General features: G+C 66.7%; 52 protein-coding genes and 1 pseudogene. 31 read left to right on the forward strand and 22 right to left on the reverse strand.

What is annotated here, in order from left to right:
* Positions 1–336: 336 nt before the first annotated feature.
* Together CAG31_RS15510 and CAG31_RS15515 are read right to left on the reverse strand one after the other, a co-directional pair.
* The gene (locus tag CAG31_RS15510; protein ID WP_085582595.1) at positions 337–1,830 is read right to left on the reverse strand and encodes a CoA-acylating methylmalonate-semialdehyde dehydrogenase; all 1,494 of its coding nucleotides are present in this window, start codon (positions 1,828–1,830) and stop codon (positions 337–339) included.
* A gap of 75 nt (positions 1,831–1,905) precedes the next feature.
* A complete protein-coding gene (locus CAG31_RS15515) occupies positions 1,906–3,255 on the reverse strand; it encodes an aspartate aminotransferase family protein (protein ID WP_085582597.1) in 1,350 nt (449 codons plus the stop codon).
* Positions 3,256–3,393: 138 nt separating this feature from the next.
* Between CAG31_RS15515 and CAG31_RS15520 the strand changes: the two genes are divergently transcribed.
* The 3 genes from CAG31_RS15520 (at position 3,394) to CAG31_RS15530 (ending at position 5,688) form a co-directional block, all read left to right on the forward strand.
* Positions 3,394–4,314, forward strand: coding sequence for a LysR family transcriptional regulator (locus CAG31_RS15520; RefSeq protein ID WP_085582599.1), 921 nt, complete (start codon positions 3,394–3,396; stop codon positions 4,312–4,314).
* Between the two features lie 134 nt (positions 4,315–4,448).
* Positions 4,449–5,099 (forward strand): TetR/AcrR family transcriptional regulator, encoded by a 651-nt coding sequence (locus tag CAG31_RS15525; RefSeq protein ID WP_085582601.1) that lies wholly within the window; start codon positions 4,449–4,451, stop codon positions 5,097–5,099.
* Positions 5,100–5,106: 7 nt separating this feature from the next.
* Entirely contained in the window at positions 5,107–5,688 is a 582-nt protein-coding gene (locus tag CAG31_RS15530; RefSeq protein WP_085582602.1) for a YigZ family protein, read from the forward strand.
* A gap of 430 nt (positions 5,689–6,118) precedes the next feature.
* On the opposite strand, the gene CAG31_RS15535 is transcribed toward CAG31_RS15530, so the two are convergent.
* A complete protein-coding gene (locus tag CAG31_RS15535; protein WP_085582954.1) occupies positions 6,119–6,568 on the reverse strand; it encodes a hypothetical protein in 450 nt (149 codons plus the stop codon).
* Positions 6,569–6,651: 83 nt separating this feature from the next.
* Between CAG31_RS15535 and CAG31_RS15540 the strand changes: the two genes are divergently transcribed.
* The 4 genes from CAG31_RS15540 to CAG31_RS15555 all read left to right on the forward strand — a co-directional run bounded on the left by CAG31_RS15540 (position 6,652) and on the right by CAG31_RS15555 (position 10,472).
* Complete coding sequence (locus tag CAG31_RS15540) at positions 6,652–7,008, forward strand: MerR family transcriptional regulator (RefSeq protein WP_085582957.1); 357 nt, start codon at positions 6,652–6,654, stop codon at positions 7,006–7,008.
* Positions 7,009–7,027: 19 nt separating this feature from the next.
* Positions 7,028–7,711 carry an SDR family oxidoreductase gene (locus CAG31_RS15545; RefSeq protein ID WP_085582604.1) on the forward strand — a complete coding sequence of 228 codons (684 nt, stop codon included), beginning with the start codon at positions 7,028–7,030 and terminating at the stop codon, positions 7,709–7,711.
* 258 nt (positions 7,712–7,969) lie between these two features.
* Positions 7,970–9,328, forward strand: a complete 1,359-nt coding sequence (locus CAG31_RS15550; RefSeq protein ID WP_085582606.1) for an 8-oxoguanine deaminase — start codon at positions 7,970–7,972, stop codon at positions 9,326–9,328.
* Between the two features lie 190 nt (positions 9,329–9,518).
* Entirely contained in the window at positions 9,519–10,472 is a 954-nt protein-coding gene (locus CAG31_RS15555; RefSeq protein WP_085582608.1) for an adenosine deaminase, read from the forward strand.
* 111 nt (positions 10,473–10,583) lie between these two features.
* Here the strand turns inward: CAG31_RS15555 and CAG31_RS15560 are convergent, their stop codons facing one another.
* Together CAG31_RS15560 and CAG31_RS15565 are read right to left on the reverse strand one after the other, a co-directional pair.
* Complete coding sequence (locus tag CAG31_RS15560; RefSeq protein WP_085582610.1) at positions 10,584–11,315, reverse strand: helix-turn-helix transcriptional regulator; 732 nt, start codon at positions 11,313–11,315, stop codon at positions 10,584–10,586.
* A gap of 225 nt (positions 11,316–11,540) precedes the next feature.
* Complete coding sequence (locus CAG31_RS15565; RefSeq protein WP_085582612.1) at positions 11,541–12,470, reverse strand: LysR family transcriptional regulator; 930 nt, start codon at positions 12,468–12,470, stop codon at positions 11,541–11,543.
* 117 nt (positions 12,471–12,587) lie between these two features.
* On the opposite strand from CAG31_RS15565, the gene CAG31_RS15570 reads away from it, so the two are divergent.
* From CAG31_RS15570 to CAG31_RS28450, 3 genes are all read left to right on the forward strand, one after another.
* Positions 12,588–12,881 carry a putative quinol monooxygenase gene (locus tag CAG31_RS15570; RefSeq protein ID WP_085582959.1) on the forward strand — a complete coding sequence of 98 codons (294 nt, stop codon included), beginning with the start codon at positions 12,588–12,590 and terminating at the stop codon, positions 12,879–12,881.
* A 27-nt stretch (positions 12,882–12,908) separates the two neighbouring features.
* Entirely contained in the window at positions 12,909–13,922 is a 1,014-nt protein-coding gene (locus tag CAG31_RS15575; protein ID WP_085582614.1) for a zinc-binding alcohol dehydrogenase family protein, read from the forward strand.
* 137 nt (positions 13,923–14,059) lie between these two features.
* A complete protein-coding gene (locus tag CAG31_RS28450) occupies positions 14,060–14,233 on the forward strand; it encodes a hypothetical protein (protein WP_170929978.1) in 174 nt (57 codons plus the stop codon).
* 10 nt (positions 14,234–14,243) lie between these two features.
* Here the strand turns inward: CAG31_RS28450 and CAG31_RS15580 are convergent, their stop codons facing one another.
* Together CAG31_RS15580 and CAG31_RS15585 are read right to left on the reverse strand one after the other, a co-directional pair.
* Positions 14,244–15,446 (reverse strand): multidrug effflux MFS transporter, encoded by a 1,203-nt coding sequence (locus tag CAG31_RS15580; protein WP_085582616.1) that lies wholly within the window; start codon positions 15,444–15,446, stop codon positions 14,244–14,246.
* 104 nt (positions 15,447–15,550) lie between these two features.
* Positions 15,551–15,748: a heavy-metal-associated domain-containing protein gene (locus CAG31_RS15585; protein ID WP_085582618.1), complete on the reverse strand. Its 198-nt coding sequence runs from the start codon at positions 15,746–15,748 to the stop codon at positions 15,551–15,553.
* 150 nt (positions 15,749–15,898) lie between these two features.
* On the opposite strand from CAG31_RS15585, the gene CAG31_RS15590 reads away from it, so the two are divergent.
* The 3 genes from CAG31_RS15590 (at position 15,899) to cueR (ending at position 19,311) form a co-directional block, all read left to right on the forward strand.
* Positions 15,899–16,282, forward strand: a complete 384-nt coding sequence (locus tag CAG31_RS15590) for a hypothetical protein (RefSeq protein ID WP_085582620.1) — start codon at positions 15,899–15,901, stop codon at positions 16,280–16,282.
* Positions 16,283–16,507: 225 nt separating this feature from the next.
* Complete coding sequence (locus CAG31_RS15595) at positions 16,508–18,901, forward strand: heavy metal translocating P-type ATPase (RefSeq protein WP_085582622.1); 2,394 nt, start codon at positions 16,508–16,510, stop codon at positions 18,899–18,901.
* A complete protein-coding gene (gene cueR, locus CAG31_RS15600) occupies positions 18,898–19,311 on the forward strand; it encodes a Cu(I)-responsive transcriptional regulator (protein WP_085582624.1) in 414 nt (137 codons plus the stop codon). Before CAG31_RS15595 ends, cueR begins: the two co-directional genes overlap by 4 nt.
* 289 nt (positions 19,312–19,600) lie before the next feature.
* On the opposite strand, the gene CAG31_RS15605 is transcribed toward cueR, so the two are convergent.
* Positions 19,601–20,497: a PA4780 family RIO1-like protein kinase gene (locus tag CAG31_RS15605; protein WP_085582626.1), complete on the reverse strand. Its 897-nt coding sequence runs from the start codon at positions 20,495–20,497 to the stop codon at positions 19,601–19,603.
* A 410-nt stretch (positions 20,498–20,907) separates the two neighbouring features.
* Between CAG31_RS15605 and CAG31_RS29020 the strand changes: the two are divergent.
* Both CAG31_RS29020 and CAG31_RS29025 read left to right on the forward strand, forming a co-directional pair.
* Positions 20,908–21,996, forward strand: a pseudogene (locus CAG31_RS29020) (cache domain-containing protein); the annotation flags it as partial.
* A gap of 129 nt (positions 21,997–22,125) precedes the next feature.
* Positions 22,126–22,854: a methyl-accepting chemotaxis protein gene (locus CAG31_RS29025; protein ID WP_371856110.1), complete on the forward strand. Its 729-nt coding sequence runs from the start codon at positions 22,126–22,128 to the stop codon at positions 22,852–22,854.
* 75 nt (positions 22,855–22,929) lie between these two features.
* Here the strand turns inward: CAG31_RS29025 and CAG31_RS15615 are convergent, their stop codons facing one another.
* Positions 22,930–24,207 (reverse strand): acetyl-CoA C-acetyltransferase, encoded by a 1,278-nt coding sequence (locus tag CAG31_RS15615; protein WP_085582630.1) that lies wholly within the window; start codon positions 24,205–24,207, stop codon positions 22,930–22,932.
* A 236-nt stretch (positions 24,208–24,443) separates the two neighbouring features.
* On the opposite strand from CAG31_RS15615, the gene CAG31_RS15620 reads away from it, so the two are divergent.
* The 4 genes from CAG31_RS15620 (at position 24,444) to CAG31_RS15635 (ending at position 30,388) form a co-directional block, all read left to right on the forward strand.
* Positions 24,444–25,796, forward strand: a complete 1,353-nt coding sequence (locus tag CAG31_RS15620) for a 3-oxoacyl-ACP reductase (RefSeq protein WP_085582632.1) — start codon at positions 24,444–24,446, stop codon at positions 25,794–25,796.
* Positions 25,797–25,798: 2 nt separating this feature from the next.
* Positions 25,799–26,653, forward strand: coding sequence for a MaoC/PaaZ C-terminal domain-containing protein (locus tag CAG31_RS15625; protein WP_085582634.1), 855 nt, complete (start codon positions 25,799–25,801; stop codon positions 26,651–26,653).
* 356 nt (positions 26,654–27,009) lie between these two features.
* Entirely contained in the window at positions 27,010–28,584 is a 1,575-nt protein-coding gene (locus CAG31_RS15630; RefSeq protein WP_085582636.1) for a collagen-like triple helix repeat-containing protein, read from the forward strand.
* Positions 28,585–28,717: 133 nt separating this feature from the next.
* The gene (locus tag CAG31_RS15635) at positions 28,718–30,388 is read left to right on the forward strand and encodes a ShlB/FhaC/HecB family hemolysin secretion/activation protein (RefSeq protein ID WP_085582638.1); all 1,671 of its coding nucleotides are present in this window, start codon (positions 28,718–28,720) and stop codon (positions 30,386–30,388) included.
* 758 nt (positions 30,389–31,146) lie between these two features.
* On the opposite strand, the gene CAG31_RS15640 is transcribed toward CAG31_RS15635, so the two are convergent.
* The 3 genes from CAG31_RS15640 to CAG31_RS15650 form a co-directional block, all read right to left on the reverse strand.
* Positions 31,147–31,554: a response regulator gene (locus tag CAG31_RS15640; protein ID WP_085582640.1), complete on the reverse strand. Its 408-nt coding sequence runs from the start codon at positions 31,552–31,554 to the stop codon at positions 31,147–31,149.
* A gap of 69 nt (positions 31,555–31,623) precedes the next feature.
* Complete coding sequence (locus tag CAG31_RS15645; RefSeq protein WP_085582642.1) at positions 31,624–31,836, reverse strand: Flp family type IVb pilin; 213 nt, start codon at positions 31,834–31,836, stop codon at positions 31,624–31,626.
* A 105-nt stretch (positions 31,837–31,941) separates the two neighbouring features.
* Positions 31,942–32,151 carry a Flp family type IVb pilin gene (locus tag CAG31_RS15650; RefSeq protein WP_085582961.1) on the reverse strand — a complete coding sequence of 70 codons (210 nt, stop codon included), beginning with the start codon at positions 32,149–32,151 and terminating at the stop codon, positions 31,942–31,944.
* Between the two features lie 343 nt (positions 32,152–32,494).
* Between CAG31_RS15650 and cpaB the strand changes: the two genes are divergently transcribed.
* From cpaB to CAG31_RS15690, 8 genes are read left to right on the forward strand one after another with little or no spacing between them, the layout of a single operon-like run.
* The gene (gene cpaB / locus CAG31_RS15655; protein WP_085582644.1) at positions 32,495–33,445 is read left to right on the forward strand and encodes a Flp pilus assembly protein CpaB; all 951 of its coding nucleotides are present in this window, start codon (positions 32,495–32,497) and stop codon (positions 33,443–33,445) included.
* Positions 33,446–33,465: 20 nt separating this feature from the next.
* Positions 33,466–34,689: a type II and III secretion system protein family protein gene (locus CAG31_RS15660; RefSeq protein WP_085582646.1), complete on the forward strand. Its 1,224-nt coding sequence runs from the start codon at positions 33,466–33,468 to the stop codon at positions 34,687–34,689.
* Complete coding sequence (locus CAG31_RS15665; RefSeq protein ID WP_085582648.1) at positions 34,686–35,876, forward strand: pilus assembly protein; 1,191 nt, start codon at positions 34,686–34,688, stop codon at positions 35,874–35,876. The genes CAG31_RS15660 and CAG31_RS15665 overlap by 4 nt, the downstream gene beginning before the upstream one ends.
* Positions 35,873–37,156 (forward strand): CpaF family protein, encoded by a 1,284-nt coding sequence (locus CAG31_RS15670; RefSeq protein ID WP_085582650.1) that lies wholly within the window; start codon positions 35,873–35,875, stop codon positions 37,154–37,156. The genes CAG31_RS15665 and CAG31_RS15670 overlap by 4 nt, the downstream gene beginning before the upstream one ends.
* Positions 37,156–38,040, forward strand: a complete 885-nt coding sequence (locus tag CAG31_RS15675) for a type II secretion system F family protein (protein ID WP_085582963.1) — start codon at positions 37,156–37,158, stop codon at positions 38,038–38,040. Before CAG31_RS15670 ends, CAG31_RS15675 begins: the two co-directional genes overlap by 1 nt.
* A gap of 1 nt (position 38,041) precedes the next feature.
* On the forward strand, positions 38,042–38,926 hold the full coding sequence (locus CAG31_RS15680) for a type II secretion system F family protein (RefSeq protein ID WP_085582652.1): 885 nt from the start codon (positions 38,042–38,044) through the stop codon (positions 38,924–38,926).
* A gap of 22 nt (positions 38,927–38,948) precedes the next feature.
* Entirely contained in the window at positions 38,949–39,671 is a 723-nt protein-coding gene (locus CAG31_RS15685) for a tetratricopeptide repeat protein (RefSeq protein WP_085582654.1), read from the forward strand.
* 17 nt (positions 39,672–39,688) lie between these two features.
* The gene (locus CAG31_RS15690; protein WP_085582656.1) at positions 39,689–39,961 is read left to right on the forward strand and encodes a DUF3613 domain-containing protein; all 273 of its coding nucleotides are present in this window, start codon (positions 39,689–39,691) and stop codon (positions 39,959–39,961) included.
* Between the two features lie 80 nt (positions 39,962–40,041).
* Here CAG31_RS15690 and CAG31_RS15695 read toward each other — a convergent pair whose 3' ends face one another.
* The 3 genes from CAG31_RS15695 to CAG31_RS15705 form a co-directional block, all read right to left on the reverse strand.
* Complete coding sequence (locus tag CAG31_RS15695; RefSeq protein WP_085582659.1) at positions 40,042–40,416, reverse strand: DUF6124 family protein; 375 nt, start codon at positions 40,414–40,416, stop codon at positions 40,042–40,044.
* Between the two features lie 1,308 nt (positions 40,417–41,724).
* Entirely contained in the window at positions 41,725–42,498 is a 774-nt protein-coding gene (locus tag CAG31_RS15700) for a response regulator transcription factor (RefSeq protein WP_085582965.1), read from the reverse strand.
* Positions 42,499–42,621: 123 nt separating this feature from the next.
* Positions 42,622–43,092, reverse strand: a complete 471-nt coding sequence (locus CAG31_RS15705) for a prepilin peptidase (protein ID WP_085582661.1) — start codon at positions 43,090–43,092, stop codon at positions 42,622–42,624.
* 75 nt (positions 43,093–43,167) lie between these two features.
* Here CAG31_RS15705 and CAG31_RS15710 point away from each other — a divergent pair, with 75 nt between their 5' ends.
* The gene (locus CAG31_RS15710) at positions 43,168–43,608 is read left to right on the forward strand and encodes a TadE/TadG family type IV pilus assembly protein (protein ID WP_085582663.1); all 441 of its coding nucleotides are present in this window, start codon (positions 43,168–43,170) and stop codon (positions 43,606–43,608) included.
* Positions 43,605–46,346 (forward strand): PAS domain-containing sensor histidine kinase, encoded by a 2,742-nt coding sequence (locus CAG31_RS15715; protein WP_085582666.1) that lies wholly within the window; start codon positions 43,605–43,607, stop codon positions 46,344–46,346. The genes CAG31_RS15710 and CAG31_RS15715 overlap by 4 nt, the downstream gene beginning before the upstream one ends.
* On the opposite strand, the gene CAG31_RS15720 is transcribed toward CAG31_RS15715, so the two are convergent.
* The 5 genes from CAG31_RS15720 to CAG31_RS15740 form a co-directional block, all read right to left on the reverse strand.
* On the reverse strand, positions 46,343–48,352 hold the full coding sequence (locus CAG31_RS15720; RefSeq protein ID WP_085582668.1) for a pilus assembly protein TadG-related protein: 2,010 nt from the start codon (positions 48,350–48,352) through the stop codon (positions 46,343–46,345). The genes CAG31_RS15715 and CAG31_RS15720 overlap by 4 nt on opposite strands.
* A 338-nt stretch (positions 48,353–48,690) precedes the next feature.
* The gene (locus tag CAG31_RS15725; protein WP_085582670.1) at positions 48,691–49,248 is read right to left on the reverse strand and encodes a DUF4136 domain-containing protein; all 558 of its coding nucleotides are present in this window, start codon (positions 49,246–49,248) and stop codon (positions 48,691–48,693) included.
* Positions 49,249–49,300: 52 nt separating this feature from the next.
* The gene (locus CAG31_RS15730) at positions 49,301–49,912 is read right to left on the reverse strand and encodes a DUF4136 domain-containing protein (protein WP_085582672.1); all 612 of its coding nucleotides are present in this window, start codon (positions 49,910–49,912) and stop codon (positions 49,301–49,303) included.
* Between the two features lie 12 nt (positions 49,913–49,924).
* Positions 49,925–50,674, reverse strand: coding sequence for a methyltransferase domain-containing protein (locus tag CAG31_RS15735; protein ID WP_085582674.1), 750 nt, complete (start codon positions 50,672–50,674; stop codon positions 49,925–49,927).
* Complete coding sequence (locus CAG31_RS15740) at positions 50,671–50,976, reverse strand: MazG-like family protein (protein ID WP_085582676.1); 306 nt, start codon at positions 50,974–50,976, stop codon at positions 50,671–50,673. The genes CAG31_RS15735 and CAG31_RS15740 overlap by 4 nt, the downstream gene beginning before the upstream one ends.
* A gap of 173 nt (positions 50,977–51,149) precedes the next feature.
* On the opposite strand from CAG31_RS15740, the gene CAG31_RS15745 reads away from it, so the two are divergent.
* On the forward strand, positions 51,150–51,443 hold the full coding sequence (locus tag CAG31_RS15745) for a hypothetical protein (protein WP_085582678.1): 294 nt from the start codon (positions 51,150–51,152) through the stop codon (positions 51,441–51,443).
* 50 nt (positions 51,444–51,493) lie between these two features.
* Positions 51,494–52,843: an MATE family efflux transporter gene (locus tag CAG31_RS15750; protein ID WP_085582680.1), complete on the forward strand. Its 1,350-nt coding sequence runs from the start codon at positions 51,494–51,496 to the stop codon at positions 52,841–52,843.
* 4 nt (positions 52,844–52,847) lie between these two features.
* Here CAG31_RS15750 and CAG31_RS15755 read toward each other — a convergent pair whose 3' ends face one another.
* Both CAG31_RS15755 and CAG31_RS15760 read right to left on the reverse strand, forming a co-directional pair.
* Positions 52,848–53,642: a DUF4123 domain-containing protein gene (locus CAG31_RS15755; protein WP_085582682.1), complete on the reverse strand. Its 795-nt coding sequence runs from the start codon at positions 53,640–53,642 to the stop codon at positions 52,848–52,850.
* The gene (locus tag CAG31_RS15760) at positions 53,639–54,952 is read right to left on the reverse strand and encodes a type VI secretion system Vgr family protein (protein WP_085582684.1); all 1,314 of its coding nucleotides are present in this window, start codon (positions 54,950–54,952) and stop codon (positions 53,639–53,641) included. The genes CAG31_RS15755 and CAG31_RS15760 overlap by 4 nt, the downstream gene beginning before the upstream one ends.
* Positions 54,953–54,996: the final 44 nt, after the last annotated feature.

Consider the following 54,996-nt stretch of genomic DNA (forward strand, 5'->3'; position numbering starts at 1 on the left):
CGTCAGCGGGAGGCGAATTCTACAGCGTTGCACGCTGCTGTCAACACCTCTTTTCTCCGCTTTCGACCGGGAGGATCGAAACGCCGAAAGGGCCAAACATCACCACCCTCTTCGACTCCCTCCGGGCTTCGCTGAACTGAAGCGACCCGCTGCCGAAAACTTCATAACTCGTTGAATTTCAAGGAGTTTTCCGCTTCGACTGCGCCGGAAGTGGGGCGAATTATAGAGAACTGAAATCTGCCGTCAACACCTTTTTCATATTTCTGTCATATCGGTCAAGGCACCCCGAAAACAAGAAGGCCGACCTCTTCGAGGTCGGCCTTCTTTTCCCTCTATTTACAAGCTAGGGAACGCGAACTGCGAGGCTTCATGGCTCGAACGCTGCGGCCAGCGCTGGGTGATCGCCTTGCGGCGGGTGTAGAAGCGCACGCCGTCCGGGCCGTAGGCATGCAGGTCGCCGAACAGCGAACGTTTCCAGCCGCCGAAGCTGTGATAGGCCACCGGCACCGGCAGCGGCACGTTGACGCCGACCATGCCGACTTCGATCTCGTCGCAGAACAGCCGCGCCGCTTCCCCGTCGCGGGTGAAGATGCAGGTGCCGTTGCCGTATTCGTGATCGTTGATCAGTTGCATGGCTTCTTCCAGGCTGTTCACCCGGACAATGCACAGCACCGGCCCGAAGATCTCTTCTTTATAGATACGCATCTCGGGAGTGACGTTGTCGAACAGGCAGCCGCCGAGGAAGAAGCCTTCTTCGTGCCCCGGTACGCTCAGGCCGCGACCGTCGACCACCAGGGTCGCCCCCGCCGCCACGCCGTCATCGACATAACCGCTGACCTTGTCGCGGGCCTGACCGGTCACCAGCGGCCCCATGTCCAGGCCGCAGGAAGTGCCGGCGCCGATCTTCAGTGCCTTGATCTGCGGCACCAGTTTGGCCACCAGGGCATCCGCCACTTGGTCGCCGACGCACACCGCCACCGAAATCGCCATGCAGCGCTCGCCGCACGAACCGTAAGCCGCGCCCATCAGTGCGCTGACGGCGTTGTCCAGGTCGGCGTCCGGCATCAGCACCGCGTGGTTCTTCGCCCCGCCCAAGGCCTGGACGCGCTTGCCGCGCTTGGTGCCTTCGGCATAGATGTATTCGGCGATCGGGGTCGAACCCACGAAGCTCAGTGCCTTGACTTCCGGCGCCTCGATCAGCGCATCCACGGCCGCTTTGTCGCCATGCACGACACTCAGCACACCTTTGGGCAGGCCCGCTTCCAGCAGCAACTGAGCAATCAGCAGGGTCGAGCTAGGGTCACGCTCGGACGGCTTGAGGATGAAGCAGTTGCCGCAGACGATAGCCAGCGGGTACATCCACAGCGGCACCATGGCCGGGAAGTTGAACGGCGTGATGCCGGCCACCACGCCCAGCGGCTGGAAGTCGGACCAGGCGTCGATGTTCGGGCCGACGTTGCGGCTGTACTCGCCCTTGAGGATTTCCGGGGCGGCACAGGCGAACTCGACGTTCTCGATGCCGCGCTTGAGCTCGCCCACGGCGTCTTCCAGGGTCTTGCCGTGCTCTTCGCTGATCAGTTGGGCGATGCGCGATTCGTTCTGCTCCAGCAGTTGCTTGAAGCGGAACATGACCTGGGCGCGCTTGGCCGGCGGCGTGTTGCGCCAGGCCGGGAATGCTGCCTTGGCCGCGTCGATGGCGTACTGGATGGTTTCGCGGCTGGCCAGCGGCAGCTTGTGGATCGCCTGGCCGGTGGACGGGTTGAACACATCGACCGCGCGACCGTTCTCGGTCACCAGTTCGCCATTGATCAAATGCGGGATAACGCTCATCGGGAACTCCTGAATTTGTCCACAGGCACCCATGGCCGGGTGCCTGCTATTTGTAGGTCTATATAGAGAGAAGAATCAGTCGAGCTTGTTCAGCACGTCGCCGACCGCGTCGAACAGACGGTCGAGGTCTTGCGGCTTGCTGTTGAAGGTTGGGCCGAACTGCAGGGTGTCGCCGCCGAAGCGCACGTAGAACCCGGCTTTCCACAGCGCCATGCCGGCCTCGAACGGACGCACGATGGCGTCGCCGTCGCGGGCGGCGATCTGGATCGCGCCGGCCAGGCCGTAGTTGCGGATGTCGATGACGTTCTTCGAACCCTTCAGGCCGTGCAGCGCATTCTCGAAGTGCGGCGCGACTTCGGCCACGCTCTGCACCAGGTTTTCCTTCTGCAGCAGGTCGAGGGCCGCGATGCCGGCGGCACAGGCCACTGGGTGCGCCGAGTAGGTGTAGCCGTGGGGGAATTCCACCGCATATTCCGGCGTCGGCTGGTTCATGAAGGTCTGGTAGATCTCGGTGCTCGCGATCACCGCACCCATCGGGATGGCGCCGTTGGTGACTTGCTTGGCGATGCACATCAGATCCGGGGTCACGCCGAACGTGGTGGCGCCGAACATGGTGCCGGTACGGCCGAAACCGGTGATCACTTCGTCGAACACCAACAGGATGCCGTGCTGGTCGCAGATTTCGCGCAGACGCTTGAGGTAACCCTGCGGCGGCACCAGCACGCCGGCGGAACCGGCCAGCGGCTCAACGAAGACCGCCGCGATGTTGGAGGCGTCGTGCAGTTCGATCAGCTTCAGCAGCTCGTCGGCCAGGGCGATGCCGCCCTGCTCCGGCATGCCGCGGGAGAAGGCATTGCTCGCCAGCAGGGTATGCGGCAAGTGGTCGACGTCCATCATCGCCTGACCGAACAGCTTGCGGTTGCCGTTGACGCCGCCCAGGCTGGTGCCGGCGATGTTCACGCCATGGTAGCCACGGGCGCGGCCGATCATTTTGGTCTTGGTCGGCTGGCCTTTCAGGCGCCAGTAGGCGCGCACCATTTTCACCGCAGTGTCGGCGCACTCGGAGCCGGAGTCGGTGAAGAACACGTGGTTCAGGTTGCCCGGGGTCAGCGCGGTGATTTTCTCCGCCAGCTGGAACGACAGTGGGTGGCCGTACTGGAAACCCGGCGAATAGTCGAGGGTGCCCAGCTGCTTGGTGACCGCTTCCTGGATTTCCTTGCGGGTGTGCCCGGCGCCGCAGGTCCACAGGCCGGACAGCGAGTCGTACACCTTGCGGCCCTTGTCGTCGATCAGCCAACTGCCCTCGGCGCCGACGATCAGGCGCGGATCGCGCTGAAAGTTGCGGTTCGCGGTGTACGGCATCCAGTGCGCGTCCAGCTTCAGTTGGCTGGCCAGTGGCGACGACGCGTTTTCAGGCATGTTCATGGGCAAAACCTCGCAGGACGATAAGCGGCAGGGAGATGAAAGTCGTTGTTGCAGCTACGTTGCCACGCCGATAAAGTCGGTGAAATTCAACTTTTCTAACCTTCAGTTAGAACACCGCTAAACATTGAGCCTTTGAACATGAGCAGCCGCCGCCCCGATCCGCTAGCCCAGGTCAGCGACTTTGACATTCGCCTGCTGCGCATCTTCCGCAGCGTGGTCGAGTCCGGCGGGTTCTCCGCGGCGGAGACCGTGCTCGGCATCGGCCGCTCGGCGATCAGCCAGCAGATGAGCGACCTTGAGCAGCGCCTCGGCCTGCGCCTGTGCCAACGCGGGCGCGCCGGGTTCTCCCTGACCGAAGAAGGCCGGGAGGTCTATCAGTCGGCGCTGCAACTGTTGAGCGCGCTGGAAACCTTCCGCACCGAGGTCAACGGCCTGCACCAGCATTTGCGGGGTGAGCTGATCATCGGTCTGACCGACAACCTCGTCACCCTGCCCCACATGCGCATCACCCATGCCCTGGCACAACTGAAGGAGCGCGGGCCGGACGTGCAGATCCAGATCCGCATGATCGCCCCCAACGAAGTCGAGCAAGGCGTGCTCGACGGTCGCCTGCACGTCGGCGTGGTGCCCCAGGCCAGCGCGCTGTCGGGGCTGGAGTACCAGCCGCTGTACAGCGAACGCTCGTTGCTCTATTGCGCGGTCGGGCATCCGCTGTTCTATGCGGACGACAAGCAACTGGACGACGAGCGCCTCAACAGCCAGGACGCCATCGCCCCGACCTTCCGCTTGCCGGCTGAGATCCAGGCGCACTATCAGGCGCTCAACTGCACCGCCAGCGCTTCGGACCGCGAGGGCATGGCGTTCCTGATCCTCACCGGGCGCTACATCGGTTACCTGCCGGATCACTACGCCAGCCTCTGGGTGCAGCAGGGACGTTTGCGGGCGCTCAAGGCCGGCAGCCGCTTCTATGACCTGAGCCTGGCTTCGGTCACGCGCAAGGGACGGCGGCCGCATCTGGTGCTGGAGAGTTTTCTCGACAGCCTGGCGGCCACGCGCTGAAATCCGTGCGCCCCAGCGCCATCGCCAGCAGGCTGGCGCCTGCACGGGGTTTATCGCACCAGGTCTTGTCTGGGACGTGCGGGTGCGCTATCAACACCACTGGTTTCCCCAACAAAACCGACCCGGAAGCGCCTATGACCCTTGAAGTCCCAGCCCATGGCGGCAAGCCCGCCAGCCGCATTCGTCAGAAGAACGAAGAGACCATCATCAAAGCCGCCGAAGACGAGTTCGCCCGTCACGGGTACAAAGGCACCAGCATGAACACCATCGCCACCAAGGCCGGGTTGCCCAAGGCGAACCTGCATTACTACTTCACCAACAAGCTGGGGCTGTACGTGGCGGTGCTGAGCAACATCCTCCAACTGTGGGACAGCACCTTCAACACCCTCACCGCCGACGACGATCCGGCCGAAGCGCTGACCCGCTACATCCGCGCCAAGATGGAATTCTCCCGGCGTCAGCCGCAGGCCTCGCGGATCTTCGCCATGGAGGTGATCAGCGGCGGCGAATGCCTGACCGAGTATTTCAACCAGGACTACCGCGCCTGGTTCCAGGGCCGGGCAGCGGTGTTCCAGGCCTGGATCGACGCCGGCAAGATAGATCCGGTGGACCCGGTGCACCTGATCTTCCTGCTGTGGGGCAGCACCCAGCATTACGCCGACTTCGCCACACAGATCTGCCGGGTCACCGGCCGCAGCAAACTGACCAAGCAGGACATGGAAGACGCCGGCGACAACCTGATCCGCATCATCCTCAAGGGCTGCGGCCTCACTCCTTCTATATAAGACGCTTATGCCATTCACCCTCAGCGGCCTTTGCGAATTCCGCGAAGAGATTCGCAAAAGCCGTTTCATCACCTTCGCCGCACCGATCGACAGCCCCGCCGAGGCGCAGGCGTTCATCGAACGGCACAGCGACCTGAACGCCTCGCACAATTGCTGGGCCTGGAAACTCGGCGACCAGTACCGCAGCAACGATGACGGCGAACCGGGCGGCACCGCCGGGCGGCCGATCCTGGCGGCCATCGAGGCCCAGGACTGCGACCGGGTCGCGGTGCTGGTGATCCGCTGGTACGGTGGCATTCAGTTGGGCACCGGCGGCCTGGCCCGGGCCTACGGCGGCGGGGCCAACAAGTGCCTGCAGGCAGCGGCGAAAACCGAGCTGGTCAGTCGCGTGCCGCTGCGCTGCGCCTGCGCCTTCGGCGAACTGGCCTTGGTGAAACTGCGGGTGGCGGAACTCGGCGGGCTGGTGGAAGAGGAAATCTTCACCGCCAACGGCGTCGAATTGCGACTGGCCGTCGGTTCGGCGCAGATCGAGGCACTGCAAACGCAACTGGCCGATTTGAGCCGCGGGCGGATCGTGCTCCAGCGCTGAGGCCCGCCGAGGCACCCTGACCGCTTATTCCACACAGTTGCCCACATCGCCTGTGGGCCCGGCTGTGGATAACCTGAGCACATCCCGCTGTAACCCTTCTGTCATGGGGCTTTGCGGGGTTTGTTCACTTTTCGCCCAATTTGCCGATCGAAAAGCAAATTCCACACTAAAACAATCAGTTAGCTCGGTTTATCACCTTTGGAAGAAAGCCGGGCGGCGCTTATGCCCGGCGTTTGCGCTTGCGCACAAATACTGTGGAGCAACCTGTGGATAAGCCGTTCATGGCTGGCGCAGCCGCCGATCCCGCAAGGTTCCCACTGGCTTGATCGTTTTTTGACCAGCCCACGACGCGCAAAACCTGTGCCGGAGCAACGGCCTCGGCGCCAAGTGGCGTCTGCTCATGCAGCCTTTTGGGGTTGAGCGCTCTGCATCAATGGCCGCCGGCCCCTGCCGCAGCGTGGTTCTGACCAGATGGCCAGGAAACCGCTTTATCCACAGGCAGCACCTGGGCGATTCCCCACGCCAGCTCAAACAGCAGGAAGCCCAGCAACAACGCGCTGGCGCCGTGCACCCAGGCGTAGGCTTGCCAGGTCGCGAAGAGAAACCTCGCCACTGCGTCGTACCGACCGTACAGCGGTTGCGGATCACGGATCCGCAGCACCGCCCATACGCACACCACTGAGCCCAACAGGTTCGCCATCAGCAAGTGCTCCGGGGCAAACGCCGGCAGCTCTCCGGGCAGACCCAGTGCCCGGCCCAGCACCGTCAAACCTTCATGCACCCAGGCAAAACTCCACGGTGTGGCAAACGCCGCCGTCACGATCAGGTCATACCAGGCACTGCCGCGCACCAGGCGGCGATACTGCGTTGAAGTCCACATCGTCCATGCTCCGAACATTCAGGGAGCACTCACGCTAAAGCCTGGAGTATGCTCCAAGGTCAAACACTTTCGGGATGTCCCAGATGCGCATCGGTGAGTTAGCCCAGGTCAGCGCCGTCAGCCGCGACACTTTGCGCTTCTACGAGCAGCGCGGGCTGATCGCCGCACAGCGCACGGCCAACGGCTACCGCGACTATCCGCCGGAGACGGTGCAACTGGTGCTCTACATCAAGACCGCCCAGCGCCTGGGATTCACCCTCAACGAAATCGGCGGCAGCGTCGCCGCGCTGTGGCAGGCGCCCGACCCGGACAGCGCCGTCGCGCAACTGCTGCGCGACAAGCTGCAATTGATCGAAACCCGCATCAACGAACTGGGCGCCCTGCGCGCCGAGCTGCAGCAGCGGCTCGGCCAGGCGTGCCCGCTGAACCCACGAGCCTGAACATTCAAGGAAGCCCTTCATGTCCGCAAAAACCGCACTGATCATCGGCGCCTCCCGAGGCCTGGGCCTGGGCCTGGTGAAAACCCTGCTGGCCGACGGCTGGCAAGTCACCGCGACCGTCCGCGATCCGCAGAAGGCCCAGGCGCTGCAAGCGCTGGGCAAGGTGCGCATCGAGAAACTCGACATGGACGACCAGCAAGCCGTGATCGCCCTCAGCCAGCAGCTCAAGGGCGAGACCTTCGATCTGCTGTTCGTCAACGCCGGGGTCAAGGGCCCCGAGGTGCAGACGCCCGGCGGCGCGACGCTGGCGGAGGTCGGCCAGCTGTTCTTCACCAACGCCGTGGCACCGATCAACCTGGCCCAGCGCTTCGTCGGGCAGATCCGCGACGGCAGCGGTGTGCTGGCGTTCATGAGTTCGGTGCTGGGCAGCGTGACCATGCCCGACGCGCCGGAACTGGCCCTCTACAAGGCCAGCAAGGCAGCGCTCAATTCGATGACCAACAGCTTCGTCACCCAGTTGGGCGAGCAGCAGCTCACCGTGCTGTCGCTGCATCCGGGCTGGGTGAAGACCGACATGGGCGGCGAAGGCGCCGACATCGACGTGGACACCAGCACCCGCGGCCTGGTGGATCAGGTGAATGCGTTCGCCGGCAAGGGCGGGCATCATTTCGTCAACTACAAGGGCGAGACCATTCCCTGGTGATCCCCTGCCCGCTCCCACAGGGCTTTTGGGTGGCCGCAGATTCTGCATTCACCCCAAGCTTCCTGGGGGAGCCAGCCTGCTGGCGATGGCGTCAGTGAGGGCAGCGCATTTGCGGCGGCTGTCCGGTCGGAAGCGGCTTGCCCGCGGCACGGTTTTGCCCGACACTGCGCACCTCGCCCCCGCGGCGACCCTGGATCAGCAGACAGGGCAACACTGAGCTGGCAACCCTGAACCCTACTTTCAGAGGAGCCGGCCACCATGCCTGCGACCCGTATCTGGCTACAGAATCCCCTCGCGATCTTCACCGCCAACCACCTCGACGCCCGTGGCGGCCTGGTGCTGCAGGACGGCCTGATCGCCGAAACGCTCGCCGCCGGCCAGCGACCGTCCGCGCCGTGCGATCAAGTGTTCGACGCCCGTGAGCACGTCATCCTGCCGGGCCTGATCAACACCCATCACCACTTCTACCAGACCCTGACCCGCGCCTGGGCGCCGGTGGTCAACCAGCCGCTGTTCCCGTGGCTGAAGACCCTGTACCCGGTGTGGGCGCGCCTGACGCCGGAGAAGCTCGCGCTGGCCACCAAGGTCGCCCTGGCCGAACTGCTGCTGTCGGGCTGCACCACCGCCGCCGATCACCATTACCTGTTCCCGGACGGCCTGGAGAACGCCATCGACGTGCAGGTGCAGAGCGTGCGCGAGCTGGGCATGCGGGCGATGCTCACCCGGGGCTCGATGAGCCTGGGCGAGAAGGACGGCGGCCTGCCGCCGCAGCAGACCGTACAAGAAGGCCAAGTGATTCTGGACGACAGCCAGCGCCTGATCCGCGAGTACCACGAGCGCGGCGACGGTGCGCAGATCCAGATCGCCCTGGCGCCGTGCTCGCCGTTTTCGGTGACCCCGCAAATCATGTCGGCCAGCGCCGAACTCGCCGACAAGCTCGACGTGCGCCTGCACACCCACCTGGCCGAAACCCTCGACGAGGAAGACTTCTGCCTGCAACGGTTCGGCCTGCGCACCGTGGACTACCTGGACAGCGTCGGCTGGCTCGGCCCGCGCACCTGGCTGGCCCACGGCATCCACTTCAACCCCGACGAAATCGCCCGCCTCGGCGCCGCCGGCACCGGCATCTGCCATTGCCCGAGCTCGAACATGCGCCTGGCGTCCGGCATCTGCCCAAGCATCGAACTGACCGCCGCCGGCGCGCCGCTGGGCCTGGGCGTGGACGGTTCGGCGTCCAACGACGCGTCGAACATGATCCTCGAAGCACGCCAGGCCCTGTATATCCAGCGCCTGCGCTACGGCGCCGAAAAGATCACCCCGGAACGGGTGCTGGGCTGGGCGACCAAAGGCTCGGCGAGCCTTCTGGGGCGCACCGACATCGGCGAGCTGGCGGTGGGCAAGCAGGCCGACCTGGCGCTGTTCAAGCTCGATGAACTGCGGTTCTCCGGCAGCCACGACCCGGTGTCGGCGCTGCTGCTGTGCGGCGCGGACCGGGCCGACCGGGTGATGGTCGGCGGCCAGTGGCGGGTCATCGACGGCCAGGTCGAAGGGCTGGACCTCAAGGGCCTGATCGCCGACCACAGCCAGGCGGCCCGGCAACTGATCGCCGGCGCCTGATCCTCGGGCATCCAGGGTGGGAGCGACGGTATTGCTCCTGCCTTGCGGTGCCTCGACCGACGCCATCGCCAGCTGGCTGGCGCCCAGCGTTTTTGTCCGAGCAGTGCGATGATCGCCCGGTCAGGTTTTGCCATCTGTTGCGGCGCACATCTGTAGAATGCCCGCCAACCGCACCTGATGAGAAAAGACCATGTACGACTGGCTGAATGCCCTGCCCAAGGCGGAGCTGCACCTGCACCTCGAAGGCTCGCTGGAGCCCGAGCTGCTGTTCGCCCTGGCCGAACGCAACAAGATCGCCCTGCCGTGGAGCGACGTCGACACCCTGCGCAAGGCCTACGCCTTCAACAACCTGCAGGAATTCCTCGACCTGTACTACCAGGGCGCCGATGTGCTGCGCACCTCCCAGGACTTCTATGACCTGACTTGGGCCTACCTGCTGCGCTGCAAGGCACAGAACGTGATCCACACCGAACCGTTCTTCGACCCGCAGACCCACACCGACCGGGGCATCCCGTTCGAGACCGTGCTCAACGGCATCGCCGCCGCCCTGAAGGACGGCGAGCAGCAATTGGGCATCACCAGCGGCCTGATCCTGAGCTTCCTGCGCCACCTGAGCGAAGACGAAGCGCAGAAGACCCTCGACCAGGCGCTGCCGTTTCGCGATGCGTTCGTGGCCGTGGGCCTGGACAGCTCCGAGATGGGCCATCCGCCGAGCAAGTTCCGGCGGGTGTTCGACCGCGCCCGCAGCGAAGGCTTCCTGACCGTCGCCCACGCCGGCGAGGAAGGCCCGCCGGAGTACATCTGGGAGGCCATCGACCTGCTGAAGATCCAGCGCATCGACCACGGCGTGCGCGCCATCGAAGACGAGCGCCTGATGCAGCGGATCATCGACGAGCAGATCCCGCTGACCGTGTGCCCGTTGTCGAACACCAAACTGTGCGTGTTCGACCACATGTCCCAGCACAACATCCTCGACATGCTCGAACGCGGAGTGAAGGTGACGGTGAACTCGGACGACCCGGCGTACTTCGGCGGTTACGTCACCGAGAACTTCCACGCGCTGCACACCCACCTGGGCATGACCCAGGACCAGGCCAAACGCCTGGCGCAGAACAGCCTGGACGCACGGTTGGTAAAACCCTGACGCCGAAACTGCGCAAGCCCGCCTGCCGGCGATGGGGCCATGGCATTCAACCTCTCCGTTGACTGGACATCCGCCATCGCCGGCATTCGGGCTCCCGCACCCGCATCGCCGCTACGCCATCTCCAGCTCGGGCTCGCGGACAAACCGATGGATTTCCCGCTGCCCCGCCGCCGTCAGCTGCAGCGCCCGGGACTCGTTGAGCAGCATCAGCCAGCCCGATTGCATGAACAGCTGGAGCAACGCCGCGCCGAGCGAGCCGCCCATGTGCGGACGGCGTTCGCTCCAGTCCGGACAGGCGCAGGCCACCTGCACGTTGCGATGGGCCAGGGCCTGGATGAACACGCCCCGGGCCGCCAGTTGCGTGGCCCCCTTGTGGGTGACCGCGACCCGTTGCTCAAGCTGCTCGATCCAGCCGGCATCGAGCAGGCTCTGGTAAAGATCGGCGGCCAGCGTGCCGCCCAGGTGGTCATCGCAAAAGCGCGCGCGCAGCAGCGGCGACGGGGCCGGTCGCGGCCGCAGGATCGGTGCGGTGCGGGTGAGCGCTGGCGGAATGTCCCGGGGGGCGCTGGCGATCGAGGCGCTGGCCAGTGCCTCGATCGCGGCCCCGACCTCCGGCGCCGCCAAGCGGAAAAAGCGCTTGCGCCCACGGTTTTCGACCTTCAACAGACCACCGGAGGACAACCGCGTCAGGTGCGCGCTGGCCGAAGACGGCGACAGCCCTGCCAGCAGGGCCAGTTCCTCGGTCTGCCGGGCCGAACCGTCCATCAGCGCCCACATCATCGCGCTGCGCTTGGGATCGGCCAGCAACGCGGCGATCTGGCTGATGCAAGGTGCATGTTCCATGTATTCACTCCCTGTTGAATCGATTCGACTACTGCCCGCGGGCATCTTGACCGGTCAAGGACCGACGGCCAAGGCGCGCCGGCGGCCGTGCAGCGGACCGCTCGCGCAAACGCCCGGGCAGGCACGAGGCGAGCGCTAGTATAAGCGCGATGGTCGCCGCGTCCCGCGCCGGGACGGGCTTGAGTGGTGATTGATCCTGAGGGAAATTTCTCTATTTGCATGCGACTAATGATCAACCGCGCGCAAAGCGGGAAACCGGCTACCCACTTCCGCGCATCGGCTGGCGAGCATCGCCCGCAAAAGGTTCACCGGCTTACTCAACTGAGCGCGATGGGCGCACAGCAGATTCAGCGGAGCCCGCTCACACAGCAGCTCAGGCAGCAGCACCCGCAGGCGCCCGGCCTCGACATCCGCCGCTACATCCAGCCAGGACTTGTAGGCGATGCCCGCCCCCGCCACCGCCCACAGGCGCACCACGTCGGCATCGTCGCTGAAGCGGTCGCCGCTGACGGTCAACCCGACCTCGCGCTTGCCGTCGTGAAAGGTCCAGTGGTCGTGGACCCGGCCGCCGAGCATGTACAGCAGGCAATTGTGCTGCGCCAACTGCTCCAGCTGGCGCGGCTCCCCGCACCGTTTCAGGTAGGCCGGCGCTGCGCACAGCACGCGGCGGTTGTCGGGCGCGACGGGCAGCGCCACCAGGCTGGAGTCTTCCGGCTCACCGTAGCGCAGGGCGATGTCCACCGGTTGCCGGAACAGGTCGGCGATGCGGTCGCCCAGCAACAGGCGCACGGTGAGCCTGGGGTGTTCGCGCTGGAACTCGTCGAGCCACGGCAACAGCAGGTTGCGACCGAAGTCCGAGGGCGCGGACAGCTGCAAGACACCGCTGACCTGATCCTGCCCGCTGGCCAGCAAACGCCGGCCTTCATCCAGGCTGCCCAGCGCCGCCCGGGCGTATTCGAGAAACCCTTCGCCCTCGGCGGTCAGGCGCAGGCTGCGGGTGGAGCGCGCCAGCAGACGCGCGCCCAACTGACGTTCGATGCGCTTGAGCGCCGCGCTGGCCACTGCGGCGGACATGTCCATCACCCGGGCCGCCGCCGACAGGCTGCCCAGGTCCGCAGCCCGCACAAACAGCTGCAAGTCATCGAAACGCAGCATCCCGACCTCGATTATCAAAAAACCATTGAAAGAGACTGTTCTTTTAGCCGGTTTTATCGCGCACCGAAATAGCCAATGATCCACCCCATCGAACACATCACGCTTGCGGAGCCGAACATGTCCCAACCCTTCACCGCCATCGCCACCCTGATCGCCAAACCCGGCCGGCAAGAGGCCCTCGAACAGCACCTGCGCGCCCTCATCGCACCGACCCGTGCCGAGGCCGGCTGCAGCCAGTACGACCTGCACCAGGACCTGGCCAACCCGCTGGCCTTCTACATGATCGAACGCTGGGCCAGCGACGAAGCCCTCCAGGCCCACGACGCCAGCGCCCACATCCAGCATTTCCGGGCGCAGGCCGGCGAGTTCCTCGAACACTTCGAACTCAAGCGCCTGCGCGCCATCGCCTGATCCCTTTCCCTTTTCCCGGAGTCCCTCATGAAAGCCATCGCCTATTACGCGTCCCTGCCGATCAGCGACGAGAAATCCCTGCAAGACATCGAACTGCCGGAACCGGTCCCCGGCCCCCGCGACCTGCTGGTGGAAGTCAAAGCCATCTCGGTCAACCCGGTGGACACCAAGATCCGCCAGAACGTGGCGCCGGAAGGCGGCGCGGCGAAAGTGCTGGGCTGGGACGTGGCCGGCACGGTCAAGGCGGTCGGCAGCGAGGTGACGCTGTTCAAGGCCGGCGACAAGGTGTTCTACGCCGGCTCCATCGCCCGGACCGGGGGCAACAGCGAGCTGCATGTGGTGGATGAGCGGATCGTCGGCCACATGCCCAAGTCCCTGGGGTTTGCCGAAGCCGCCGCCCTGCCGCTGACGGCCATCACCGCCTGGGAACTGCTGTTCGAACGCCTGCAGATCCGCGAAGGCGCGCAAGACGAAGGCCAGAGCCTGCTGATCGTCGGCGCGGCCGGCGGCGTCGGCTCGATCCTGACCCAACTGGCCAGCCGCCTGACCGGCCTGACGGTGATCGGCACCGCTTCCCGCCCGCAGACCCGCGACTGGGTGAGCGCACTGGGCGCCGACCACGTGATCGACCACAGCCAGCCGCTGAGCGAAGCACTCAAACGCGCCGGCATCGGCCACGTGACCCATGTCGCCAGCCTGACCCAGACCGACCAGCATCTGGACCAACTGGTCGAGGCCCTGGCGCCGCAAGGCAAACTGGCGCTGATCGATGACCCCAAGTCGCTGGACGTGACCAAGCTCAAGCGCAAGAGCCTGTCGCTGCACTGGGAGTTCATGTACACCCGCTCGCTGTTCGAGACCGCCGACATGCTCGAACAGCACAAGCTGCTCAACCGGGTGGCCGGGCTGATTGACGACGGCACCCTGAAGACCACGGTCGGCGAGCACTTCGGCCGCATCACCGCCGCCAACCTGCGCCGCGCCCACGCGCTGCTGGAAAGCGGCAAGGCCAAGGGCAAGATCGTACTGGAAGGCTTCTGATCCGCAGGGGTAACGGTGCCGTCCGACGGCGGGCGGCACCGTCAGTCCGAGAATTGACCCTTGTCACAAATGCGATCGCATTCGGGTCTACAATCGAGACCTCTGCGATGCAATCTTTTACGTACGGGAGGTCAGCAATGAAGATCCTGATAAAAGAAGTGGCAAAGTCCCAGTGGCAAGTCCGTCTTGACCAGCACGCCGTGACCTTCCGCAGCGAGGCCGAAGCCTTGGCCTTCACCCGCACCCTCGAAGCGCGCCTTCACGCGCCCCACCGGATCCCCGACCCCGGCCAGCAACGCGCCGCCGGCTGACCCAAGCGCCTCAGGCCTCGGCCTGCGCCAGCGCCAGCGCACGGGCATTGTGCAAGCGACGGGTGAACACCGCCGCGCTCACCACCAGCAGTCCGCACAGGCTGATGACCATGGCCATCGGCATCGCGCTGCCGTCGTGCAGCACGCCGACCAGCGCCGCCGCCCCGGACGCCACGCTGAACTGCAGGAAACCGAGCATCGCCGACGCGCTGCCGGCCCGGGCGCCCTGGCCGTTCATCGCACAGGCCGACGCATTCGGCAGGATGCAGCCCAGGCTGGCGATGCAGATGAACAGCGGAATCAGCAGCGGCCACAGCGCAGCGGTATGCAGCGCACTGACCGCCAGCAGCGTCAGCCCGGCCGTCAGGTACACCCAGACCGCACGCGCCAGCAGGAACGCCGGGCCGCGCTTGGCCAGCAGCCGCGCATTGACCTGCGCCACCAGAATGAACCCCGCCGCGTTGGCGCCGAAGAACCAGCCGAAATGCTCGGCCGGGACGCCGTAGAGTTTGATCAGCACGAACGGTGAACCGGCGATGTAGGAAAACATCCCGGCGATGGCGATGCCGCCGGTCAGGGCATGGCCGAGATAGATCGGATCCTTGATCAGCCGTCCGTACTGGCGCAGCGCGCCGGACAACGGTTGACGCGGCACATGGGCCGGCAGACTTTCCGGCAGGCCCAGCGCCACCGCCACTCCGGCCAGCGCGCTGAAGCCGGTCAGCGCCAGGAAGATCGACTGCCATCCCGTGGTGTTGACCAGCAGGCCGCCGAGCATCGGCGCCAGGATCGGCGCCAGCCCCATCACCAGCATCAGTTGCGAAAAGACCTTGGCCGCGCCCACCGCGTCGCACTTGTCGCTGACCACCGCCCGGGAGATCACCATCCCCGCGCAGCCGCCGAGCGCCTGCACGAACCGCGCGCCGATCAGCCACTCCAGGCTCGGCGCATAGGCGCACGCCAGGGAGGCGACGGTGAACAGGCCGATGCCGGTGAGCAGCGGAATGCGCCGGCCGAAACGGTCAGCCACCGGGCCGTACAGCAACTGGCCGAAAGACAGCCCGAGGAAATACGCCGCCAACGTCAGCTGAACGTGTTTCTCATCGGTGCCGAACGCCTGCGCCATGGACGGGAAGGCCGGCAGATAGAAGTCGATCGCCAGCGGGCCGAAGGCGCTCAAGGCGCCGAGAATCAGAATTGTACGCAGGTTCATCAGGCATCCAGGTCGGGCAAGGTGTCGGGCATGGGACAAGCCCGACAGTCTAGCCGCGCCGGGACGCCTCGGACAGTCCGGTAGCTCGCTATCTATCGAACCGGTCAGGCGACCTTGACGGCGTAGCCTTCCTCGCTGATGGCGGCGATCACTTGTTCGGCGCTCAGCGCACTCTCGACACCCACTTCCCTGGCCGCCAGATCGACCCGCACGCTGGCGGCGGGATCCTTGCTCTGCACCGCCTGGGTGATGGCCCGGACGCAGTGACCGCAGGACATGCCTTCTACCGTGAACACTTGCATGGAACGACTCCTTTTCGAGTGAGGTTGCCGGCAGTCTCAGGCTTGCCACCATGGCAAGGTCAAGTTCTGCGAACAACTGCCGGGCTGGCAATCGACGCTTCAGTCGGCCAAGCTGCGTGCATCAATGACTCGATTTCAGGAGATTCAGCCATGCGCTGGTCAGTTTTCAGCCTGTTTGGCTTCCTCAGTCTCTTTGCCGCGATCCCTTCGGCGCACGCCGCCGCCGAGGATTACGGGGTGCTGATCATTTCCCGCGAGCGCCTGGAAGTCTCGACCCCCTGCGAGATCGGCATCTACATCCAGGATCAACTGTCGGCGCGGCTGTTCCAGGAACAGAGCACCTCGTTCAACCTGCCGCCGGGCACCGTGTCGCTGCGCCTGAAACTGCTGCCGGGGCAAATGCCGGGCTGCAATCCGGGCATGCTGGCGCCGGGTTCCCAGGACATCACGCTCAAGGCCGGCGACGTGCAGAAATACCGGATCGCCATGACCCGCGACGGCATGTACCTCAAGCGCACCGGGCTGGGCTACTGAGCCTCAGTTCCTGCTTTGCGGTGTCTAGACGGGCGCCATCGCCAGCAGGCTGGCTCCCACAGGGAATCTCGCCTGACACCGCGGAACACTTGTGGGAGCCAGCCTGCTGGCGATAGGCCCCCCAAGTGCACCGCCCTCCCCTGCGACAACCTGGCGATTGGCGCTTGACCTTGCCCGCATGGCAAGGTTGATCCTTGTAGGCATCCACTACAGGGAGTACGACCGATGTCCGAATCCATCACCTTCGACCTGCCCATCGCGGGCATGACCTGCGCCAGCTGCGCCGGTCGGGTCGAGCGGGCCTTGAGCAAGGTCAGCGGCGCCAGCGCCGTGAGCGTCAACCTCGCCACCGAGCAGGCCCGCGTGCAGGCGCCCGGCGACAGTCTGCCGGCGCTGATCGACGCCGTGGCGCACGCCGGCTACAGCGTGCCGCAGCAGACGCTGGAACTGAGCATCGACGGCATGACCTGCGCCTCCTGCGTCGGCCGGGTCGAACGCGCCTTGGCCAAAGTCGCCGGGGTGAAGCACGTCAGCGTCAACCTCGCCAACGAACGGGCCCACCTGGAGCTGCTCGGCGCCGTCGACCCGCAGCGCCTGATCGCCGCCGTGAGCAAGGCCGGCTATTCGGCCAGCGTCTTCGAGCTTGAGCAGCCCGGCGCCGACACCCAAGAACAACGCCTGAACCATGAGCGCTGGGCGCTGTTCTGCGCCATCGCCCTGGCCTTGCCGCTGGTGCTGCCGATGCTGCTGCAACCGTTCGGCGTGCACTGGATGCTGCCGGCCTGGGCGCAGTTCGCCCTCGCCACGCCGGTGCAGTTCATCTTCGGCGCACGGTTCTACAAGGCGGCCTGGAAAGCCGTCCGCGCCGGGGCCGGCAACATGGACTTGCTGGTGGCCCTGGGCACCAGCGCCGGTTATGGCCTGAGCGTGTACGAATGGGCCACCGCCGCCGGGCGCATGCCGCACCTGTACTTCGAAGCGTCGGCGGTGGTGATCGCCCTGGTGTTGCTGGGCAAATACCTGGAAAGCCGCGCCAAGCGCCAGACCGCCAGCGCCATCCGTGCGCTGGAGGCGCTGCGGCCCGAGCGTGCCGTCCAGGTCGTCGAAGGCCGCGAACAGGACGTGGCCATCAGCGCCTTGCGCCTTGACGACATCGTGCTGGTCAAACCCGGCGAACGTTTCCCGGTGGACGGCGAAGTGCTCGAAGGCCAGAGCCATGCCGACGAAGCGCTGATCAGCGGCGAAAGCCTGCCGGTGCCCAAGCGGCCGGGGGACACGGTCACCGGCGGCGCCATCAACGGCGAAGGCCGCTTGCTGGTGCGCACCACCGCGCTCGGTGCCGAAAGTGTGCTGGCCCGCATCATCCGGCTGGTGGAGGACGCCCAGGCGGCCAAGGCGCCGATCCAGAAACTGGTGGATAAAGTCAGCCAAGTGTTCGTGCCCACCGTGCTGGTGCTGGCGCTGGCCACACTGGTCGGCTGGTGGCTGTACGGCGCACCGCTGGAGACGGCGCTGATCAACGCCGTCGCCGTGCTGGTGATCGCCTGCCCGTGCGCCCTCGGCCTGGCCACGCCCACCGCGATCATGGCCGGCACCGGCGTGGCGGCGCGCCACGGGATCCTGATCAAGGACGCCGAGGCGCTGGAGCGCGCCCATGAGGTCAACGCCGTAGTCTTCGACAAGACCGGCACCCTGACATCCGGCACCCCGCGCATCGCCCACTTCAGCGCACGGGACGGCGACGAAGACACCCTGCTGAAACAGGCCGGCGCCTTGCAGCGCGGCAGCGAACACCCGTTGGCCAAAGCGGTGCTGGACGCCTGCGCCGAACGCCGGCTGAGCGTGCCGGACGTCAGCGACAGCCAGTCCCTGACCGGCCGCGGCATCGCCGGCCACCTCGACGGGCGGCGCCTGGCCCTGGGCAACCGCCGGCTGCTGGAGGAAAGCGGACTGGGCGCCGGCACGCTGGCCGACGCCGCCAGCGCCTGGGAGGCCGAAGGCCGCACCCTGTCGTGGCTGATCGAGCAAGGCCCCGAACCGCGCGTGCTCGGCCTGTTCGCCTTCGGCGACACCCTCAAGCCCGGCGCCCTGCCCGCCGTGCAGCGCCTGGCCGCAGAAGGCATCCACAGCCACCTGCTGACCGGCGACAACCGCGGCAGCGCCCGGGCGGTCGCCGAGGCACTGGGCATCGACAGCGTGCACGCCGAAGTGCTGCCGGCGGACAAGGCCGCCACGGTCGCCGAGCTGAAGAAATCCGGCGTGGTGGCGATGGTCGGCGACGGCATCAACGACGCCCCGGCCCTGGCCGCCGCGGACATCGGCATCGCCATGGGCGGCGGCACCGACGTGGCCATGCATGCGGCCGGCATCACCCTGATGCGCGGCGACCCGCGCCTGGTGCCGGCGGCCCTGCAGATCAGCCGCAAGACCTACGCCAAGATCCGCCAGAACCTGTTCTGGGCCTTCGTCTACAACCTGATCGGCATCCCGCTGGCGGCGTTCGGCCTGCTCAACCCGGTGCTGGCCGGTGCGGCGATGGCGCTGTCCAGCGTCAGCGTGGTGAGCAATGCGCTACTGTTGAAGACCTGGCAACCCGAGGATCCGGAGGACAACCGATGAACATCGGCCAAGCGGCCCGCCACAGTGGCCTGAGCGCGAAGATGATCCGCTACTACGAGTCGATCGGCCTGCTCCAGGCGGCCCACCGCACCGACAGCGGCTATCGGATCTACGGCGACGGCGACCTGCACACCCTGGCGTTCATCAAGCGCTCGCGCGACCTGGGCTTTTCCCTGGAGGAGGTCGGCAAGCTGCTGACCCTATGGCAAGACCGCCAGCGCGCCAGCGCCGACGTGAAGGCCCTGGCCCGCCAGCACATCGACGAGCTGAACCAGAAAATCCGCGAACTGGGCGAACTGCGCGACACCCTGCAGGACCTGGTGGAGCACTGTCACGGCGATCACCGCCCGGACTGCCCGATCCTCAAGGAACTGGCCTCGGGGTGCTGCGCGCAGCCGGTCCGCGCTTGAGATCCATCGCCAGCAGGCTGGCTCCCACACTGGCATCGTGATTCACGCCAATCACTGTGGGAGCTGGCTTGCCAGCGATGGGGCCAGAACATTCAACATTGAGGGAGGCTGTCAGGCCGCTATCGCTGGCAAGCCAGCTCCCACAGGTACTGCGAATCCACTCAGGATCGGCGCTCATCCCAAACCATTGCGGGAGATTGACTGCAAGCGACAGGGCCGGCACAGCCAAATCTCGGTTGGCTGTCTGGCAGCTATCGCCAGCAGGATTTCAGTGTCCGGAGTCACTCGCTCATTGCATCCACGGCGGCGTCGGCGGCTCGTCGGACTTGCCCGGGGGCGCATCCTCCGCTTCACGCAGGGCCCGGCGGCGTTCCTCCTCGCGGCGGGCGGCTTCGATCTCGCGCATCACCCCACCGACATCCGCCAGCTCTTCGGAGTCGGCGAACTCACCGGTCAACACGCTGCCCGGATGCAAGGTGCCGGCCTCGTAGAGCGCCCACATTTCCTTGGCGTAGCGGGTCTTCTTCAGCTCCGGGGCGAACCGGCCGAAGTACGACGCCATGTTGCCGACGTCCCGCTCCAGCATGCTGAAGGCGTGGTTGTTGCCCGCCGCGTCCACCGCCTGCGGCAGGTCGATGATGACCGGCCCGCTCGGCGCCAGCAGCACGTTGAACTCCGACAGGTCGCCGTGCACCAGCCCGGCACACAGCATCAGCACGATCTGCGAGATCAGGAACGCGTGGTACTCGCGGGCCTGGTCCGGCTCCAGCACCACGTCGTTGAGCCGCGGGGCCGCGTCGCCGTGCTCGTCGGCCACCAGTTCCATCAGCAGCACGCCCTCCAGGAAGTCGTACGGCTTGGGCACCCGCACGCCGGCGTTGGCCAGGCGGAACAGCGCCGCGACCTCGGCGTTCTGCCAGGCGTCCTCGGCCTCCTTGCGCCCGAACTTCGAGCCCTTGGCCATCGCCCGGGCCTGCCGGCTGTTGCGCACCTTGCGGCCTTCCTGGTACTCGGCCGCCTGACGGAAACTGCGTTTGTTCGCCTCCTTGTAGACCTTGGCGCAACGTAACTGATTGCCGCAGCGCACCACATAAACAGCTGCTTCTTTACCGCTCATGAGCGGGCGCAGCACTTCGTCGACCAGACCGTCTTCGATCAGGGGTTCAATGCGTTTTGGAGTCTTCATCAGCTTTTATTGTGGGTCCTTTATAACCAAACACGCGAATGTCACTCGTTATACGGCAATCCTCGCGTCACGGGGAGGGGTTGCCGACCTGTGAACCTGCGATGCACACACTGTGCCGGAACGTGGCGAATCATAGCCGAGCCTGAGCGGACTGTTATCGGCGGATCCCGAAGGCATTTGCGACAGAATCTGACACAGGGAGCCGCCGCCCGAAGGATTTTTCCGCGCGGCCCTCAACTTCCCTCTCCGCCAGCCGAAGTCCTCAGAGACAGAGGATTTTGTCCGACAATCGTTCCCCGAAAAAGAACGAAGCCGCCCCGAAGGATCCGGACGCTGCACAACGTTTTTCGGCTGCCAATAACCGCGAGTCATCTGCACTGCGTGGGCTAACAAGAAAATCTGGAGCGCGGATGAACATCAAACAGAAGTTGACTTGGGCGTTTGCGATCATCGCCTGCTTGCCGGTGGTGCTGGTCGCCACCCTGGTGGTACTGAACCTGCGCAGCGATGCCCGGGACGAATTCGTCGACGGCAGCGGACGCGAGATCCGCCAGGTCAGCAACGCCATGCAGCTGTTCTTCGACGGCATCAGCCAGAACGTCGACTACCTGGCGACGCAACCGCTGATCAAGAACACCGACGACAGCCTCAAGACCTACATGAGCGCCAACGCCGAGAGCGTCCCCCAGGGCGAGATGGACAAAAAGGTGTTCGCCTTCCTGCAGGACCTGGGCAACAGCCACCCGGCCTACGCCTATGCCATCGTCGGCACGGCGGCCGGCGGCTACGTGTCGTGGCCCGACGACCCCAAGCTGAACAACTACGACCCGCGCCAGCGCCCCTGGTACAAGGCCGCCCAGGCCAAGCCGGGCAAGCCGCTGCGCACCGCCGCCTACTACTGGGCGCAGGACGACGCGACCTACGTCAGCACCGTGCGCACCATCGACAACAAGCTGGGCGCCAACGGCGGCGTGGTCAGCATCGACGTGACGCTCAAGCAGCTCACCGAGATCGTCAAACAGATCAAGCTCGGCGAAACCGGCTACCTGATGCTGCTGGAGAACAGCGGCACGGTGCTGGTGGATCCGAAGCGCCCGGAACACAACTTCAAGGCCCTCGACAGCCTCGGCGACGGCTATGCGCAACTGGCCAAGGCCGGCAAGGGACTGGTGGAAGTCGAGCTGGACGGCGAACGCTACATGGCCAACGTCTGGCCGTCGGAGCAACTGGGCTGGACATTCGTCGGCCTGATCAAGCGCAGCGACGTGATGAGTTCCGCCACCCAGCTGACCTGGCTGATCGCAATCATCGCCGCGGTGCTGGCGGTGGTGTTCGCGGTGGTCGGCGCCAGTTTCGCCAGCCTGATCGTGCGGCCGATCCGCAGCGTGGCCAGCGGCCTGGAAGGCATCGCCCAGGGCGAAGGCGACCTGACCAAGAACCTCGACATCCGCGGCAGCGACGAAACCGCGCAACTGGCCAACTGGTTCAACCAGTTCCTCACCGCGATCCGCAGCCTGATCCAGCACATCGGCGGTGCGGCGGGGAAAATCCTCGCCACCTCGCAGAGCTCCACCCGGGTCTCCGGCGACATGGCCGAAGCCGCCGGGCGCCAGCGCGAAGCGGTGGACATGGTGTCCACGGCGTTCCACGAAATGGTCGCCACCGCCAACGAAGTCGCCCGCTCGTGCAGCCAGGCCGCCGAGTCCGCCGACAGCGGCCAGCGCCAGGCGCGCCACGGCCAGCAGCAGATCGACGCGGCGGTGAACAGCGTCGACCAGTTGAGCCAGGAGCTGGAGCAGTCGGCCCAGTCGATGCAGCAGCTGGAGCGCGACAGCAACGACATCCAGTCGATCCTCGGCACCATCCGCTCCATCGCCGAACAGACCAACCTGCTGGCGCTCAACGCCGCCATCGAGGCGGCCCGGGCCGGCGAGCAGGGCCGCGGCTTCGCGGTGGTGGCCGATGAGGTGCGGGCGCTGGCCAAGCGCACGGCGGACTCGACGGCGGAAATCGACGGGCTGTTGGGCAACCTCGCCCGCCGCACCAGCGAAGTCACCCAGCAGATGCGCGCCAGCCTCGACGTGTCGCAGCAGTCGGTGGCGCGCATCGGCGAAGCGCGGGAAAGCTTCGGCCAGATCCGCGAATCGGTGGACGTGATCCGCGACATGAACACCCAGATCGCCACGGCCGCCGAAGAGCAGCACCAGGTGGCCGAAGACATCAACCGCCACATCAGCCAGATCCATGGCGATGCGCAACTGGTGGCGGAACTGGCGAACTCGGCGCGGCTGGACTCCCAGAGCCTGGCGGGGCTGTCGAACGAGCTGGACGGGTTGGTCAGACGCTTCCGCACCTGACGTTTTCTGCGGCGCCTTCACTGGCGCCATCGCCAGCAGGCTGGCGATGGCGGCCGAGAGGCCGCCGACAGTCCCTCAGCGTTCGAGGATGGCAGTGACGCCCTGCCCGCCCGCCGCACAGATCGAGATCAGGCCGCGCCCCTGGCCCGCCGCGTCCAGCAGCTTGGCCAGGTTGGCCACGATCCGCCCGCCGGTCGCGGCGAACGGATGCCCGGCCGCCAGCGAACTGCCCTTGACGTTCAGCCGGCTGCGGTCGATGGCGCCCAGCGGCGCGTCGAGCCCCAGACGGGTCTTGCAGTAGTCCGCATCCTCCCAGGCCTTCAAGGTGCACAGCACCTGGGCGGCGAACGCTTCGTGGATCTCGTAGTAGTCGAAATCCTGCAGGGTCAGGCCGTTGCGCGCCAGCAGACGCGGCACCGCGTAGACCGGCGCCATCAGCAGCCCCTCGGCGCCGTTGACGAAATCCACCGCCGCCGCTTCGCCGTCCCGCAGGTACGCCAGCACCGGCAGCCCCCGCGCCTGCGCCCACTCCTCGCTGCCCAGCAGCACCACCGAGGCGCCATCGGTCAGCGGCGTGGAGTTGCCGGCGGTCAGCGTGCCCTTGGCGCTCTTCTCGAAGGCAGGCTTGAGGGTCGCGAGTTTTTCCAGGGTCAGGTCCGGGCGCAGGTTGTTGTCGCGGGTGAGGCCCAAAAACGGCGTGGTCAGGTCGTTGTGCCAGCCTTCGCTGTAGGACGCCGCCAGTTTGTGGTGGCTGTCCAGCGCCAGCCGGTCCTGGTCTTCGCGGGAGATGTTCCAGGTCTGCGCCATCAGCTCGCAGTGTTGGCCCATCGAAAGGCCGGTGCGCGGCTCGCCGTTGCGCGGAAACTCCGGGATCAAGTGCCGGGGACGCAATTGCAGAAAAGTCTTGAGCTTGTCGCCCGTGGTCTTGGCCCGGTTGGCTTGCAGCAGGATCTTGCGCAGGCCTTCGCTGACGCTGATGGGGGCGTCCGACGTGGTGTCGACGCCGCCGGCCACGCCGCACTCGATCTGGCCGAGGGCGATCTTGTTGGCCACCAGCAGCGCCGCCTCAAGGCCGGTGCCGCAGGCCTGCTGGATGTCGTAGGCGGGCGTGGCCGGCGACAGCCGCGAGCCGAGCACGCATTCGCGGGTCAGGTTCATGTCCCGCGACAGCTTCAGCACCGCCCCCGCCGCCACTTCGCCCAGGCGCAGGCCGTGCAGGCCGTAGCGTTCGATCAGGCCTTCGAGCGCGGCGGTGAGCATCGCCTGGTTGCTGGCGGTGGCGTAGGGCCCGTTGGAGCGGGCGAACGGTATCCGGTTGCCGCCGATGATCGCGACGCGGCGCAGCTGAGTCATGAAAAGCTCCTTGTTGGATGGCACACCTAAGCAAGTTCCTGGGGCATGGCTGTCTTGATCCAAACCCTGAGGCGCCAGATCCGCCGCCGAGCAGGACGGTTGCGCCTGCCCGATCCGCATTTCTGCGCAAGACCTGCTAAACCTCAGTGTTCAAGCGTAGGCCCTATTGCACGGACCGAACGATTGTTTGCCTTGGGCAGTCCACACTCTGAGCATCTTTTTCCGGAGAGCGTTCCATGTCTGACCGCTATATCGACTTCGCCAACTCGCCCCTCGGCCACCGCCTGGTCGGCGCCCTGGGCCTGCCGTCGCCGGTGCGGCTGGAGCGCTGGCAGGCCGGGCGCCTGCGGCCGGTGGAGGGCGCGCTGCTGATCGGCGGCGGGCCGTTGGCCGCCCGCGTCAGCGCCTTCGCCAACCGCCTGACCGACGCCATCTACCGCTACGGCGACGAACCGGCCTCCCTCACCGAGTGGATTCCCGGCGCGGGCCCGAAACTCAAGGCCGTGGTGTTCGACGCCAGCGACCTGCAACGCACCGATCAGCTCAAGCGCCTGCGCGAATTCTTCCAGCCGCTGGTGAAGAGCCTCGACCGCTGCGCCCACCTGGTGATCCTGGGCCGCGCGCCGGAGTCGCTGGACGATCCGTTCGCCGCCAGCGCGCAACGGGCGCTCGAAGGGTTCTCCCGTTCGCTGGCCAAGGAGCTGCGCAGCGGCGGCACCCTGCAGCTGATCTACGTCGGCGACGGCGCCGAGGACCAACTGGAAGGCCCACTGCGGTTTTTCCTGTCGCCCAAGAGCGCCTTCGTGTCCGGGCAGGTCATCCGCCTCCAGGCCTGCAGCACCCAGGTCAGCGACTGGACACGCCCCCTGGCCGGGCGCAAGGCGCTGGTGACCGGCGCGGCACGGGGCATCGGCGCGTCCATCGCCGAAACCCTGGCCCGCGACGGCGCCGACGTGATCCTGCTCGACGTGCCGCCGGCCAAAAGCGACCTGGAGGCCCTCGCCGCACGGCTGGGCGGGCGCGCCGTCACCCTCGACATCTGCGCCGAGGACGCCGCCGCGCAACTGACCGAACAGTTGCCCGACGGCCTCGACATCCTCGTGCACAACGCCGGCATCACCCGCGACAAGACCCTGGCCAACATGACGCCGGACTTCTGGGACGCGGTGCTGGCGGTCAACCTCAACGCCCCTCAGACACTGACCCAGGCCCTGCTCGACAGCGGCGCCCTGCACGACCACGCACGGATCATCCTGCTGGCCTCGATCAGCGGCATCGCCGGCAACCGCGGGCAAACCAACTACGCGGCGAGCAAGGCCGGGCTGATCGGGCTGGCCCAGGCCTGGGCGCCGACGCTGCAGGCACGGGGCATCAGCATCAACGCCGTGGCGCCCGGCTTCATCGAGACCCAGATGACCGCGCACATTCCGTTCGGCCTGCGCGAGGCCGGCCGGCGCATGAGTTCCCTGGGCCAGGGCGGCCTGCCCCAGGACGTCGCCGAGGCGGTGGCGTGGCTGGCGCAGCCGGGCACCGGGGCATTCACCGGGCAGGCCTTGCGGGTCTGCGGACAAAGCGTGTTGGGGGCCTAGGCATGAGCAACGACTGGCAGACACTGGAGCGCGAACCGGGCTTGCCCGGCCTTTACCTGCGGGCCGCGACCCGCCGCAAAATCACCGGCACCACCCTGCCCGACCTGGGCCTGCGCTGCTGGGTGGACGTCGATGGCCGGCGGCTGGCGGCCTACCGCACCGTCTGCGGCTTCGCCGACGACGGCCTGCTGCCGCCGACCTATCCGCACATTCTGGCGTTCGCCCTGCAGATGCGCCTGCTGACGGACAAGGCGTTTCCGTTCCCTTTGCTGGGGCTGATCCACCTGAGCAACCGGCTCCGCGTGCTGCGGCCGATGGGCGGGGTCAGCCGGGCGCTGGTGGGCGTGCAGGTGCGCAACCTGCAACCCCATCCCAAAGGCGCGACCTTCGATCTGCTGACCACCCTCGACGATCAGCTCGGGCCGCTGTGGGAAGCCGAAAGCCGGATGCTGTGCCGCGGCGTGAAGCTTGAGGGCGAGCCGCAGGCCTCGTCGTGGGAACCGTCGCTGCCCCTGACGGAAGTGGCGCAGTGGAACGCTCCGGCGGACATCGGCCGGCGATACGCCAAGGTGTCCGGCGACTGCAACCCGATCCACCTGAGCGGCCCCAGCGCGAAGCTGTTCGGCTTCCCCAGCGCCATCGCCCACGGCCTGTGGAACAAGGCCCGCACCCTCGCCGCGCTGGCCGACCGGCTGCCCAAGGCCAACCTGGAGGTGACCGTGCACTTTCGCAAACCGGTGCGCTTGCCCAGCGAGGTGACGCTGCTGGCCAGCGCCGCCGGTTCCAGCGGCGAATTGCGCCTGACCGGAGCCGCTGGACTGGAGCACATGGTGGGCGACTGGCGACCGGTCGCTTGAGCGGGGTTCCGGCCGGCGGCTGAGCCACCGGGCGGGAGCACGCTCCCTCGCCGAGGGCGGTGGGGCGACCTGGAAATTGTGTGTATATCACTTAAGTTTTTCCGCACCGCCCGCCCCTGCCGCGCCAAACGCCGCCATTGATTTGCAAGGCTTTTTTCGGCGCACCTATCACCACAGGATTAGTCCTTAGGCAGCATCCGCCGCCCCTTGCAGGAAGGCGTTAATACCAACTTGAGAATGGCGTGGATCCAACCGCTCGATTGAGATGACCACAACGGACGAAGGCATCGCCGGCGACAGAACCGGGGAGCCCTCGGCAACAACGAACGTTGTGACAGGTGCAAGGACTCTCAATCATGAACAATCAAGCGTGGTGCAAAACAGCGACAGCTCTGGCATTGATCCTCTCCCTCGGCCTCGCCGGCTGCAGCAGCGGCGGTGGCGGCCATCACAGCAGCTCCGGCAGTTCCTCGTCCGACGGCACCGCCGCCGGCACCAGCGGCACAGGCGGCTCGACCGGAACGGGCGGCACGGGCGGCAGCGGCGACACCGCCGGTACCGGAGGAACCGGTGGCACAGGAGGAACCGGAGGTACAGGCGGCACTGGCGGAACGGGCGGCACCGATCCGACCAACCCCACCAACCCGACGGATCCGACCGGTCCCACCAACCCCTCCGGCCCTCAACCCTTGGTGACCAGCACTCTGGTGCAGGACGTGGGCAACACCGTGGCAGGCGTCGGCAACGGCGTCGGTCAGGTCGGCGATGCGCTCAGCGGCCTGCCGGTGGCCGGCGGCATCGTACAGAGTTTCGCCACCACCGCCGGCAACGTCGTGAGCACCTTGGGTGACGGCGTGGCCAACGGCCTCGGCAAGCTGGGCACCACGGACAACGGCCTGGGCGTGACCGCCTCGGCGCTCGGCGGCGTGGTGCAGGATGCGGGCAACGGCGTGTCCGACCTGAGCGGCAAACTGGCCAGCGCCACCGGCAGCATTCCGGTGGTCGGCGGCGTGGTCACCCGGGTCGCGCCGGTGCTCGACGGCGTCGGCGAAAAAGTCACCATGCTCGGCGACACCCTGAGCACCGCCACCACCAGCGGCCCGCTCGGCTCGGCCACCCAACAGGTGAGCAAGCAACTGGTGCCGGTGATCGCCATGGTCGAAAGCACCACCGACAAGCTCGGCAGCGCCACAGGGCTGGGCGCCCCCCTCAACGGTGTGCTGCAGAAGGTCGGCGGCGCCGTCGACGGCCTGGGCAACAACGTCACCGGCGCCGGCAGCGGCAATGCGCTGACCAGCACCGTAGGCGGCGCCCTCAGCAACGTCGGCACCACGGTCGCCAAGGCCGGCGGGCTGACCGACAACGGCACCGGCGGCTCCACCGGGGGCATCGGCGGTGGCCTGGGCGGCACCGGCCTGCTGCAGACCGTCGGCGGCGCGGCGGTCAACGTCGGCGGCGGGGCGGCCACCAGCAACGGCAGCCTGACGGCGCCCGGCGGTGTCGTGGCCTCGGTCGGCAACGTGGTGGCTTCGGTCAACACCGTGCTCGGCGGCTCGGGCACCCCGATCACCAGCCCCACCACGCCGCTGGCAACCTTGGGCACCAACGTGGGCAGCGGACTGGCCCCGGTCACCACGGCCGTCACCAGCCTGACCCAGAACGTCGGCGCCGCCACCGGCGTCGGCAGTCCGGTGGCCAGCCTCACCGGCCAGGTCGGCACCACCGTCGCCAATGTGGGCGGCGCCATCGCCGGCACCGGCAGTAACCCTGTCGTCACCGCCGTAGGCAACACCGTGACCGCCGTGGGCGGCACCGTCTCCGCCGTCGGCGGCCTGGTCACCGGCGGCACCGGCAACACCGGCAATACCGGCGGCGGACTGGGGGGAGCCCTCGGCGGCCTCACCGGCGCGCTGGGCGGCACCCAACGCTAATTGCACCTGGCCGATTCGACGGCCATCCCTACAGCGCCTACGCTTGGTTGGAGGCGGAAGATCCCCGCGGATCTTCCGCCTTTTTCTTGGGAAAGCATCAGCCAAGTGCTGCGGTCTGAACATGGAGTGTCCTATGCGCATCATGGCGTCCCTGCTGTTCTTCGGTCTCAGTTGCACGGCCCTCGCCGACACCCTGCCCAGCTTCCTCAACAGCAACGAAACCATCCGCAACCTCCCGGTGCCCAACCTGCCGGCCGACGCCTACCGCCCCAACGCCGCACCGTTGCAGGTGCCAGAACCCGGCGCCACGGCTGCGCAACCGCTGATGATGGGCACCAAGATCCATTTGAAGACCGTGCAGATCGAAGGCGGCACGCTCTACCCGCTGAACGAACTGGCGGCCATCTACCAACCCCTGATCGGACGCGAATCCAGCCTCGCCGACCTGATCGAGGCGACCCGCAGCATCAGCCGCCGCTACCAGCAGGACGGCTACCTGCTGTCCTACGCCTTCCTGCCGCAGCAGTCCTTCGACGACGGCGTGGCGCGGGTGGTGCTGGTGGAAGGCTACGTGCGCGACGTGCAGGTGCAGGGCGACATCGGCCGGGTCAAGGGCCTGCTCGACCGGCTGGCGGCCAAGATCCAGGCCGAACGCCCGCTGACCCGCAAGACCTTCGAACGCTACACCACCCTGATGACCCGCATCCCCGGCGTCACCCTGCAGGCCCAGGTGCCGCCGCCCGGCACCACCGACGGCGCCACGACGCTGTTGGCCCAGGCCAGCCGCAAGCCGTTCACCAGCACCCTGAGCACCACCGAGGACAACCGCAACGGCACCCAGGCCCTGCTCGGCGTCAGCAGCAACTCGCAGACGTCGATGGGCGAACAGCTGACCCTCAGCGGCCTGTTTCCGCCGGGGGACGACCACGAGCATTACTACCGCGCGGACTACAGCCAGTTCATCGACGACGAAGGCTCGCAGCTGATCCTGTCCGCCTCACGCTACCGCGCCGACCCCGGCACCAATGTGCTGCTGGACAACGGTCTGCAACTCAAGCCGCACCGCGAGAACGACCGCTACTCCTTCGGTTTCAGCCTGCCGCTGATCGCTTCGCCCAACGAACTGCTGACCGCCGGCTCGCGCCTGTACGCGGTCAACGACAAGACCCGCTACAAGGTCATCGGCTACCCGCTGAGCGTCGAAGAACGCACCGACATCCGCGCCCTCGCCTTCGAAAGCGACTGGCGCAAGGCCGATGCCCGGCAACTGCGGATCCTCAGCGGCGGCGTCTACCAGGGCTTCGACAGCATGGGCGCCCACACCAACAACGACGCCATCGACCTGAGCTTCTTCCGCCTGCGGCTGTCCGGGGTGCAGAGCGACAAATTCCTCGACAACTGGCAGGGCGTGGCGTCGGCGGCGCTGTACTGGAGCGACGACACCTTGCCCGACAGCGAACGGGCGGTGTTCGGCGGCCAGAACTTCGGCCGCGGCTACCCCGACGACCAGGCCTCCGGCGACAAGGGCTGGGGCGTGGCCTACGAGATCAACTACAGCTTCAACCGCGAGGGCAACTGGGTGCGCATCCTGCAGCCGTACGTGGTGCTGGACCGCTCGCGCAGCTGGTTCAACCGCTTGCCGGTGCAGGCCAACAGCCTGTCGTCGGCGGCGCTCGGGCTCAGGTTCGGCGACGCGAAGTACTACAACATCGCCCTGGAGGCGGCCAAGCCGATGTCGGACGAGGCGCTGGACACCTTCAACCGGCGGATGCGCTACAGCATCAGTTTCAGTTATCAGCTGTAGGTTGGTTTCCACAGTTTTGTTGGTGATGGGGGGTGTGCCGGCCCTGTCGGTGGCAAGTTGAGTCGTCGCACTGTAGTGCCCACAGGGATTGAGGTGGGCTGGGAGGGATTGGTTGGCTGGTAGGCCGTCATCGCCAGCAGGCTGGCTCCTACAGTTGGATCGGGTGGTGTCAGGTAGAGGTTGATCGGCTGTCAGGCCGCCATCGCTGGCAAGCCAGCTCCCACAGGGTCTGAGGTGGTCTGGGAGGGATTGGTCGGCTGTCAGGTCGTCATCGCCAGCAGGCTGGCTCCTACAGTTGGATCGGGTGGTGTCAGGTAGAGGTTGGTCGGCTGTCAGGCCGCCATCGCGGCTCTTCAAAAGGCCGAGTGTCAGCTCGCCTCGCTTTTGATCTTGATCTGCCGGCCCCTTCGGAAGGCTGAGCGGAGGGGTTCATCCGGGGGTGGGCGCGCAGCGCCGTTTGGCGCAGCCAAACACATCGGAAGGAGGTGCAGCGAAGCAAACCGTAGCCGATGCCCCCGGATGAATCCCGGAGCGAAGGAACCCCGAGCCTAGGCGAGGGGCCGTACGCTGGGGCCCAGCCTTTTTGGTTACTTTTTTCTGGGCCGGCATTCCGGGCGTTTGAAAAAAGTGACCCGCCGTAAGGGCGGAACCGCCAGCGGCAACACCCGAAGAAACGGATATACACACAAAACAACCCACAACCTGGTCGGCCCACAGGCCGCCAAGGCTAAAGGGTCAAAAGGCCAAAAGGCCAAAGCTCAAGACACATTCACCTTCGGCTTAGGAAACAAATTATCCAACGTCTCCAACAACCTGACGTGATAGATCGGCTTACGAAACAGATCCAGCACCTGCAACCGCAGCATGTCGCTGACGTCTTCCATGTCCGCATGCCCCGACGTCACGATCACCGGCAAATGCTCGCGGGACGTATGCTCGCGCAGCCGCCGGATCAGCGACATGCCGCTCTCCTCCGGCATCCGCAGGTCGGTGATCACCAGGGCAATGTCGGGATGCCGGGTCAGGTGGTGCAGGGCCAGCTTCACCGACGTCGCCGTGTGGCAGACAAACCCCTCGCCCTCCAGCAGCTCCGCCAGCTCCAGCAACGCGTCCTCCTCATCGTCAACCAGAAGCAACTGTTGGCGCGGCAAAGAGGAGGCAGTCATGGGCAATCCCTGAAAGGCAAAAAGTGGAACCGAGTGTAGCGGGGCTTTCGCCGCAGGCGACCGGTCCGGCTACGGCATCTGCGCCGGAGCGGACTGCGCCGAGCCGCCCAGCGCCACCAGGATGTTGTTGAAGATCGCCAGCACCCTGCCCCCCACGGGGGTCACGAACACCACGACCACCACCGCCACCATCGCCACGACAATGGCGTACTCGATGGCCGACGCCGCATCGGTACGGGCCAGAAACAGACGCACACGCATCATCAGGTAATCAAGGAACATGATCGTTCTCCTTCCGACACCGGGGATCCGGTCGCTAGGGTAATGCCTGCACGCACCCTTTCAGGGGCCGCGGGCAGGCACCGACGAGAACAGGGGGGAATTCGCTCAAGGGATCACCGGACGGGTCACCGTTGTCCCGCCGAGGGAGGTCAGAATGGCGTTGAAGATGTTCAGCACCCTTGCGCCGACCGGGGTCACGAACACCACGACGACGACAGCCACCATCGCCACCACAATGGCGTATTCGATCGCCGAGGCGCCGTCATCCTTCTTGAAGAACAGCAGGGCCCGGGCCACCAGATAATCAATGATCATGCGAAGCATACGTCCACTCCTTTGCGCGCCTGGCGCCGATTCACGCAACGGCGGCAAAGCCTCCACCGTGCCATTTGAGCATTGCCAACAAAGCTCGGCGCAACAACTGTAAGAACGGATTAATCACAAAGGATTAATCCGTTCGTGACGCGGCGGTTTGCGTCTGCTAATTGGCCGCCGACCCTACTTTCGTAGGTTATTTTCCGGGCAGTAATGGCGTTTTGGCTCGGATCAGCTAGCGTGGAAATAGCCAAATCGTTGCATGTTCATAGCTGCCTGATTGCGAAGTTCCCTTGTTCAGGAAAGTGCGGGCCAGAGGTGCAGCAGGAAAGGGAGAGCCGTCATGAACAGTCGCGTCACCTTGGGCCTTGCGGCCCTGCTTATGCTCGGGGCAATCGTGGTGGGCTACTGGGGCCTGGTGCTCAGCCGCCAGCCGGCCCCCGTCGCCGAGGCCCCTGCCGCCCCCGCCGCGCCGGCGGCCAGCGTCGAGAAAACCGTCGCCGCCGCCGAAGACCAGACCCGTCAACCGGTGGTGGTGCTGCTGCATGACGTGCCCCCCTTCACACCGCTGACCGCCGCCGACCTTGCCATCGAAAAGCTGCGCAGCGCGCCCGCCGGCAGCCTGGGCACCCTGGAGCAGGCCGTGGGCCGCATGCCCTGGCGCCACCTGAGCGCCGGCACCTGGCTCAACGAAGACAGCTTCACCGCCGGCGGCACGCTGGCGCGCATGATCCGCCGCGACGAGCGCGCCCTGGCGGTGGCGGTCGACGAGGTGATCGGCGCCGCCGGGCAACTGATCCCCGGCGACTACGTCGACGTGCTGCTGTACCTGCGCCAGGACGCCAGCAACCCGCAGCAGTCGGCGCAGACCGTGGTGCCGGCCCTGCGCGTGCTGGGCGTCGGCGAGCAGTACGGCCTGACCAACGACGGCCAGCCCGCCTCGCCGACCCTGGGCGCCGACGAAAAGCTCAAGCAGGACCAGCGCCGGATCGCCGCGCGCACCGTGGTGCTGGCCGTGCCCGAACCCCTGCTGAGCCGGCTGATGCTCGCCACCCAGGTCGGCACCTTGCGCCTGGCGGTGCGCAGCAGCGAAGAACAGCGCCTGGCCAAGTACTGGGCCGGCGAACACGAGGCGCCGCAACACCTCGACGCCGCCGACAGCCAACTCTTCCAGTTCACCCAACTGGCCCTGGGCAGCGCGCCCAAACCGCCGGCGGCCGAACGCAGCACGGGCAGCCCGCGGGCGGCGGTGGAGATCATCCGCGGCAACCAGATCACCCAACAAACCCCATGACTGAGCAAGGATCCACGTGCATGCAGAGTCGCTTCCGGCCGACGTTCAAAACCGCGCTCATGGCCTTGCTGCTGACCGGGCTGTCGATGGACGCCGCCCTGGCGGCCACCGGCAACTGTGCGAGCCTGGGCCGGCTGCCGCCGGTGATCGAGATCGGCGAAGGGTTGCAGCAGGACATGCAGTCGCCGGTGGCGATCACCCGCCTGGCCATCGGCGACCCGAAGATCGCCGACGTGCATGCCAACGGCAGTTCCTCGTTCCTGCTCACCGGCATGGCCCCCGGCGCCACCAGCCTGATGGTCTGGACCGCCTGCGCCAAGGAGCCGCGCCAGAGCATGGTGTTCGTCCAGGGCGCCGCCACCGCCGCCCTGACCAGCGCCGGCGCGCTGCCGTCGGATGACCCGCAGCTGCCGTCGCAGGTGCAGACCGACATCCGCTTCGTCGAAGTCAGCCGCACCAAGCTCAAGCAGGCCACCGCTTCGCTGATCGGCACCCGCGGCAACTTCCTGTTCGGCTCCCCCGGCACCCTGCCGCCGGTGGACGGCGTGCCGACACCGAAACTGCCGGTGGACAACTCGCTGTTCAACTTCTCGTGGATCGGCGGCAAGACCATGGCGATCATCAACGCGCTGGAGGGCAGCGGCTTCGCCTACACCCTGGCGCGGCCCAGCCTGGTGGCCCTGAGCGGGCAGAGCGCGAGCTTCCTGGCCGGCGGCGAGATTCCCATCCCGGTGCCCAGCTCCGGCAGCGACAGCGTGTCCATCGAGTACAAGGAATTCGGCATCCGCCTGACCCTGACCCCGACCATCATCGGCCACGACCGCATCGCCCTGAAGGTCGCGCCGGAAGTCAGCGAACTGGACTTCAGCAACGCCGTGAACATCGCCGGCACCACCGTGCCGGCCCTGACCATCCGGCGCACCGACACCAGCATTTCCCTGGCCGACGGCGAAAGCTTCGTCATCAGCGGCCTGATCAGCACCACCAACTCCTCCCAGGTCGACAAGTTTCCGGGCCTGGGCGACATCCCGGTGCTGGGGGCGTTCTTCAAGAGCTCGCAGATCAAGCGCGAAGAGCGCGAACTGCTGATGATCGTCACCCCGCACCTGGTGCAGCCGCTGTCGGCCCAGGCGCAGTTGCCGGCATTGCCGGGGGAAAAACTGCGCAACTACGACCCGAACTTCTACCGCATGTTCTTCCTGGAAAACGGCAACTTCGACAAGCGCAGCGGGTTATCCCAATGAGCCAGAGCCTGAGCCAGACGTTCCTCGCCATCACCCGCAACAGCACCGACCTGGAATGGCTGCAGAACGCCCTTGCGCCGCTGGGGCAAGTGGTGAGCGCCGGTGGCGGCAGCCTCGACGAACTGCTGGCGCTGGTGGACGTCACGTTCGCAAGCCTGGTGTTCGTCGGCCTCGACCGCGACCACGTGGTGGCCCAGTGCGCCCTGATCGAAGGGGCGCTGGAGGCCAAGCCGATGCTGGCCATCGTCGCCCTAGGCGACGGTATGGACAACCAGTTGGTGCTCAACGCCATGCGCGCCGGCGCCCGGGACTTCGTTGCCTACGGCTCGCGCTCAAGCGAGGTCGCCGGCCTGGTGCGGCGCCTGAGCAAACGCCTGCCGCCGGTGGCGCCGAACACGCAACTGGGCGGCCTCACGGTGATGTACGGCGTGCAGGGCGGCTCCGACGGCGCGCTGCTGGCCAACCACATGGCGCTGGTGGTGCAGAAGAGCGGGCAGCAGACGCTGCTGCTGGACCTGGGCCTGCCCCGAGGCGACAGCCTGGCGCTGCTGGGCCTGGAGAGCTCGTTCCACTTCGGCGACGCCCTGCGCCATCTGCGCCGGCTCGACGCCACCCTGATCGACAGCGCCTTCACCAGCGCCGAAGCGGGCCTGCGCATCCTGGCCTACGCCGACAACGACGAACCGCTGGAAAGCACCAGCGCCGCCGAGCTGTACATGCTGCTCAGCGCCCTGCGCCAGCACTTCCAGCACATCGTGGTGAACCTCACCGGCCAGCCCGACAGCGAAGCCCTGCGCACCTTCGTCAGCCACTGCGACAAACTGCTGTGGTACACCGACCAGAACGTCCTCGATTGCCGGCGCAACCTGGCGGTGTACAACCTGTGGCGGGAAAAGGGCATGAAGCTCGACCACGGCCGCCTGCTGATCGACCGCTACCTGAACAACGTCGCGCCGGACTCGGACACCCTCGGCAAGACCTTCAACCTGGAAGTCATCGCCGTGCTGGCCCTGAGCCCGGAACTGCGCCTGAACGCCAAGAACCAGGGCGTCAGCCTGTTCGAGCTGGCCCCGAGGGAGAAGCTCACCCAGAGCCTGCGCACCCTCGGCGAGCGGCTGGCCAAGCGCTCCGAAAGCCTGACCAAGCCGAAGGTCACCTGGTTCGACCGCCTGCGAGGCACCTCATGAGCCCGGAAAAACTGTTCGGCGCCCCCACGCGCAGCCCCGCCGGCAACGCCGACCACGAAGGCCTGAAACTGGTGCTGCACCGCTATATCATCGACGCCATCGAGGAGTCCGGGAAAAACCTGCTCGAAGGCTCGCGCCAGCAACTGGCGCAGTTCGTCATCGACAAGGTCGCCGAATACATCGCCCGCCTGCACCTGGCCATTTCCCGCTACGAGATGGAGCGCCTGGCCGAAGAGATCGTCGACGAGCTCACCGGCTTCGGCCCCCTCGAAGTGCTGCTGCGCGACAGCGCCGTCACCGAAATCCTGGTCAACGGCCCGCACCGGGTGTTCATCGAACGCGACGGCGTACTGCACCAGAGCGACCTGCGCTTCATCGATGCGCACCATGTCGAGCGGGTCATGCAACGCATTCTTGCGCCCCTCGGGCGGCGGCTGGACGAGTCGTCACCGATGGTCGACGCACGCCTGCCGGACGGCAGCCGGGTCAACGCGATCATCCCGCCCATCGCCCTCGACGGGCCGTGCCTGTCGATCCGCAAGTTCCGCAAGGACATGCTCAAGAGCAGCGACCTGATCGCCATGCAGACCATCGACCTGCCGATCTTCGAGTGCTTCCAGGAGGCCGTGGGCCGGCGCTGCAACATCCTCATCAGCGGCGGCACCGGCACCGGCAAGACCACGCTGCTGAACATCCTCAGCCAGTTGATCAACCCCCACGAACGGCTGGTGACCATCGAGGACGTCGCCGAACTGCAACTGGGCCACCCTCACGTGGTGCGCCTGGAGACCCGCCCGCCGAACGCCGAAGGCCACGGCGAAGTGAAGGCCAGCGACCTGATCCGCAACGCCCTGCGGATGCGCCCGGACCGGATCATCCTCGGCGAGATCCGCGGCGTCGAAGTGCTCGACGTGCTGACGGCGATGAACACCGGCCACGACGGTTCCATGAGCACCGTGCACGCCAACAACGCCCAGGACGCGCTGCTGCGCCTGGAGACCCTGGTGGGCCTGACCGGCCGCAGCGTGGCCGAGCGCACCCTGCGCCAGATGATCTGCGCGGCGCTGGACCTCATCATCCAGCTGACCCGCATGCCCGACGGCCGCCGCTGCGTCAGCGAGGTGGTGGAAGTGGTGGGCGTGCGCGAGGACATCTACGTCACCAACACCCTGTTCCGCCTGGACCGGCGCACCGGCTTCGGCTTCCTGCGCGAGGCGGTCAACCCGGCCGGCGACAAGCTGCGCCACGAAACGGGCCTGGGCCGCACGGAGCTTTCATGATGATGGGGCCGGTGATCCTGATCGCCATTTGCCTGCTGTTGCTGGGGCTGTCGATCCGTCTGTTCCTGCACGGCGTGCACAAGACCGCCAACGAACGGGTGCTCAACCGCCTCGCGGCGGGCCAGCCGCAGACGGCCGTGGCAAAGCCTACCTGGGCACCCCTGGAGCGGATGTTCCTGCAGGCCGGGCTGGGCCGGCCGAGCGAGCGTTTCGGGCTGTGGCTGACCCTGTGGACCGTCGCCCTGCTGCTGGGCTACCTGCTGGCCGACTGGTTCGGCCTGCTCACCGCGTTGCTGGCGCCGCCGTTGGCCCTGCGGCTGTACATCGCCTGGCTGTACCGCAGCCGGCTCAAGCGCATGATCGAGCAGTTGCCGCAGTTGCTCGACCACACGGTGCGCAGCCTCAAGTCCGGGCGCACCCTGAGCGACGCGGTGCTGGGCAGCATCGAAAGCAGCGAGGATCCGCTCAAGAGCGCCATGGGCCGGGTGCAGCGCAACGTACAACTGGGGGTCAACCTGCCGGACGCCGTGAGCGACTTCGCCGAACTCTACGAACAGGATGAGCTGCGCATGTTCGCCCTGGGCCTGAAGGTCAACCACCGCTACGGCGGCAACGCCAGCGAACTGCTGGAGAACCTGATCAAGCTGATCCGCGAACGCGACCAGGGCGCCCGCCAACTGCGCGCCCTGACGGGCGAGACGCGGATGACCGCCTGGGTGCTGGGCTCGTTGCCGGTGCTGCTGGTCAGCTACTTCATGCTCACCAACCCCGGCTACATGCTGGTCATGTGGAACGACCCGGCGGGCCACACCATGCTGATCGTCGCGGTGCTGCTGCAGGTGGCGGGCAGCCTGCTGCTGTGGCGCATGCTGAGGAGCGTCTGAGATGGTGATCCTGGCGGCCCTCCTGCTGTTGCTCGGCGCCCTGCTGCTGGTGGCCAACCACCTGCTGACCGAGCGGCGCCGGGTGCGCCAGGTCAACGAACGCCTGCAAGGCCACCTGGTGCGCGAGAACCGCGTCGGCCAGTGGCTGCGGGCCTTGGGCAGCAGTCGCTTCGGCCAGCGTTCGGTGAGCATCGACAGCGAAACCCAGACCCTGCTCGCCCGCCTCGGCTGGCGCCGCGCCAGCGAACGTTCGCTGTACGCCGCCTGCCAGATCGGCACGCCGCTTCTGACCCTGGGGCTGGGCCTGTTCCTGCGCGAAGTGTTCTTCCCCCAGGCAGCGAACGGCTGGCTGGTGCCGATGCTCGCCACCGGCGCCGGCTACCTGCTGCCCAAACGCCTGCTGGCCTACGCCGCCGCCCGCCGGCAGAAGGCCATCGCGGTGGAAGTGTCGACGTTCATTCCGCTGCTGCGCATCCTGTTCGAGTCCGGCATGGCCGTCGAACAGGCCCTGCGCGTGCTCAGCCTCGAAGGGCAAAAGCTGTTGCCGGAGCTGACCCGCGAACTGCGCCTGATCCTGTCTCGCGTGGACTCCGGCCTCGAACTCGGCCAAGAACTGAACAAGACCGCCGCACAGCTGGCAGTGGACGAATTCACCGATACCTGCGTGATCCTGCAACAGCTGATCCAGCAGGGCGGCGGCGCGATGAAATCGCTGCTGGCGCTCAAGCAGTTGCTGGACGACCGACGCCTGACGCGCCTGCAGGAATACATCTCGAAGATGTCGGCCAAGATGTCGGTGGTGATGATGCTGTTTCTGTTCCCGGCCCTGCTGATCGTGCTGGCCGGTCCCGGCTTCACCGCGATTACCCGGGCGTTCGCGTCCTGAACCTGGCTAAGGAGAGCGTTTGATGAAAGCACTGATGGTCGTGGCGACCCTGTTGATGCTCGGCGGCTGCGCCACCGACGGCCAGGCGCCGTGGACGGCGATCCTCGCGCCGGCCAGCTGCAGCAAGTTGAGCTCCGAACAGGAACTGGCCCTGAACCTGGCCGACGACCTGGCCAACGACGGCAAACTGCACGCCAGCCTGGCCAACCTGCAAAGCCTGCCCGACAGCCTCGGCGAGGTGCGCCTGCGCAAGGCCAAAGTCTATCGCCTGCTCGGGCGCAGCGAAGCCGAACCCCTGTACCGCAGCCTGCTGGGCTCGTGCCTGAACGCCGACGCCGAACACGGCCTGGGCCAGCTCTACGCGGCCCGGGGCGACAACGGCCAGGCCCAGGCCCACCTGCAACGGGCCGCCCGCCTGGCCCCGACCAACGAGAAGATCCGCAACGACCTGGGCGTGGTGTACCTCAACCAACTGCGCCTGGAAGACGCCCGCTTCGAATTCCTCACCGCCATCGAGCTTCAGCAGAACAACCCGCTGGCGACCCTGAACCTGGTCACCCTGCTGCTGTACCAGGACAACTGGCAGCAGGCCGCCGAAATCGTCAGCCGCGCCCACCTGACCCCGGAACAGTTCACCGAAGCCCAGCAGCGCGCCGAACGGCTCAAGGCCCCGGCCCCCACCCGGCCCGCTGCCGGCAACCAGGTCGCCGTCGTCGCCGATCCGCAGCCGTCGACACTCAAATGACCCCCAAGGAGGCCGCCATGAACACCCTCAAAGGCCTGTGCTGCCTGACCCTGCTGAGCCTGCCCCTCGGCGCCCACGCCATCGACGCCGGCCCCGCCTCGGCCCAGCAGCAGGAAACCGAAGGCTGGCTGCTGCTGCAAAGCCGCAACAAGGCCGCCTCCCCCACCCCGCAGACCGCCACGGCCGCCGAACGGGAACTGGCGATGCAGCGGTGGCTGAAGAAATACAAATACGAAATCCCCGACTTCTACGACCCGGATGCGGGCGGGAAGATCGAGACCAAGAACTGACGGGACATCCGTTGGGCCTTCATCGCCAGCAGGCTGGCGATGGCGATGTACCCGGCGCCGAAGATGCCCGTGCCGAACGGTTACACGATGCCCAGCCCGTTAGGCTTGACCCGATCCAGCGCGCGGTTCACCGACAGCTCGGCCAGCATGACGATCTGCTGGATCGCCAGCGCCGTGCTGCGCTGCGGGCCCTTGAGCTCGTTGGCGAAATTGCCGGACATGACATGGGCCGAGGCCAGGGACTCGCAGGCGTGGACCAGCAGGCTTTCGGAATCGATGTTCGGATGCACCCCGAACATCTCGCTGGGCTGACGCGGGTTGGCCGGCTCCGGGTTGAGATAGAAATCGAGGGCGCGGCGGGAGGCGTTGCGGTCCTTGATGAGGTCTTCGGCGCGCTTGTCTTCGGCGAAGGGGTTGGTGATGTTGTAGGGGGGATCGGGGATGACTTTGCTCATAAATACCTCTGCTCGTTATCGAAGCACCTCCAACCGCCGTTTCTCACGCGGCGAAGAGAGGTGGCAACCATGTGCGGAGTGAGAAACCGGTGAGCAGAAAACCGGCCAGACCGAAGTCTGCCCGCACACAGCCGCCATAGAGCATTGCGACAGCCGATCAGCTGGCGGCAATTATGGTGGTACTGGCGCTAGTTTCAAGCTCATGCGGGTTCTCACACCCGATCGCTGAGGTGTCAGCGACAACCCAAGACTAGAGAGCGGGCTTCCGACGGACAACCTGAAAACCTTGTGGGAGGGTTCGTAAAATTTGAAACAGCCTTTAAACATTTCGGCTCTGAACCGCAGCCAGGTTCTATAGGGGATTGGGGTGGTCTGGGAGGAATTGGTTGGCTGGTAGGCCGCCATCGCCAGCAGGCTGGCTCCTACAGTTGGATCGGGTGGGTGTCAGGTAAAGGTTGGTCGGCTGGCAGGCCGTCATCGCTGGCAAGCCAGCTCCCACAGGGTCTGAGGTGGTCTGGTAGGAATTGGTCGGCTGTCAGGTCGTCATCGCCAGCAGGCTGGCTCCTACAGTTGGATCGGGTGGTGTCTGGTAGAGGTTGGTCGGCTGGTAGGCCGTCATCGCTGGCAAGCCAGCTCCCACAGGGTCTGAGGTGGTCTGGTAGGAATTGGTCGGCTGTCAGGTCGTCATCGCCAGCAGGCTGGCTCCTACAGTTGGATCGGGTGGTGTCTGGTAGAGGTTGGTCGGCTGGTAGGCCGTCATCGCTGGCAAGCCAGCTCCCACAGGGTCTGAGGTGGTCTGGTAGAAATTGGTTGGTTGGCAGGCCGTCATCGCCAGCAGGCTGGCTCCCACAAGGGATTGAGGTAGTCAGGGAGGGAGTGGTCGGCTGTCAGGCCGCCATCGCGCACATCTCAAAAGGCCGAGTGTCAGCTCGCCTCGCTTTTGATCTTGATCTGCCGGCCCCTTCGGAAGGCTGAGCGGAGGGGTTCATCCGGGGGTGGGCGCGCAGCGCCGTTTGGCGCAGCCAAACACATCGGAAGGAGGTGCAGCGAAGCAAACCGTAGCCGATGCCCCCGGATGAATCCCGGAGCGAAGGAACCCCGAGCCTAGGCGAGGGGCCGTACGCTGGGGCCCAGCCTTTTTGGTTACTTTTTTCTGGGCCGGCATTCCGGGCGTTTGAAAAAAGTGACCCGCCGTAAGGGCGGAACCGCCAGCCGCCACACCCGCAGAAACGGATAAACACACCAAACAACCCACCGCCTGGTCGGCCCAGAGGCCGCCAAGGCCAACACCCCAAACCCCAAAAAACCTCAGTGAGCCGTCACCCGCTGCCGCCCCCCCACCCCACCCGGCGAAAGCGCCAACGCCAACTGCGTCCGGTTATGCATATGCGTCAACCGCAACACCTGCGACACATACAGCTTCACCGTGTTCTCGGTGATCCCCAACTCACAGGCAATCTGATAGTTGGTCTGCCCCTTGCCCACCAGCCGCGCCACATCGAGCTGACGCGGCGACAACTGATGGAAGATCGCCGGCATCTCCAGCTCATCGCCCTGCGCCGGCTCATCCTCGCGCACCGAAGGCCCGCGCCGGACCTTGTCCAGGTCCTGGTACAGATCGTCGATCGAGGACGACAGGTCCTGCAGCTTCTGGTTCAGGTGCCCCAGCTGCAGCGTCTTCTGCCGCTCCTGCAAGGCCGCCTCCTGGCGTTGCAGCCCTTGCAGCAGCTCGTCCAGGTCGATGGGCTTCTGGTAGTAGTCGGCGATCCCGGCGCGCAGCGCCTTGATCACGTCCTGCTTGTCGGCGCGGCCGGTGAGCATGATCGCCTCGAACACCCGCTGCTTGCCCGCCAGGCGCTGCATCGCCTGCACCAGTTCGATGCCGTCCATCTCCGGCATGTGCAGGTCGCACAGCACCAGGCCGATGCCCGCGTCATCGTTGAACCGTTCGAGGGCCTCCACGCTGGAGACACAAGGGACGCAGCGGTAGCCGCTGCTTTCGAGAAATTCGCAGAGTTCTTCGACGATCAACGGCTGATCGTCGACCACCAGAACCTTCACCGCCGATGTAAGCTTGTTCACGTCCCACTCCATGCCCAGGCCAAAGCTGACCATTCCTGTACTGCCAACCGATGGCAGAAATACCCTGCTTTGAAAGTAGACGCACTTTCCGACTATGTACATAAGACTAGTGGCGTTTCGCGACTAATGGATCCAGGGCCAGGCGAGCCCGACACCAACCAGCACAAACGGCGCATATGGCAGCTTTTTTGACGAATCTGGCCCCAGATAGCGCAAACGCTCCCTAAGCCCTTGACTCATATGCAGCCAGACTCTTGGCGCCAGCAGCCACCAGGCCACGCTCGCCGCCGCCGCGCCGATCACCGCCGCCAACACCCAAAGACCGTCCGTCGCAAGACCCAAGGCTGTCATTAGTTTCACATCCCCGGCGCCCATCCGGCCCATGAGGTAGCCCGGCAGCGTGAACGCCAGCGCGAGCCCGAACGCCCAGCCGCCCTGAACCGCGTCCGCACCGATCCAGGTACGTCCGGTGAGCAGCAGCCAGGCCAGCGCCAACGCGCCCGCACCGAGGGTCAGGGCATTGGCGATCCGCCGCTGGCGGGCGTCCTGGGCGGCGCACAGCGCCAGCCAGGCCAGGAGGACGACAGTCTGCATCGGGTAAAAACCGTCCGTTTCCGCTGAATGATTCTATGCTGATACTACGCAGTGACTGTCAGGGTAGACGCACTCATGAAAACCGGCTTCCGGAAGTCGCAAAAAGGCGCGGTGGCGATCGAGTTCGCCCTGGTGTTCGTGATCTTTTTCGCCGTGTTCTACGGGCTGGTCAGTTACAGCCTGCCGTTCGTGCTGATGCAGTCGTTCAACCAAGCCACGTCCGAAGCGGTGCGCCGCGGCGTGGCGGTGGATCCCGCCACGGCCAACTATTCCACGGTGCTGGTGAACACCGCCAACACCACCTTGCAGCAGCAACTGGCCTGGGTGCCGGCGTCGTTCAACCTGGTGATCGGCGTGGACACCAGCGCGGTCTACAGCGCCGGCACCCTGACCGTCAGCGTCAACTATCCCACCAGCAAGCTGAATCAGGTGCTGCCGTTCCTGGTGTTGCCCGGCGTCGGCACGGTGCCCAGCCTGCCGGCCAACCTGACCGCCACGTCGAGCCTGCAATTTTGAGTTCGGGGGACAAGCTCCTCGGCCGCCTGCTCAAACGCGCACCGCCCGCCGCCCTCGACCTGCCCAACCTGCTCGGCTCGCCCGCCTCGGGCCTGCACCTGTACCTGGACGCCGACGGCCGCGTGCTGCAGGCCGCCGGCCCGCTGCGGCACCTGTTGGGCCAACACGCACCCACGGACAGCCCCCTGCCGCTCAACGCCTGGGTGCTGCCCCACAGCACGCTGGCCATCGAAGGCCGGCCGGCGGACTGGCAAGGGCAGCCGCTGGACCTGGACTTTCCCGGCCTCGGCGGCCAGCCCCTGCACCTGCGCGGTTGGGTGCAGCCCCAGGGCGACGGCTGGCTGATGCAACTGATGGACATCGCCGACCTGCTGCTCGAACGCCAGCAGTCGCGCCAGCGCGAAGCCTGCCAACGGATGGCCGGGCACATCGCCGAGCAGTTGCGCGCCTGCAGCCTGCTGCGTTTGCCGAGCGTCATGGCCGAGCAGTTGCAGGTCATCGCCCAGCGCTGGCGCATCCCCTGCCTGGCGCTGGCCCTGCCGGACGAGCGCGAACAAGGCTGGCGCATCCAGGGCTGCTACGGCGCCCACGACGCGCCGGCGCTGTGGGAGGACGGGCAACGCCTGGGCACGCCGCTGGACAGCCTCAACGGCAGCGCGCCCCAGCGGATCGGCGCCCACCACGGGCTGGATGAGCACACCCGGGTGCAGGCCACGTTCGGCAACGCCGACGGCCTGGCCGTGCCGTACTGCGACGACCGCGGAACCGTGGCCTGGCTGCTCTGCGGCTTCTACCGGGCGGAGGATGGCGCGCCGCACCTGGCCGACCTCGACTGGATGCTGTTGGCCAGTGCCCTGGCCGGGCCGTTGCTCGGCCGCCTGCGCGAGCAGGAACACCATCGCCAACTGGAACGGCTGGAGTCCTTGCAGGGCCTGCTCGGCACCGGTTGGTGGGAGCTCTCCGGCAACGGCGAGTCGGTGCAGCTGGCGCCGGCGCTGGCGGCCGACCTGCAACTGGGCACCGAGGTCCTGCCGGTCGGGCACTGGCTGGAGCAGATCCACCCCGCCGACCGCGAAGAGCTGCGCAGCCGCCTCGCGGCCCTGCAACTGCACGGCGAAGCCCTGTCGCTGTGCGTGCGCCTGCACCGTCCCGACGCCTGGTACCGCGTGCAGGGCCAGGTCGCCGGCAGCGGCGAGGGCCGGCGGCTGGTGGGCTTCATGCTCGACATCAGCGACATCAAGAACCAGCAACAGCAGACCGCCGCCGCCCACGCGCGCCTAGACAACCTGATCGCCAGTTCCCCGGCGGTGATCTATGTCCAGCGCTACGTCGAAGGCGCGCTGCTGCCTTCGTTCTTCAGCGCCAGCCTGCAACCGCTGTTGGGCTGGCGCCTGGAAGACCTCGACGCGGCGGCGCTGGCCGAGCGGATCCACCCCGACGACCGCGACGGTTACTTCGAGCGCTGCCGGCAGCTGCTGCGCGAAGGTTCGGTGCGGGCCCGCTACCGCTTGCGTGACCATCGCGGCGATTACCACTGGCTGCTCGACGAAGCCCGCTTGCTGCGCAACGACCTCGGCCTGCCGGTGGAGGCGGTCGGCCTGTGGCTGGACGTCACCGACGCGACCGTGGCCGCCGAGCAGATCCGCCAGAGCGAAGAGCGCTACCGGATCCTGGTGGAGGACTCGCCGGCGATGATCTGCCGCTACCGCCCGGACCTGATCCTGACTTTCGGCAACCAGCCCCTGGCCCACTACCTGGAATGTACGCCGCAGCAGTTGCCGGGCACCGACCTGGGCAGTTGGCTGTCCGACGAACAGCGCGCCGCCTTCCTCCAGCGCCTGGCCGCACTGACCCCGGACAACCCGGTCAGCACGGCGGAGATCAGCCTGCAGTTGCCGGGGCGCGAGCACGCGTGGTGGGTGTGGTCGGACCGTGGCGTGTTCGATGAGCACGGCCGGTTGACCGAAGTGCAGGCCGTGGGCCGCGACAACACCGAAGTGCGCCGCTCCCAGCAGCAGCTCACGCAGAGCGCGAAAATGGCCACCCTCGGCGAAATGGCCACGGGCCTGGCCCACGAGATCAACCAGCCGCTGAACGTGATGCGCATGGCCATCGTCAACGTGCTCAAGCGCCTGGGCAACGGCGATGCGCAGGTCGATTACCTGACCGACAAGCTCAACCGCATCGACGCCCAGGTGCAGCGCGCCGCGAAGGTGGTGGATCACATGCGGGTGTTCGGCCGTCGCTCGGAGATCGAGCAGCAACTGTTCAACCCGGCCACCGCCATCGAAGGCACGCTGTCGCTGCTGGCCGAGGGCATGCGCGGCAAGGGGGTGGATCTGCGCATCAGCGAGACCCCGTTCGCCGTGCACTGCCGCGGCTACGTCGATCAGCTTGAGCAGGTGCTGATCAACCTGATGGTCAACGCCCGGGATGCGCTGCTGGGCAAGCGCGAATCCGACCCGGCGTTCAAGCCGTGGATCTCGATCTACGCCGAGCGCGACGAGCACAAGGTGCGCCTGTGGGTCGAGGACAACGGCGGCGGCATCGACCCGCGGCTGCTGGAGCGGATCTTCGAGCCGTTCTTCACCACCAAGCCGGTGGGAGTCGGCACCGGGCTGGGGCTGTCGGTGAGTTACGGCATCGTCGAGAACATGGGCGGCCACCTGAGCGTGCGCAACTCGGCGGACGGGGCGCGGTTCTGCATCGAGCTGCCCATCGCCCCGGACGAGGCCTAGATGACCAGATAGGCCTTGCCGGTCTGGCCGCAGGTCATGTTGGCGCCGACGTCCACGCTCATCAGGTTGATGCCGAGGCTGGCCAGGAGGTTGTTGAGCAGAGGGTCGAGCAGCGGGCTGAGCACGTTGGTGATGACCGGCTGAAGCAGAGACACGACGCTGCCGATCAGGGCGGTGACGGTGGCCGTGACGACGCCGAGCGGACTGTTTCCCACGGGTTGGTAGGCAACGATATTGATGCCGGCCAACGTGTTGGACAGGCTGGCGACGATGTTGCTGGTGGGCGTGGCGGACAACATACTGGGCGGCAGTTTCAGGTTGGGCGGCGTGGCGAACGGGGTGCTGCTGGAGAACAGCAGATCCTGGCCGCTCCCTGCACCTCCCGCAGCGATACTGCTATCGACCATGATTCCGATGCCCCCTGCGCCGTATTGCACGTGAGTGGCCGGGTCGCAGCTGCCGATTCCGAGTATCTTGTGACAAGTCACGGTGCCAAGATCGATCAAGGGCAGCGGAGTAACCGTGGGCTTGGCAACAGAAGAAAATGCATTGGTCGGATCGATCGTGCCCAACTTGAGATCGACGAGGGACGTTTTGGTGCGGGCCGTCAGGCTTTTGGTTCCGCTGTTGCCCGTAGGACAGCTGAAGTCGACGACATAACTTTCAGCGCCGCCCGCCTCCAGGCTGATATCGATCCGCGGCGACGGCAGCAACTGCGGATCCAACTGCTGACAACCGGCCCCCAACAGACAACCGACCGAGTTCAGCGTGGCCACCAGGTTCAGGCTCAACAATGAGTTGAGCGTCGGCGTCAGCGTGCCCACCAGCCCCAGCACCGCATTGGTCAGCCCGGTCACCCCGGACAGCACCGGCAAGTTCACCGACAACATCGTGCGCACCTGGGCCGTGCGCACGTAGATCCGGTTCGTCCCCAGCGGATCGGCCTTGGCCAGCGACGGGTCGCCCACGGCGGACAACTGCGGCGGCTCGATCACCTTGACCCGCACCGTGACGTTGGCCAGCCCCAGCACGTTGACCGGCAGCGTCGCGGCCACCGCGCTCTTGCTGTTGGCCAGTTGCACCATGCCCTGGATCAGTTGCAGCAGTTGCAGGTTGGCGTCCAGCCCGGCCGCCGTGGTGCCGGTCTGCAATTGCAGGATGTCGCCCAGCTTGACCGGTGAGGCATTGGCGGCCGCCACTTGCAGCGTGCCGAGCGCGGTGATCACCTCGGCGGTGGCACCGTTGAGCTGCACCACCTTCGCGGCGGCCTGGATCAGTTGCGTCACCGTGGCCTGGGTGTTGAGCAGTTGGCTGTAATTGCCGGCGGCCACGTTCAGGTCGATGGCCAGTTGGTTCAAGTAGCTGAGCAGGTTGATGTCGGTGTTGAGCAGCCCGTTCCAGCCCAGCGCCGTCAGGTTGACGTTGCCGCCCAGCAGTCCGGAGAACAGCGGGTTGAGGATGTTCGACTGGGCGGTGCTGATGGTGGCCAGGTTGCTGCGGATGCTCAGCTGGGCGAGCGGCGGCTGCGGCTTGGCGGCCACCGCCGAAGCGGTGAGTTGGGTGTTCAGGCTGACCGGGGTGCCGGTGAACAGCGCCTGGACGCCGCCGGCGAAACTGGTGGTGAGGATGTGCGTGACGACCACTTTGACGGCGCCCGTCTGGGTCGCGTCGACGGTGAAGGTGCGCAGGCCCGAAGCGGCGGTCTGCACGGTGCCGCAGGTGGCGGCGAGGGTGTTGTCGGCATCGGTGGTGAAACCGTTGCGCGCAGCGTTCTGCGTGGCGTACGCAGCCGCCGTCAGCCCGCCGGCGCAGGTGCCGCCGCGGCTGACCGCTTCCAGGGCGGCATTGTCCGCCACCCGCTGCAATTTGCGCTGTTCCATGTAGAAGCGGCCGCTGTCGACCACCAGCAGCAGCATCACCACGGCCAGGCTCAACGTGGCGGCCGCCATCAACCCGATGGCCCCCCGCTGCCGGGTGGGGCCGCAAAACCGCGAACGAGGCGACATCGCGCACTCCTTTGCCGGCGCACGGCCGAGCGCTACCTCCATTGGTGCCCCTCAGTGTAGACGCGGCGGCGCGACACTGCTGGCAACACGCCAGCCCATCGGTTGGCGACGTGGATCGGGCTGATGCATTGAGGGCGGCCGGCCAGGCAATAGAATGCAAGCCGCGCTGGCCTCATCGCTGGCAAGCCAGCTCCCACAGGGTTCGGCGGTGACCGCAGGCTCGGCATCCACCCAAGAACCTTTGTGGGAGCCAGCCTGCTGGCGATGGCGGCAGGTCAGGCAATGGAAATGTCAGCCGTGCAGGCCTCATCGCTTGCAGGCAAGTTCCCGCCAGGAGCCTAACGCGGCGGGTAGTTGGCCAGGATCCGGCCGACGGTCTCGCGGATCGCGCTGCTGCGGTCGGACGGGTTCGGCGTGCGGCTGAGCATCTGTTCGTCGCTGCCGCGCCAGACCAGTTTGCCGTCCTTGCCGTCGATCAGATCGATCTGGATGGTGGCGACCTTGTAGGTGACGTTGCGGGTTTCGTTGTACATCGGCGCGCCCCAGTAGCCGTTCCAGGGGCCGCCCCAACCGCCGCCGTAGTTGGTCGTCACTTGCTGCTGGCGGTCTTCGACGATCAGGTAGGTCTGTACGTTCAGGTCGCCCCGGGCCCCTTGGGCGGCCGGGCGCAGGCCGCGTTGGTCGAGCTGGTCGGCGACGGCCTGGCGGATGCGCTGTTCGGTGAGGTCGCTCTTGATCCGCGGGTCGTCGGGGCGGTATTGCAGGGCGGGTTCTTTCCAGCTCCAGCTGCGGTAGGCGGCGAAGTCGCGGCTGGCGTCGAAGTCATGGTTGACCTGGTTGGCGGCGCAGGCGCCGAGCAGCGCGGCCACAGCCAGTAGAGCGAGACGGCGGAACATGGTTTTTCTCCGGTGGAAGACATGAACCTGGGGGCTTCGCGTTGCCTTGAAGCTAACTGGGAGGATACGCCGACATGGCCTTTTCCACAGCCTCGCGGATCGCGTCGGCACGTTCGATCTGGTTGCCGCGGGTGCCGGTTTCGGCGCTGGCGCTCCACACCGGTTGGCCCGTGCCGGCGTCGAACAGATCGACCCGCACCACCACGACCTGCTCCTGATAGGTGCGCACGACCGGCACGGTGTTGTACATCCCGTAACCCCGGCCATAGCGGTCATAGCCGCCGTATCCGCCGTAGTAGCCGTAATCGTCCTGCACCTGGCGCAGACGGGTCTCCAGCCGGAGGTCGGCGCTGACGAACAGGTCGGCCGGGCGGTTGTCGCGCAACGGCCGCAATCCGCGCTGATCGAGGGCGTTGCTGACGGCCTCCGCCACCTGCGCCGAATCGGCCCAGGCCGTGCCCGGCGGCAGACGCCCGTTGAGCCACGCCCAACTGCGGTAGCGCCCGTAGTCCCGCGGCGGCGCCGGGTAGGCGCTGCGGTCGAACACCGTGGCGGCCTGCGGCGGCGCCGGCGGCAAGGGGCGCGATTGCGCCACGTAAGGGTTGCTGCCCTGGCAGGCGGCCAACCCCAGGCAGATCAGCAGTAACCCGCAATGCGTCTTCATTTCGTGCTCCGATCAGATCGGCCGGCAGATCCAGTGCAGGTAACGCCCAAGCCCGGCGAAGCTTGGGTGGCGGCGGTGGGCAAGCTCCATTTCCAGCAAGTCCGGCAGCGCGGCGCGGGACTGGAACTCCACCGGCATGTAATCGTGGAAAACCCGCACGCCGCTCTGGCTTTCGACCTGCCACAGGCCCGCGAGTTGCGCGGCCAGCTCCCGCGGGTCCAACGGTTGCTGCGGGGTCAGGCTCTGCTTTTCGCCGGCCATGTCGTTCTTGCGCAGCTTCTTGAAATGGCCCTTGAGCAGGTTGCGGTAGACCAGCGCATCGCGGTTGTAGAACGCCAGCGACAGCCAGCCGCCGGGCGCGGTCAATTGATGCAGCACCGGCAGGATCGTGTGCGGCTCGGCTAGCCATTCCAGCACCGCATGGCAGACCACCAGGTCATAGGGCTCGCTGAGCAGCCCGGGCAGTTCCTGCCACGGCGCCTGGATGAACGTCGCCTGCCGCCCGGCCTCGGCGAAGCGCTGGCGTGCGCCTTCGAGCATCGGCTCGGCCGGCTCGGCCAAGGTCACGGCGTGCCCGCGCTCGGCCAGCCACAGCGACATGTGGCCCAGCCCGGCGCCGATGTCCAGCACCCGCAGCGGCCGCTCCGGCAACGCTTCGGCAAGGTCCGCCTGCAGCACCGCCAGACGGATCGCGCCCTTGGCGCCACCGTAGATCTTTTCGGCGAAGCGGGTCGCCAACCGGTCGAAGTGACGGTCGCTCATGCGCCGAACCGCCGTTCGCTGTCGGCCAGCTTGCTGCGCACCACCTCGTTCATGTCCAGCCCCAGCTCGCTGCACAGCAGGAGCAGATAGAGGACGATGTCGCCGACTTCCTGGCCGGCATGGGCGAGCTTGTCCGCCGGCAGTTCGCGCGACTGGTCTTCGCTCAGCCACTGGAAGATCTCCACCAGCTCGGCCATTTCCACGCTGGCGGCCATGGCCAGGTTCTTCGGACTGTGAAATTGCCGCCAGTCGTTGCGGTCGCGGATGGCGTGCAGGCGTTCGGTCAGTTCAACAAGGTTCATCGGGCTCTCCTCAATGCGCATAGCTTCGGGGGGATGCCCGGCGAAGGCAAGGGGCGCAGATCCGGCGGCGCGGTGGGATTCACTGTGGGCACGAAGCAAAACCTCTATGCTTGCAGGGAACCGGGCCGCGCTCGCGGCGGTCCAAGGTTCAGCCTTTTGATCAGGATGGATACATGCAGGCAGAAAGCTTTTTCGAATGGCTGGGCCAGGCGCTCGGCTCGGTCATCCGCTTCATCGTCGACGGCCTGAGCGGTCTGTTCAACCTGCTGGGCAACGCCGGCGGCAACTTCATCGACGGCCTGGCGCGCACGCTGGGCATGGACACGTCGATCATCAGCATCGTCACACTGATCGTCGGGCTGATGCTGCTGTGGTCGGCGATCCGCGCGTTCATGAACGTGCGGATCGTCGCCGGGATCATCTGGCTGCTGCTGGGCCTGTGGCTGCTGAGCTGGATCATCCACTGACGCCATCCCCGCAAGCAGCCGCTACAATGCGGGCACCTCAAGGAGCCCGCATGTCCAACCTGACCGCCGACTGGCGTGACCGTCCGACCCACCGCCGGGTCTGGGCCCTCGCCGCCCCGATGATCCTTTCCAACATTTCCGTGCCGCTGGTGGCGCTGGTCGACAGCACCGTGATCGGCCACCTGCCCCATGCCCATCAGTTGGGCGCCGTGGCGGTGGGCGCCAGCCTGTACACGTTCCTGGCCTGGGCCATGGGTTTCCTGCGCATGGGCACCACCGGGTTCGCGGCCCAGGCGGCGGGACGCCGCGACGGCGCCGCGCTGCGCCAGATCCTGCTGCAAGGCCTGCTGCTGGCGATGGGGCTGGCGGTGCTGCTCGGCATCCTGGGCGTGCCCCTGAGCGGCATCGCCCTGCACGTCATGCAACCGTCGGCGGAGCTCGACCAACTGACCCGGGAGTTCTTCCACACCCGTCTGTTCGGCCTGCCGGCGGCCCTGGCCACCTATGCGCTGGTCGGTTGGTTCCTCGGCACCCAGAACGCCCGGGCGCCGCTGGCGATCCTGCTGACCACCAACCTGATCAACATCGTGCTCAACCTGTGGTTCGTCATCGGCCTGGACTGGGGCGTGGCCGGTTCGGCCCGGGCTTCGGTGGTGGCCGAATGGTGCGGCGCCCTGCTCGGCCTGTCGCTGACGTCGAAGGCCCTGCGGGCCTATCCCGGCCGCATCGTCTGGGCGACCCTCAAGCGTTGGGGCAACTGGCGGCCGCTGCTGACGGTCAACCGCGACATCTTCATCCGCAGCCTGGCCCTGCAATCGGTGTTCTTCCTGATCACCGTGCAAGGCGCGCGGCTGGGCGACGCCACCGTGGCGGCCAACGCGCTGCTGCTCAACGGCCTGCTGCTGACGGCCCACGCCCTCGACGGCCTGGCCCATGCGGTGGAAGCCCTGTGCGGGCACGCCATCGGCGCCCGCGACCGCACCGCCCTGCGCCGCTCGCTGGTGGTGGCCGGCGGTTGGTCATTGCTGGCCAGCATCGGTTTCGCCGTGGGGTTCCTGTACGCCGGGCACCTGTTCATCGACCTGCAGACCGACATCCCGAGCGTGCGCAGCACGGCGTACCTGTACCTGCCCTATCTCGCCGCCCTGCCGCTGATCGCCGTGTGGAGCTACCTGCTCGACGGCCTGTTCATCGGCGCCACTCGCGCCAGGGAAATGCGCAACTGCATGCTGCTGACGGTGGTGGCGCTGTTGCCCCTGGCCTGGCTGCTGCAGGATCTGGGCAATCACGGGCTGTGGATCGCGTTCCTGCTGTTCATGGCGCTGCGCAGCCTGACGCTGGGCGCCCAGGCGCTGCGGCTGGGCCGCGACGATGGCTGGTTCAGCGCCACCGCCCACTGACCCCTCAGGGGCCGTCGCGCTGCCACAGGCGATGCAGGTGATCGAGCCGCTGCTGCGGGGTCAGGCCCGCCGGCGGCGGCACCAACGGCGCACGGGGATGCTGCAGCCGCAGCCACAGCCAGCCGTCGAGCACGGCGCGTTCGCTGAAGCCCAGGCCCAACCCCTCCTGGACATATCGCCACAACGCCGCGTAATCGGCGTTCAACGCCCGGCTCCAGCGCCAGGCATGCTGCTCCAGCAGGCACGTGCGCAAACGCCTCTGCTGAAGCGCCGTAAGACTTTGATCCACCGCCAACGGCGTCACCGCAAGCCCGGGATTGCGCAGCTGCTGCCAGCCCAGGCTGCCGAGCGCCCGGTCGGCCCAGGAGCCGCCGTACCAGCGCAACCGGCGGATCGGCCCGAGCCAGCAGCTCAATTGCGCCGCATCGCAGGCGTCGAAGAAATAACTGGCGGTCTGCGTGTTGTAGAACCCGAACAAGGCCCGGTGATGCAGGCCCACCGAGACGGTCAGCATGCAGCGCAGATGCGCCAGCAAGCGTTCGACCGGCGCCTCGCAGCCGATCAGCAGACCGCGCCAGGTCTGCGGATCGCTGTGGCACAGGGCCGTCAACGCCGGGCTCCCCGCCAGCGCGACCAGCAGCGGCCCTTGCTCGCGCACCGGCTGAAACTCGGTGGCCTCGAACAGCCACACCTGATGCTGATGCGCAAACCCCTGACGCAGCGTGGCCTGCACCTGGGGCGTCAGCGGGGCGTCCAGCAGCAGCCATTGCGCCTGCGGCTCCGGCGACCGGCCGCTCATGCGGCGCCGCCCGGCTCAAGCGCGCCGAGCAGCCGGCAACTGCACAGCGGCTGCGGGCAATGGGCAAAACTGCCTCCGCCGGGGATCAGGCACAGCAACAGCAGCGGCTGCGCCGAGCCCAGCCATTGCGCCAGCCCTTCGCTGCGCGGCGCCTCCATCGGCGGGTCGTCCTCGCCATCGGCTCCGGCATCGAACCCGGCATCGACCGGCGCCTGAAGAATGCCGCTGATGACAGGCCGGTCGGGATCCCCCTCCAGAAACCCCACCACCACTTCGACGCCTTCGCGCAGCGCCGCCGGGGGCACATCGGCCAGGCCCGGCGCCAGGGCAAGCCAGCAATGGCTGGGCGCCGCGCCTTCACCCTGGTAGAGCCAGTCGAACTGCACCGCCACCCGCCGCAAGGGGTCGGGCGGCGGTTCGTCCACCCCGACCACCCAGGCCCGCTGCAGGCTGTGCAGGGCCGGGATGGCGGCCGGCGGGGGAACGGGCGCCGGACTGCCGGGTGCAACGCAGGCGATCCGGTTGCGGTAAGGAGGATCCAGGGCCGTGCCGGCCTGATGCTCGACCCGCGCCACCAGCCAGTCCCGTTCCCCGCCCATGGCCGCAGGACCGCTCAACGACAGCCTCCGGCCGCTGCGCAGCAACGGCATCCGCGTGCCGCCCTCGGCGGTCTGCGCCCGGCCATCGGTGCGCGCCTGCCACGGGTGCACGCCCGCGCCGTCCAACGGGCCTACGCTTATCTGGGGCAACTTCGCCGGGTCGTCGCCGAACACCAGGCAATGCCCGTCGCGCCGGTGTTCGAAGTGATAGTGGATCTGCGCCTGCGCGCACAGGCGCTGGACGAACTGCAGGTCCGACTCGCGGTACTGGGTGCAGAACGTTCGGGCCGGGTATTGGCCCGAAAGCCGAAACTGCCGCTGGACGCCGACGATGCCGTGCTCCTTGAGCACCTGATCGAGGATCTGCGGCACCGAACGGCCACTGAACATCCGCTGGCTGCAGCGCAGCGCCAGGCAGCTCAACGCCGGCGCCAGGCGCACCCGGCACAGCCGGGCCCCGGGGCCGTGCTCACGCTGGACAAGACTGTGCAGGCGCCCGTGCACGCCCTCGGGCGCCGGGCCGAACTGCAGGAACGCCGCGCGGAACATCAGCCCGGCCAGGTCGAGGTGCGGATCGTCGATCAGCACATCGACCTCGAAGGCATAAGGCTCGGCGAACCCTTCCCGACCGGTGAAGGCCAGCACTTCCAGGGGCTCGGGCAGTCCCGCGACGTCGAGACGAAACAACGGCTCGTTGACTGGATCGAACATGGGGCGGATCTCTACAGGAGGGACAGCCGGGGATTCTCGCCGAG

This window comes from Pseudomonas sp. R25(2017), from assembly GCF_002112565.1.
In the GTDB taxonomy this organism is placed as follows: Bacteria; Pseudomonadota; Gammaproteobacteria; order Pseudomonadales; family Pseudomonadaceae; genus Aquipseudomonas; species Aquipseudomonas ekonensis.

Excerpts from the sequence above, each read along its gene's own strand:
- CAG31_RS15510 (WP_085582595.1), bottom strand. The coding sequence starts at position 1,830 with ATGAGCGTTATCCCGCATTTGATCAATGGCGAACTGGTGACCGAGAAC.
- CAG31_RS15515 (WP_085582597.1), bottom strand. The coding sequence starts at position 3,255 with ATGAACATGCCTGAAAACGCGTCGTCGCCACTGGCCAGCCAACTGAAG.
- CAG31_RS15520 (WP_085582599.1), top strand. The coding sequence starts at position 3,394 with ATGAGCAGCCGCCGCCCCGATCCGCTAGCCCAGGTCAGCGACTTTGAC.
- CAG31_RS15525 (WP_085582601.1), top strand. The coding sequence starts at position 4,449 with ATGACCCTTGAAGTCCCAGCCCATGGCGGCAAGCCCGCCAGCCGCATT.
- CAG31_RS15530 (WP_085582602.1), top strand. The coding sequence starts at position 5,107 with ATGCCATTCACCCTCAGCGGCCTTTGCGAATTCCGCGAAGAGATTCGC.
- CAG31_RS15535 (WP_085582954.1), bottom strand. The coding sequence starts at position 6,568 with ATGTGGACTTCAACGCAGTATCGCCGCCTGGTGCGCGGCAGTGCCTGG.
- CAG31_RS15540 (WP_085582957.1), top strand. The coding sequence starts at position 6,652 with ATGCGCATCGGTGAGTTAGCCCAGGTCAGCGCCGTCAGCCGCGACACT.
- CAG31_RS15545 (WP_085582604.1), top strand. The coding sequence starts at position 7,028 with ATGTCCGCAAAAACCGCACTGATCATCGGCGCCTCCCGAGGCCTGGGC.
- CAG31_RS15550 (WP_085582606.1), top strand. The coding sequence starts at position 7,970 with ATGCCTGCGACCCGTATCTGGCTACAGAATCCCCTCGCGATCTTCACC.
- CAG31_RS15555 (WP_085582608.1), top strand. The coding sequence starts at position 9,519 with ATGTACGACTGGCTGAATGCCCTGCCCAAGGCGGAGCTGCACCTGCAC.
- CAG31_RS15560 (WP_085582610.1), bottom strand. The coding sequence starts at position 11,315 with ATGGAACATGCACCTTGCATCAGCCAGATCGCCGCGTTGCTGGCCGAT.
- CAG31_RS15565 (WP_085582612.1), bottom strand. The coding sequence starts at position 12,470 with ATGCTGCGTTTCGATGACTTGCAGCTGTTTGTGCGGGCTGCGGACCTG.
- CAG31_RS15570 (WP_085582959.1), top strand. The coding sequence starts at position 12,588 with ATGTCCCAACCCTTCACCGCCATCGCCACCCTGATCGCCAAACCCGGC.
- CAG31_RS15575 (WP_085582614.1), top strand. The coding sequence starts at position 12,909 with ATGAAAGCCATCGCCTATTACGCGTCCCTGCCGATCAGCGACGAGAAA.
- CAG31_RS28450 (WP_170929978.1), top strand. The coding sequence starts at position 14,060 with ATGAAGATCCTGATAAAAGAAGTGGCAAAGTCCCAGTGGCAAGTCCGT.
- CAG31_RS15580 (WP_085582616.1), bottom strand. The coding sequence starts at position 15,446 with ATGAACCTGCGTACAATTCTGATTCTCGGCGCCTTGAGCGCCTTCGGC.
- CAG31_RS15585 (WP_085582618.1), bottom strand. The coding sequence starts at position 15,748 with ATGCAAGTGTTCACGGTAGAAGGCATGTCCTGCGGTCACTGCGTCCGG.
- CAG31_RS15590 (WP_085582620.1), top strand. The coding sequence starts at position 15,899 with ATGCGCTGGTCAGTTTTCAGCCTGTTTGGCTTCCTCAGTCTCTTTGCC.
- CAG31_RS15595 (WP_085582622.1), top strand. The coding sequence starts at position 16,508 with ATGTCCGAATCCATCACCTTCGACCTGCCCATCGCGGGCATGACCTGC.
- cueR (WP_085582624.1), top strand. The coding sequence starts at position 18,898 with ATGAACATCGGCCAAGCGGCCCGCCACAGTGGCCTGAGCGCGAAGATG.
- CAG31_RS15605 (WP_085582626.1), bottom strand. The coding sequence starts at position 20,497 with ATGAAGACTCCAAAACGCATTGAACCCCTGATCGAAGACGGTCTGGTC.
- CAG31_RS29025 (WP_371856110.1), top strand. The coding sequence starts at position 22,126 with ATGGTGTCCACGGCGTTCCACGAAATGGTCGCCACCGCCAACGAAGTC.
- CAG31_RS15615 (WP_085582630.1), bottom strand. The coding sequence starts at position 24,207 with ATGACTCAGCTGCGCCGCGTCGCGATCATCGGCGGCAACCGGATACCG.
- CAG31_RS15620 (WP_085582632.1), top strand. The coding sequence starts at position 24,444 with ATGTCTGACCGCTATATCGACTTCGCCAACTCGCCCCTCGGCCACCGC.
- CAG31_RS15625 (WP_085582634.1), top strand. The coding sequence starts at position 25,799 with ATGAGCAACGACTGGCAGACACTGGAGCGCGAACCGGGCTTGCCCGGC.
- CAG31_RS15630 (WP_085582636.1), top strand. The coding sequence starts at position 27,010 with ATGAACAATCAAGCGTGGTGCAAAACAGCGACAGCTCTGGCATTGATC.
- CAG31_RS15635 (WP_085582638.1), top strand. The coding sequence starts at position 28,718 with ATGCGCATCATGGCGTCCCTGCTGTTCTTCGGTCTCAGTTGCACGGCC.
- CAG31_RS15640 (WP_085582640.1), bottom strand. The coding sequence starts at position 31,554 with ATGACTGCCTCCTCTTTGCCGCGCCAACAGTTGCTTCTGGTTGACGAT.
- CAG31_RS15645 (WP_085582642.1), bottom strand. The coding sequence starts at position 31,836 with ATGTTCCTTGATTACCTGATGATGCGTGTGCGTCTGTTTCTGGCCCGT.
- CAG31_RS15650 (WP_085582961.1), bottom strand. The coding sequence starts at position 32,151 with ATGATCATTGATTATCTGGTGGCCCGGGCCCTGCTGTTCTTCAAGAAG.
- cpaB (WP_085582644.1), top strand. The coding sequence starts at position 32,495 with ATGAACAGTCGCGTCACCTTGGGCCTTGCGGCCCTGCTTATGCTCGGG.
- CAG31_RS15660 (WP_085582646.1), top strand. The coding sequence starts at position 33,466 with ATGCAGAGTCGCTTCCGGCCGACGTTCAAAACCGCGCTCATGGCCTTG.
- CAG31_RS15665 (WP_085582648.1), top strand. The coding sequence starts at position 34,686 with ATGAGCCAGAGCCTGAGCCAGACGTTCCTCGCCATCACCCGCAACAGC.
- CAG31_RS15670 (WP_085582650.1), top strand. The coding sequence starts at position 35,873 with ATGAGCCCGGAAAAACTGTTCGGCGCCCCCACGCGCAGCCCCGCCGGC.
- CAG31_RS15675 (WP_085582963.1), top strand. The coding sequence starts at position 37,156 with ATGATGGGGCCGGTGATCCTGATCGCCATTTGCCTGCTGTTGCTGGGG.
- CAG31_RS15680 (WP_085582652.1), top strand. The coding sequence starts at position 38,042 with ATGGTGATCCTGGCGGCCCTCCTGCTGTTGCTCGGCGCCCTGCTGCTG.
- CAG31_RS15685 (WP_085582654.1), top strand. The coding sequence starts at position 38,949 with ATGAAAGCACTGATGGTCGTGGCGACCCTGTTGATGCTCGGCGGCTGC.
- CAG31_RS15690 (WP_085582656.1), top strand. The coding sequence starts at position 39,689 with ATGAACACCCTCAAAGGCCTGTGCTGCCTGACCCTGCTGAGCCTGCCC.
- CAG31_RS15695 (WP_085582659.1), bottom strand. The coding sequence starts at position 40,416 with ATGAGCAAAGTCATCCCCGATCCCCCCTACAACATCACCAACCCCTTC.
- CAG31_RS15705 (WP_085582661.1), bottom strand. The coding sequence starts at position 43,092 with ATGCAGACTGTCGTCCTCCTGGCCTGGCTGGCGCTGTGCGCCGCCCAG.
- CAG31_RS15710 (WP_085582663.1), top strand. The coding sequence starts at position 43,168 with ATGAAAACCGGCTTCCGGAAGTCGCAAAAAGGCGCGGTGGCGATCGAG.
- CAG31_RS15720 (WP_085582668.1), bottom strand. The coding sequence starts at position 48,352 with ATGTCGCCTCGTTCGCGGTTTTGCGGCCCCACCCGGCAGCGGGGGGCC.
- CAG31_RS15725 (WP_085582670.1), bottom strand. The coding sequence starts at position 49,248 with ATGTTCCGCCGTCTCGCTCTACTGGCTGTGGCCGCGCTGCTCGGCGCC.
- CAG31_RS15730 (WP_085582672.1), bottom strand. The coding sequence starts at position 49,912 with ATGAAGACGCATTGCGGGTTACTGCTGATCTGCCTGGGGTTGGCCGCC.
- CAG31_RS15735 (WP_085582674.1), bottom strand. The coding sequence starts at position 50,674 with ATGAGCGACCGTCACTTCGACCGGTTGGCGACCCGCTTCGCCGAAAAG.
- CAG31_RS15740 (WP_085582676.1), bottom strand. The coding sequence starts at position 50,976 with ATGAACCTTGTTGAACTGACCGAACGCCTGCACGCCATCCGCGACCGC.
- CAG31_RS15745 (WP_085582678.1), top strand. The coding sequence starts at position 51,150 with ATGCAGGCAGAAAGCTTTTTCGAATGGCTGGGCCAGGCGCTCGGCTCG.
- CAG31_RS15750 (WP_085582680.1), top strand. The coding sequence starts at position 51,494 with ATGTCCAACCTGACCGCCGACTGGCGTGACCGTCCGACCCACCGCCGG.
- CAG31_RS15755 (WP_085582682.1), bottom strand. The coding sequence starts at position 53,642 with ATGAGCGGCCGGTCGCCGGAGCCGCAGGCGCAATGGCTGCTGCTGGAC.
- CAG31_RS15760 (WP_085582684.1), bottom strand. The coding sequence starts at position 54,952 with ATGTTCGATCCAGTCAACGAGCCGTTGTTTCGTCTCGACGTCGCGGGA.